Here is a 57,671-nt window from a genome sequence, read left to right as displayed (position 1 = left end):
TTGTTTGGCCTTTAAACATATTCTTGATAAATAGTTTTTTCTGTTGAATCGTCGGATTTCTACTAAAACCAGGCACGGTCTCCCCGAATTCTTTCAATATCTTTGTACACATTTTGTCATCAATAAGCTCTATATAAAGCTCAATCTCATTCAATGTATTCACTCCTTTACGAGCCTACCTTCAACTTGTTTTCTATACCTTATCCTAACATAGCCCAAGGACACCACGATGTCAGGGAATATTCGTTCGTATTATAGAATTTCCGTTCTTTAAAAAAGCCAAACCGTTATATAGATAGCGGCTTGGCTTGTGTATTTTCCTACTGCTTTTAATCTGAACCGTGATTTATATACATTAATCAAGAACAACCTAATGAAGAACACTAAGACTTAAAGAGCTATCCAGTTCAAGTCTGCTCCTTCTCACAAGCTTCATTGAATGTTGTCTTTTTATAAAGAATATTGAGCAACTCAGCTTGAAATTGCTCTGAAATAAGCTGCAAATCGATTTCTATTTTTTCACCGTCGGAGTAGACAACCAAGAGCGAATCCATATCTTTATCTTTTTGTGCAAATCTTTCTTCAAGTTGAATAGGCTCATCATTTATAATATTTTCCAACAAAAACCTAACATCTTGAGCTTCGGCATCAGGGTTTAATTCTGTTGAACTATTAGGTTCACTGGCTTTCTCGAAAGGTTCATTTTCTCCGCCTCCATTGTATAACCTTTCATATTCACTTAAGCACTTCAAAAAGTAGCTTTGGTACTGCTGGATAATACCATCGGTAATAGTCGGCAAATGGTAGCCAGCCCTGCCTCTCAGTTCTTCAATAACTTTAGAATTTCGAATTCCTTCATAATTACGCTCTAGAGCGACTATTGATTTATCCTGATTCCACTCTCTTAAATGATAATAAATACCAACTAATATTTTATGAAATTCTGTACCTTCATAAGAAAAATTGACTTCTTTCCTAATGATGTAATTAACGTTATGCCTATATTGCTCAACATCACTCAATGTCCACATAAATGATCTTAGCTTCTTACTACTATTAGAAGCCTCGCTAGTTAACTGATTAGACAGAGACAGGAGCTTGCTTTTGATTTTATCTGCATCAGCCATCTTCTCTAAATCAACAGGTTCAACAGATGGCTTAGGGATATGCTGATCTATTATCACGCCTAAATAAATATTCTCCGCTTCAAGTAACTCCATCATCTCATTATGAAAGCTACCAATATAGAGGTTGAGCTTCTTTATCGTCACATTGATGCTGAGTGGATTCGTAAGCATGCTTGTTTTTTGTTTCTCCAAATAATTCAGAACATTTTTATTTATAAGGGAAAAATCCAAGACAACCACCTACATGATCCAAACTATAACACTTAAATGCTGTTGTTTGGCCCTCTCCAAGAAAAAAGCAAGGTTTTTCATCGCAATATTTTCATCAAAGTTCATCACTACCGCGATTACATCTTCAAGCCTTTGCTTAGGGATACCATTTGTTCGCAATAAAAACTGTATGTCCTTATTGTCTATAGCATCAGCCGCTGCTTCAAGCTCATCTGTCTGTTCTTGGTTCAAGAAACCTAGAATTGTCCCGGTCTCAGACAGCTTCAATTGAATAATTTCCTTTAGGCTATCTTTTTCCTTCAATAGAGCAACTCTTTGCTCCTTTTCTAATGACGGTTTGAATAAATCCTTCGTAAGGCTGCTAAATTCAAATAGATCATCCTGAAGTTGGATATACTGCTCGGAGTCCACTCCGAAATACGTTTGTCTCATGTTTATCCACCCTTTCCTTACAGTTTGAGGCTGCTTATTATTCCTACATTCATTTCTGTAGAGGTCACATCCGCTACGTAAAGATGGCTTCCCTTTTCTGCCAACTGTTTCTCGAAGCTACCTCGAACATCAGGGCTGAGCTCCATGTAATCTCGTGTCACTACAATTAACGAATTTTCACCGTGGCCTTCCACCTGCTTTAAAATGTGACCCATTTCATTACGAATATAGCTTGAAGAACCGCACTTGGCTTCAATATACAAATCTTCACCCTGCGCAATTTGAAGGTCGCTGATTCTCATATCCTCTACGGCCCCCCGTAGGATTACATCCGGCTTGGTCGCTCCCCAATCCGTGGGTACGAGCTGCTGCTCCACATCAACAGACTCAAACTTATTTGCAAGAGTATCTTTTAGCTCGTATTCTAATACTGTCCCTTTGTATCGATTTAACGTTTCGGCTGCACGCTGATATTCCAAATCAGAAGGGTTATTTGATAAAATTCCCTCTTGTCTTGACATGACAATATCTACTTTCATATTCTGAGCTCTAATCTCGTTTATATAATCAGAATTTCCGAAGTCCTTTGTTATATCGCACAGTCCAATATCATCAGACATGTATTGGGCCCTGTCATTCATTGCTTCGAGATGTGGATCAGTTGCAACGGTCTGCTCCTGCATATAATCAAGCTCCGCTTCTACCGGAAATTCCGTGAAGTCAAAACCATTGTTGTCCAGCAGCTCAAGCTTTTGCGTTTCGATGGTACTCTTAAGTGCCTCAGCATTTGACGCAATCTTCTTGACGCCTTCAATGATAAACTCATACATCGCTATCACCACCTAATTTAAGTTGATTGAGCTCAAGTAACAGATATTCTTTTTTATGCACTTCATATTCTTTAGGAAGAAGGTCTAGACACGCTTCTATATACCTCTCCATAAAGATTTGTTTGTTAATCTTTTTGGTGATCTTATGATTCGTTTTGATATTATGCAGGAGCGCTTCTCTTATAAATGACAACACAAATTCCTCTACATCTATGTTCATATCAAAGCCATAATCAGTAGTATAAAGAATGATTTTATCCCTTGAGGTGAAATAATTACGCTGCAGGTTTTGTAGCTTATCGTCTAATAGAGTTCTGTAAAATCGCTGCGCTTCATCCAATAAATCAGAATACCCTTGCATATTCTGTATAATGATTTCCGTTAGCGGATGCGTCGCTTTGGCATAGTAGAAAATAGAATTATAATCTTTACTATACGCCTTGACAGTTTGATCCGATACATACCGGATATACTCTTTCCCGTGCAGGATCTGCAGATGGACGGGTGAATTCATGCCGTCAGTAAACACCAGCGCTGAACCATTCTTAAGTCTACTTATAAAAGACACCTTTTCTTCTGCAAGACCAAGCGAATTAGCTACGTAATCGCAATCCTCTTTAGAAACAATACGATGAATGATCTTTGTATTCGTATTTTTCAATACATCAGGTGCCAGCTTAGTTGGCACCTGATCCACAATAATCATGCCTTCTCCGTACGCTCGGATTTCGGATAAGATATGACTCAAGCTTTCTACAGCTTTACCTTTAATGTTTACATCCTCTTGGCTACCCTGCTGATTCACATTGGCAAAAATACGATGGGCCTCTTCAAAAACGAGCAAATGTTTCAAATCGCCTGTAAAATCCTGTTCCTTTGTCTTTAAATATTCATAGATAAATACGGATATGAGTCCGATTAACAATGACTTTTCATCGTCATCGGCAACCGCTTCAAGCTCTAGTACGGTTGGATATCGCAAAAGCTCTTGGATATCCATCGTCTCTACCGTATCTAGCATCCGCCCTTTACCGCCAGTCATTAAGCTTTTAATACGTGTGAGTAGTGCTGCACGAATATTTTGCATTTGCTCCTGTGCATATCCAAGCTCCCGCGTATAGCTGTCAATTTCGTGATATAGATCTCCTATTGTAGGAAAATATTTGTGATATTGCAGTGAATCATTCTGATAAATATTGCGGGATGTCGTCAAGCTCCATCCTTTTTTCATATATACATTTGTAATACATTGCTCCAAAATGTTCGGCATCGAAGCATACATCGTAAAAGAAGCATTAAAAATAACCTTCAGATTGTCAATATGCTGCTGGATATTTACACTCGGCGGGAAATAAAAAGGGTTGATTCGTAGTGGCGAAACACTTTCATTTCCGAGAGTATATATTCTGAGGTCCGGGAATAATTGTTTTAAGCCTCTATATTCTTTCTTGGCAGGTTCGATTATCAAGAAAGGAACATCCACGTTTTTGAGTAGATTAAATATGGTATTCGTCTTGCCGCTACCTGTTATACCTGCTACAAGCAAATGCTTGACCAATTGCTTAGGCTCCAGAGGAAATAATGTTGAAGTCCGTTTATCTCCATCATAGATGTGCCCAAGGGGAATCCCTTTAGAACCTAATGGATTTTGACTAAACCGCGGTGTCTGAACAAATTCATAACCGTTATAATCCTCTTTCGGAACATCCCACACATAAGATAGCTCTTCTCCAGATAAAAAGCTAAACTCACGAAAATGCTCGCTAAATATATTCAGCGTGCGATTGTCCCTGTCATTCTCCAACCAGCTTATAGTTTCGCAGGCTTTGTTTAATGCAAACAGTTGATAAGGCTCGATTGCTCCTGGACTGTAAGTGGACCTGTATACTTCACCTATAGCGGTAAGATCAGCCCGATCGTTTGCATAGATTGAAATTGATGTTTTCCATAAACCAGAAGATAGAGCTTGCTGTAATCTAACTGTATACAGTTCCAGCATCTGATCCAGCTGTATGGCTTCATACTCTGAATACTCAATATTTGTTGTAACCGTTTCAGTTATCCCTTTAGAGTCAGAGCTTGAGCTCGTTCTTCCTTCACTTGTCGAGTTGCCTGAATTGACGACAACTAAATTACCGCCACTATTGCTGGCATCAGTCATCGTTTCCCCATGGCTCGAAGAATACGTATCGGATTCTGCTTTACTCTCCGATCGACTCATTTTAAGCTTTTTCGAGTTTGTCGTTCGCTGCTCTATTACGGTATGCAATTGCTGAATAACAGCAGCCTTATGGACAGTTCTCGCCACAATCTCCAGCATAATATCCTTGTCATGAATCATTTTAACGAAGGGTTCTATATAGGTGAAATATTTTGTGTCATTCTTTTCAGGTATACCGGTAATGACTAACTGCTCTCGAAACTCAGTGGTAGGTGACTGAAGCTTAATTTCTTGAAAATCCACCGTTTGAAAATAGGAACTGAATCGTTCCCCAATTGATTGTCCGTCCGTCCTTCTAGCCCCTATGTATAACGAAATAGTCCGACTGGCGCGGTCACTCTTCACCCGAAATATAAGGGGAGACTGGTTATTTGACCATGACGCAATAAATTGTTTTATCCGATAATTCGCAAAACTTTGAAGCTCCTCTTTGTCAAGAGCATCCGAAATACAAATTTTATGTATGTGAAAAAAACGATATTGTTCCATGTCCACTGCTGGATGATTCAATCGAGCTTCTTGCAATGATGTGTCTAGCCGCTTCAAACTACCTATATTTTCTAACACAATCGATGAAACCCTCTTCCTAAGTTAGAGTAGGTCCGCACGCTTCTTCCATTTGCTTAATATATTTACGGAACAAAGTTACAATGACAGCCTTTCGTCTAAGAATGACGGCCTCAACCTTTTGTTGGCTTACTCTGGTTTGCATACGCTTAGGCGTTTGTGTTTGGCGCATCGTTCTTACAGCGGGTGTATTCGTCCTGGACGAGTTGATCGATTTGCGGATTACCGACCCTGCTACTGCAACGCCAATGCTTCCGATCAAAAGTACCGGTACACTTTTAGTAATCAAAAGTCCAAGTCCGAGTCCGAGAACTGCACCCGTCGGTGTTCCCATGTTCAAATAAGGCATTGTCGTCTTAGAAGGTCGCACAGAACGGTTCACATGACCTACCTCAACCATTACTTCCTCCATACATTCTTCTTTGGTTATAGTGAATTTGGGTATGATCAGCATCTGATGAATCTGGTCAATCAAAGTAAGGAGATGCCGCCGCTCTGCTTCTGCCAAATTTTTAAAAGTGGGCAATTCATTTAATTCACTGATAATTTCTTCTTTAATGGCTAAAGCATAAATAGCTAGTTTATTTGGCTCTAAGCCATAACTTTTGCCTAAAGTCGACCAATCGTTAATCGTTGTACCGTCCTTAATGAGCTTATTGTATAGTTTGTTAAGATAATTATTGATAGACTGGACTTTGGACTGAAAGTTCATGCTCCATATCTCCCTCTGCTAACTGTTTAACTCTGCTCTCGAAACGATGACTGATTTCACTAACCTTCACAATATTTTTTTGCTTTTGTGCGACCGATTCTTCTTTCTCATCTTCATTTTTGTCCATCTCTTTTTTTAGGTTCACTAATACAGTTTGTTTAATCTTCACGACGTTCGTGATGATTTTGGACACATCCGAGCTAATGTCCTTAGCAATCTCTTTCGACATATCAACAATCGGCTCAGCAATGGAAACTTCGCTTTCACTCAATTTATTTTTCATTATTTCAGTCAGTTCGTCGATAAGTCCATCAAGTTCACGTTTAAATCGGTATAAATCGAATTTCTCCTCATAATCCTCCGCTCCAAATAGTCCCTTGAGCCAGTTCCAAGCCCCTCCCACTTTTTCCATCGAAATTGAAGATTCATACGCAGATTGAACCTTTTCCTGGCAATCCTTCGCAACAGATACAAGGATCTCGGAAAATTGCCGCTCGATTTTGTTCATTGATGCGCCTACGAGGCTATCCACATTCAAATTACCGATCCGGTTCATCTTAGAGCCAAGATTCTTAATCTCAGCCTCTTCCAATTTCTCAGTAACGTTATCAAGCTGTTGCTGGATATCGCCGATGAGGGTAGCAATAATTGTCTTGACCGCTAGGAACGACTGTCTAACCATCTCCTTTACCTTCAGCACAAGATATTCTTCCGCATCCAAAATAACCGACTGAACAATCTCCTCTGCGTTATATCGGTCGATTTTTTGCTTCGCCTTAGACCATCTCTTGAATAATTCTCTTTCTATATCCTTTGTTATGTCAACTAACTGACCTCCAATTTCATCTGATATTTCGTCTTGCAGGCTATGTCCAGAAATGCCACCAAGTATTCGTTTAGAAACTAGACTTTGAATGCTCTTCAAGGTGGTTTCTTTTAAGGAATCGATTTCCCCGCGGAGTTTATCTATTTTCTCAATATAAACAGTATTATTCTCTTTGATCATGGATTGCATTTCTTTAATTTCAAACTTCAGCTTATTGATCGTATCGGATAATATATTCCGAATCGTTGACATAACGTCGGTGATCAAATATTTGTTTTTGCTCTGTAGATATTCTCCCAATGATTTCTCAAGCTCTTTAATTTTGCTGAAATGGATAATATCAGACGCATTTTGCTCCAATATTTGTTTTCCAGCAATCGTGTATTCGGGATCTGCCGGGTCAGGAATTTTAATTTTTCTGTCCTTTTGAATATCGGCGATCTCCAAATCCTTAGTGAGCAGCTGCTTGCCCTTCATCCCGAAATAAGCGGATACTTCATGAATGTTAGGGCGCGTAATAATACCGGAGAGAACTTCCTCTAATTCATGACGGGCCTTTTGAATATCCTCAACATCAAATACGTCAATTTTATTAATTACGAAGAAAATATGGCGACCGTCCTCCTCCAAGCTAGAGCTCTTTGCAGATTGTACATAATTTCTGATTTTATCGGTGAAATGCTCCTCACCAACGCTATCTGGATCAATCATGAAGATGACGGCATTAACTTGAGGGATAATATTGTTAGTGATAGCCTCGTGTTTCTCATGTCTTGAGAACAAACCCGGCGTATCGATAATTTCCACATTGTCCTTACAAATATCTAATGGACAATAAACAACAACCTGTTTGATTCTTTCCTCATTCGTTTCATCTCTAACGGTTGTAATTTTTTTCAACACTTCTTTACAAGATTGGTATGTAAGGAGTTCTCCACACTCATCTGTCTCAAGAATATCGACCTTTGGATTTTGCAGATATGTAATCTCAATCTTAATATCTTTGGAATAGCTGATTTTTGTAATCACCGACGTTTCTGCGCGAATATCCATACTTAACAGGTCTTTCCCAATGATTGAGTTAATAAAGGTTGATTTCCCGGCACTGAAGGGTGCGACAAGGGCGATTTTAAAATCCCCTTTTTCCAAGCGTATAACCTCTTCAGATAGCATGGAGTTTCCAATAATGTATGGATCCACATACTTTGATTTTTCCAATTCCTTAATTAAATTTAATAAATACTTTTTCGTTTCAGCGTATCTTTCCAGCATGCTCGTCACTCCCAATTTTGTAGTAGGTTATTAAATCCTGAATGCACTAGCAGCAATTCTGGCATAATGGCTCTATGCGTTTCCTTAGCGATTGGAAAATTTAGCGGATCCGCGAATACGACTTTTGAATCCTGTATGATATCCTCCATGGTTACTTCTTGCGCACTCAATCTAATGTATTGCTCATAGTAATAAGCGGATACGAAGAAGACGGGATCACTTGTTATAAATCGAAGCTTGGTCATCATATCTGTTTGAAGCTTCGATTGGCTCAACCTATAGAACATAAAATCATCACTTTTATTGACGACAATAATTTTGTTTAATCCTACATAGGTGGAGCATATTCGTTCCAAATAAGCCAAACTTCGATTTATATCCAGATCAAGTACGATCACGATTCCGTCATAGTACCTGCCTATATCGTCTGGAATCGGGCTTTTATCTGCGAAATGAAAAGAACCCGATGCTTTTATACTCGCTTGAAGTTGCTTGGTAAGTAAGCTTTTTCCAGTTTTATCTGGACCTAAAATTAACCAATTTTGTTTGGTCGTATCGATCCCAGTGTTCCGTACCCCTTTGGAAAACTCTTCTATAAGCAGATAAATTTTATCCATTCTGCTGAGTTGCAACAGCTGTGACATATGTTCTACCTTAAGTCGCAGTCCTGTAATCATCCCATCAGCTTGGTTTGGAATCATAACCTCTCGATTGTGTTGAATATCCTCTAGGGTAACTTGTTTAAGCTCATACTGAAGATGCAGTAGCGCAAAATAAGACGAAACCATGAATACTGCCGGATTGGAGATCAGGTATTTAATAGATGACTTTAGCTCCAGCGTTACTTTCATAAGTTCTTGTTCGTCCAGTCGGTAGCAATCATCTATAGCCATAAAAATCGTTTTACTATTTTGACGTATGCTCAGCACTTCTTTTATGGCTTCGATAAAAAATTTATTTCCAATCTTTGTAGGTGTAAGTAGAAAAAAAACCATATCATAACTAGGTAGAGTCGTAATGTCACACTCAGACTCCAATACCACTGCCTTATACCGCAGCTTAGATTTAAGAGCGTGTAGTGTGTCCAATTGCTTCTTGCTCTCTACGACCCAGATCGAATTGGTTTGAATCATACCGGCCAACACCTCTTTCCTTAATAAATTGCTCCAGCCGCTCAATCTGACTGAATTGGAGCAAAGCACGGGCATGATGCTTTTCAATGGAACGTCCTGAAATAATCTCATCATTCTCCAAAACAAAAACACCTTGTGATTTACGAACATCGGTCAATTGTATTTTATCATCTCGTAATTGCTTACCTATAAGAGCAAAGTAGCCTGAAACGAAAAACACATGATTTGTGTTATAAGAAGGATCCAAATCCTTCAATACAATTTCCAATTCCTTAATGACCAATTCGTAATCATCACTATATAAATCCAGCTTAGAGAGAACGAATCCATATACTTTGCTTTCGTCTTCATTCATCGAATCGATGAACTCCTTTATTTGCCTCGAAAAATTCGCCTCTCCAATATGAGCCGGATTGATCAGAAAGAGGACAAGATCACTCATCTGAAAAGCATCCAATGCTTTGTTGTTATGATCGGCGTGCCTTGAGTTTAGTCCAGGCGCATCGATAATCGTCACACACGGGAGATGCTCTAACGTATGATAAATCTGTACCTCAAGCGGTACCTCATCGCTGCGTACCCCATTAAGTCCTGCTAGTTTTTCTCTTAGCTCGTTATAGCTATCGAAAGTATACCTATCAATGCGATTATCTTTATATTTGGCATAAAGCCTGTTGGCGTCTGCGCTTATAACTTTCGTTACGATTGCTGTCTCCGCCCTAATGTCCATCTTCAGCAGATTCTCACCCAGTATTCCATTAATGAGAGTTGATTTTCCGAAAGAGAAAGGGCTGATGAAAGTCACCTTGAAATTATCGTCATACATCTCGTAGAGCGCCTTTAGGATCTTTTCTTCTTTAATCTGCGGATGTTTATACAAATTGATTAAACGTAGAAGAGCTGGTATGTCAAGGCCTACTTCTTTGCGAATCACTTGAACTGTAGCTCTCTCATCCACTACCTTCAAATCAACTCGGGTAGTGCCGTGCTCCAATAGCTCATGGAGATGATTAGCAATTCGTAGGTGAATGATCCGCTTGACCACTGGATACAAATAGCTCGAAACCTCTTCCGTATACATGAGGTGAGTTGCGATGACGCTTGATAGTGCTTCCTGCACTTCGTTGTCCCATTCCATTGATAATTTTCCGATATGTCTGTTGTTGATTGTTTCGACTATCTGATTCGGAAGGCTACGCTTTATAAGTAGATGCAGTACCTTCAATCGTGACTCAACTTGAATATTATAATTACTTATGTTGAAGCGTTGAATGGTATATAAATGAAGTGTTTTAAGGAAAGATTCCATCTTGGTTTCATCTTTTTCCATGTAAATGTTAGAGATGGACATTGGATACAAGTCGATCGCTCTATTCACCTGATTCCCGACGATCATATGATCATGCTCATAATAATAATAGGGAGAGAGTGTGTGCTTGCCATCCAAATTCGTAAAGAAGATGTCCTTACCGGAAAATGTAATTGTAGGCTTCATACAACATACTCTCCTCGTAAAAATATCCAATGATAATTAACACGATAAGCCAAATGAACCATTTCCTTTGACTTTTTCTCATCATCTTGGTTTGATCTTCGAATTTGTTAAGCATCGTTTCGTTGTGTAACCTTAACTGCCCACTGGTATCGTTTAAGGCCTTGTTCAGCATAGAAAGCTTCTCCGTCATTTTATTCTGAGTACTAAGAATAGCATTCGAATGTTTATCCATGCTAACGCCGAGTACCTTGATAGCCGCCTGATTCTGCTCAAATTGTTCATTAAGCTTATGTATAATAAACTGGTGCTCCTTCTGAAGAAGATTGTTGGCTTCTTTAAGGGCGTCATAGTTACTTTTTGCATTCTGTAATGTTATATCTGCAGTTCTCATCATCTCTGACTTCACATTACTCTCTAATTGGAGCAATTGTTTAGCTAACTCTTTACCAGCAGCCTCAATCTTTTGCTTAGTTTCTTTGTGAAATAAATCTAGTTCTTTCACGAATTGGTCTGATGCTGCTTTTGATTCATTAGCAGACTGCACAGCATCTTGGACATTTGAATTAAGTAATATATTGACTTCGTGAATACGACCTAATGTCTTTTCCACATCTATTGCCATCCTTAAACCTCCATTAATTTATCCGATTCGGCAAGTATCTAACAATTTACGTAAGAATAGTATAACACTCAGGTTTACTTTATTATTTTACTGACAGTCCAAACAATAAACTTTTATAATCACTAGTTCAAAGGAACTATTATCTGTAGGCCTTATATTATAATTCAACATATACTGACAATTCCCTTCTTTAAATTAGGAACAATTAACCACATTTTATTAATTTCCTCCAGTATTTCCACAATCAAAGCAATCCCCTGTTCAAGTTGTGATAGAAATGATAGTACGCCTCATGAGGAAGATGATGAAGCTGTTCTTTTAACACTTCACAAGCGGAAATTATGATGTCTGTTCCTTCGGAATTAATTTCAAACTCTATTCCTCGTGATGTTAAATAGGCATTCAATTCTTGTTTCCTTTCAGACTGTTGGTGGCCACCTAGCCTGTATGCTTCCGTTTGTTCGGAGATCATTCCCGCCATAGTCTCCGCATTCTTCTCAGATAATTGCTCTATTAATTACAGTGCTCGATCTGGTGAACAAAATAACAGCCCAAAAACAACATCAAAGAAATTCTTGTTCCCGAGGCACTTCATTATCACCACATGTATAATCAATATTTGTTCCTACAATAAAACTTTTGCGTTACTGATCATCGTTTGAAGCGAAGCCATACGCATAACCCTCTTATTCACTTTGACCATACGTAACAAATATCACTTCATCATATGACTCATGTCCACAATTTCCGCATTTTCAGCAAAGTGGATAATGATAAGATCTCCATTCGGCAAGGTCACAGTTTCCGTATGTTTTTGGATATCCTCCGAACCTGAGCTATGTTGAGCAGAAAATGAATTCATTTCGTAAGCCATCTGGTAATACATCTTCTTTAACGACTTCAGCAGCTTTTGCCCCTCATGTGGCCCTTTCACAACCTTTCCCTTCTCCTGATAAATGATCACTTCTTCGTTAAGGTGATAGGGCACTCGTCGATCCCATAATCGGGTAAGTGTAGGATGGGGCATTATTAAAGATTCGACACGATTGATCAGAATATGATTCAAGCTTTTGGGGATTTGTATGAGAAAAGGCTTTGAATAAATCAATTCGTAAAGGTCATCTTCTTTCCTCATCCCTTCGCATAACCGGAGTAGTTCGGCAAGTCGCTCGATATCAAGTTTAGTGGTCTCTCCAATCTGAATTTGTTTGAAAGTACAGTCCTCAAAATAAGTAGCCTTAATGTTATCATTGACGAATCGAAAAGAAATTAAGTTCTCGTTAAAAAGATCTTGATCAAGCCCAAGAAAACGAAATACTTCCAATAATTTAATGTCTATCATCCACTAACCTCCTCAATATTGTGGCCATGTAAAATTCGAGCTGTAATATTCTTGCTTGAGACGTTTCAGGTCATGCTCCCACTCTGCAATAGCGTAGGCAAATTTGGTATGACCGCCTTCCTGAGACTTGCGTAGACGAACATTATTTGCAATCGTATTTACGATTTCTTTAAGAGCCATCTTGGGAATCACTTTGCGAACCAATATGTCCCACCGTTTCATTCGATTGAGGCCAGTAATTTTGTAACCCATTCGATGCAGACGCGTTTCATCTTTAAAGGTGCTTTCTTTATTAGATTTCCCTTGAGATTCCCTCGCGTCCGTACTTGGCCATGCAAAGTGCTCATTCATTATAGCTGTTTTGGTTGCTTTGGTTACTTTCGGTGTTGACGATATTTTCGTTGCTGTTGGCGCTATTACCACTTTTTTTGGTGGAACCGCTGGTTTAGCTGCTGCCTGCTTGGGCGGATAATCAACTGGATCCAATTGAATTGCGCACTTATAAGGTTCAAGGGCATTGTTCATTTCTCTTTTGGTGCTGTCATAGGCATATATTCTGGTGCAAGTGGTGCAGGTTAGCAATTCAAATTCTATTTGTTTCTGTGCCGGTGCGGAATGTTTCTTGAATCCGTCAACTAGGAAAAGCTCTTTTACCAATTTAATTGGGCGACAATGTGGACAATGGTCCGTTTTATTCTTAATTTGCCAGATACTGCTGGCTTTCTTCATATTGGTAGGTATTTTGGTCGGTAACTCAATGGTAACCGAAGATTCAGCTAGTGGTTTGAGAAATATTGAAAGCTCTTCCCATAGCTTCATCTTTTGGTAATCGTCATACATTCGGCTTTGATTCATCAGAGCTAGGGTATCTGCGATTGTCTGACGGCTACACTCCCCACCTTTCTTCATGGCGCTATACTTTTTATATAGGAGCATTTCCGGGGTATGTGCTTGGTCAATAAACCGGCGGCTTTCCACGGAAGCTTCCAGTAAAACATCATCCATAGAAACATATAAGGCTATCCATAAAAAGTGAATGTACTGCTCCTCCTGAATTTTCGCATCCAGAAACGGCCACTCTTTGTCCAAAATATAGGCCACCATGTCTCTAAGGGGATAATAAAAATCAAATGCCAATAAAGCATGCAAATACAACATGATGAGCTCTGGCGTATTCGTATCCGCTATCAATTGATTCAATCTAGCGTGGTTCTCATGTAAATAGGAATGAACACTATCCCCTAATGGGGACTGGGCTGTTCGTTTCATCCAGCTCATGGTTTCCATTAATAGCCTATCCATTTCATTTAGGTCAGGTATGTTCATTGCAAACATTAAATCAAGAATAGATGAGATCGAAATCTGAATCAATCCCGATGGTTCTTCACCTTCTTTATATGTAATCGCTTCAAGGTGATTAAGACCTATTAAGGCCAATGAATATTGGTTGTGTTCGAGCAATTCACGAATTTTCTTAACAATAAGAGCGGCACCATCTTCTCTATTGTAATCAGCTAACGCGATAAAAAGCTTCTGCCATAGAGCTTCATTGCCGCATGCAAGAATAACGTCCCACAAAAAATCATTTTCCGACTTTACTTCCCTGCACCATACTTCCAACTGGTCAAAGCTGCCTCGGACAATATGAAGTCCATGATCGAATTCTTCCCTATTCTCACTAATATCCATAAGCGTCTCCATAGTTTAGGACATACCGACCTCTATCGATAAAATAAAGCCCTGCTTCCTTCACGTTACCACCTTTCGTCCGCTCCCACTCCTCCACATAAGCAAGCACCTGGGGCTTATAGAAGTCCACAAGCTGCTGCTCATTCTGAAGCTCATAACGATCCGTCTTGAAATCGACGATCACCCCGTCGTCCTCCTCTTCGAACTTTTAATCCTAATATACCTATTGATAATGACAACTAGATGTCAGAGAATATATGTTCGTTGAAGAAAGGATTATTCGATCCTTTAGCTAGTGCGAAATGGAGCAGCCAACGATGGCCTGCCCCCGTTCGAGAGTCATTGAAATTCGCAGAAACTACCCTTCTTCACAAGCGTTGTTTCAAAGTTTCCTTGTTAGCATCCAGAATGTGATAGGCGATAACTGCCTTCCTAAAGGAACCCCACTTTGCTACTTCGTCGAGCAGATTTAATCTCTCTAAGGAGCCTTCTACTTTACCCGTAACCCTTACCTGAAGGTGTACGAAGGAAATAGAAGTATCATAGATCTCTAATATTCTCCCAATCTCCTTTAAATCATTTTTCTTAGCTATTGGGGTCATAATTTCCATAAAAACACAACACAAAAAACGATGAACATATTGGTCTGGAGCCGAACCCTTCCGACTCGGATGATTCTTAACCGTTTGTTCAAATTCCACATTTTTAATTCGATTTGTCATGTTCTCATCCAGCGTTCCATTTTTACGAATTTGAAATAATTGTGCTATCTTTTCTTTGATCGTCTGTTCTTGTGTCATTAGGTATACGAAATCTTCTTGCTTGGCTGGAGCCATCCCTCTAGCAGTGATTTTATTCATTTGCGGTCCTATAAGGTAGTTTTCTATAAATGATAGTCTTTCAATAGTTCCGTCCCAAGCATTGATCTTCGCATGAAAATCAATCGTTAACCGGGTCCCGCTGCTTCGTTTTCATATAGGCAAGCTCGACAATCGGATCATATGGTTCTTGACTCATATTCTGTAACCTCCGTTATAAATGTAGTAAGCGGGATGCTTTCCTTACTTGAACCGATAGCCTAATAGATGCTCATTCATAATGTAAACACGCTCTCTTATCGGCAATTTGCTCATGACAACCTCGATTTCGTTAAGCTCAATGAACTCCTGCCTCTCCGAATAATCCAGTTTAGGCCTCACTCCGTTCAAAACGAGTCGCAACTCCCCGATCTGCCTCTTTATGCAGCATATTTCGCTCTCGATTATGATCGTCGGGGATCCTAAGTCTAGCAATCTAGCCGTACGGTTCAACCGAACTCTCAATCTGTCGAAAGCCCGTAGTTTGCTTTCCCGTTTTTCCGCCTTTTTGATTGTGGTCTTTAAGTAAGCAAGCCGTTTCCGCATCGTGCTTACGGGTGCAGCGTGAGGATTGATTTTTTTCCCTTTTACAAGCGACAGCAGCTCCTCAGCGGCTTTTTCAAAATAAAACAAGTGCACCTTTTGTGTGTTCGTTAGCATCCGGTACGATTCCTCCCATGTATCTTACGATTACTTTCATATGTTGATTGTACAGCAAGGAGGTATCATACGTTGATACCCGCAGGTGTTATTCTTGTTGATATTCAAAATTCGTGACAACATAACTTTTCCCATGAAATCTCCACGAATATCCTCCGTCGCCTTTCACTATCTCTTTCATATCTTCCTGTCCGCTAAAGCAACTTTTTAAATTATCGTTTCGCAAATGAGAAATCTGATTCTTTATGGCTGAATTAGTCTTAGGCTTCGAATAAAAGCATTCCACATTGATTTGCTCGTAGGTTCGAGACCTGTTGGACCGCATAATCGCATACAGAATATGAGCCCGCTCCGCACTGTCCATGAAGTGAAACGTATCGAAAGGCCCATAAAATTTAGCACTGTAAGGATCTCTGTAATCAAATAGCACCCTATTGCTAGCTTCATCAATCGAAGAAATCAAATCCTCTAATTCCTTGGCCGTGACTAACCTGTTATCTCCATCTGTTTCCTTGATCGAGTAAAGGGTAACGCTCTGAATGATGTCCAAGTACAGCTCCACAAAAGTAAATTCCTTGATGTGTTCCCGTTCCGTATCCAGTCGCACCCCTTCGTTAAGTGCCTCCACTGCTTTGGTTATCAATCCCAGGTGCGCACAGCATATCGCGTAGGTGTAGCTTAACTCGATGACTGTCTTTGGATTGGTTATGCCTCTACGGCGTTTATATACTCGATCCAGAATTTCAAAAGCCTTTGGCCATTCCTTATTACGCATATGGATAAGACCCATTTGATAAATGGCAGCAGCATCCTCCGGGGAAATCGTCAGGATATGCTCAAAGATCTCATATGCCTTCTTCAAATCCCCGCCTCTTTTAATATTGTCCCCAAGTTTGTTTAAGACTCCGATGAGTCCGAAGGCAAAGCGCGTATCCTCCGGGGCTAATTGAAGCAGCTCCTCATAGATGCTTTTCAATTCCCGGTAAATCGGATCCCTTTGCATCTTGCTAGTTCCGTTTACTCTGTCGGTAAGTTGTCCTTCTCTATCGACCAAAAGCTGAATCAGGGGTCGTTTCCATACTGGGTCTTTCGTCATGGTCAACAATTCCCTGTAGAATGCAGTTCTTTCAACCTTGTTCTCGGCCGTATCCGGCACCGTCGTCACTTTGTTTTGGAGCAACTCGACCAAGGCATTGATATATAGAGTCTCTTCAGGCGCATGCTGTACCGCTTCCCGGTAATAGGAAATTTGATGATCAATATCCGAATCAAGCTGTGACTGCATATAAAACACTTGTGCTAAGCTTTGCCGGTAGAGAGGATCGAATGCGCTCCTGAATTCCAAGAGTCTTCGAAACAAAGCCTCCAAATGTTCCAATAGGTCCTCATCCGAGACCGGTTGAAGAAAGGTCGCTCCCTTTTGCATAGCCTCTATCAGCTGCTGGCGATAGACGGTGTCCGTCAGCAGACAGTCCACCATCTTCCCACTAAAGCCGGCTCTTTGTTCGCTGTATTCTGTATTAGATAATTCAGTACGGCGTTCTTCCAGCAAATACAGCTGCTCAAATAAAATCTCTATCAGCAAATCCTTAGATTTTCTCCCCGAGGAGATGGCGGTTAGCTGCTCATACACCAATTGTTGTTGATCCAGTAATTCTTTATTGGATGAACAGGGTTGTGAGAGCAGGTTTTTATACCTGACCTTTATCATATTAGTGTAATATTGCTTACATTCCGGATCAGCGGCGAGCAACAGAAGCTCCCGGCACAATGATTCCTTCTCCAGCCATACCTCATCTTCATTTCGGATGCCTTGGGCAACCTCGTTGTCAAACAGAGTAAATAATTTATATTTGAAGACCCACTCCTGTGGGAAACGGCTGATAAATGTCCGTAGTTCCGTCTCCATGTCATCACCCCAGGTCCTATTTTCATCCATCATTGTACCTACTAATAATACCTGCAAACCTAAAATATGTCATTATAAACAAATGGAATTAGTACCCTTTAGATAAAAATGCTTCGTTTATCACTGCTTCCTTTTGAGTGCAACATCATATATTAAATTTTCATTCGTTTTCCCGGCAATCTCCAGTGTGGACTCAATGATGGCCTGAAGTCTTGGACTCCTCTCATTACCGTTCTTGTTCATCCGCGATAGCTTGGTAACGATAAGGTCATACGGTTCTGCGCCACGAATCATACACGGTTGACAGTAAGCGCCAGAGACCGGCGCAATCTTCGATGCGTAGACTCCTTCTGCTGTATTCGTCTTACAAACTCCGCATATGAGTTGTGTCGTTTTTCTGCCTGACCCCTGAAATATCGAGGCTTCCATTTCCCTCAATATGCTTCCTATCGGACCGTGTAAAACAAGATCAAACTCATCGTCATAAGGTGTCTGTTCGTGATTAATCAATATTTTCTTTGCGCCCAATGCATAACCGGGCAGCTGATTCATCGGTGCAACCTGAAGCGAGGTTCCCACAACTATAAGCAGGTCCGCGTTCCCCACGATCGCATAAATTTCGTCCGAGTCCTTTATCGGATCCCCGAATAAGACAAGATCAGGAACAAGCAGCCCTTCGCACAGTTTGCCCCCACTATAATGAACACCCAGAGGGTTCGGTTGGTTTAATATAGCCCATGTAGCTGAACTTTCGCCGCATACGGGGCAGCGGGATTGTAAGATTTCTCCATGGGGATGGAGCACCCTGGCACTGCCTGCCTTCTCATGTAAATCGTCAACATTTTGCGTAACGACAGTTACTTGCTTACCCATCTGCTCCAGATGCGAAAAAAATAAATGGCCTGAATTGGGCTGAATCAATTCCATGGCCCGCACCAACGCTCCTGTTGTTTGAACCGGAAGCACCTCGCTCAATGACCCCAATAACAAAGCTCTAATAGTCGCCCAATATTGCTGGGGATTCGCATCGCGATAAAGCGCACTCATTTTCATGAGCTGCAACGGGTTCTCCCAAATTGCGCCTTCTCCAGAGCGAAAATCCGGTACACCGGATTCCGTGCTTATGCCCGCCCCGCTTAATACAACAATATTAGCCGCTTTCCCGATCCACTTTTCTGCGGTTTTCCGCTTCTCCTTCTCCGCTGCTGTATAGATGTGATCGTACAGATGCTGCGCTTTTTGTTTCCACTTTCGTTTCTGAACCTCCAGGTTCCAACGTATATCCGCATCCACCGCTCGATCAGCGGCTTGCTTTAGCTTATCTGAATAGCTCTGCGGATAAGGCTGGTCGTCTGTACTGACAGAAAGATGCCACACCGGGTCAGTGAATGGCGGTAGCTGCAGCTCTGTGCGCGGCTCTAACCGTCTGCTGCTGCCATCAGCGGATTGCTCAGCAGAAGCATTGGTACCTCCATAGGAATGAATAAGCTTGAAAGCCTCATCAAAGGTATAGCCTGCTTTTTCACCGGTTTGAAGGTCCAACAAGGTGAATCCAAGGTATTCGTGCCGGTGCAATGTCTTTTTCCAAAATACTAGGGTATGAAGCACTTCATAACGATTATTATTCATAGTTGGCCACCTCTTCTGCTGTAATGGTAAGCTCTTGCCATTCATTTGTAGGGTAGGTCACGCACTGATTTTGGGTTATCGTTCTATACTGCAATGGAAATATGTCCTGTACGTCTTTGTGTAAAAACCGCACCATCGACTTCCATTCAACCGATTGACCGGGCATTGAATGAAAATACAGTTCCACATTCTTCGGAAGCCCGGGAGGACTATCCGTCGTGAACGTCAACCAAGCGGGATAGTACGTGCCGTCCCTCAGCTTTAATAATCCGTACTGCTCATGCTCGGTGATCTGACCGTTTCGGGTCGTTGTCGATGACCCGCATTCGATATACTTATCAATCATCTCGATTGCTTCCTGTTCATCCGCCAAATTGCCTGCAACAGCATCCCCCGACAGCTCGTACGACTTGAACGATCGATACAGTACCCCGCTAGTGTTCATAAGAACAGAATGCAGTTGAACAGGATTCCCCAGCAAAGCCTCGATACATTCCGCCACAGTAAGCTTTTGCATGAGGCTGATTGTCTCCTTGGGGCTGCATGGTTCATACATCTGGTTGTGATATAGCAGCTTTCGCTCCAGATGGGAACGGAAATAGGCGAGCTGATTGTCACCGTGCTTGAGCTTCAGCATTTTTTGGGCCACCGCATACTGCCGTGTACCAGAGAAAAAAGGCTCATCAAACGCCTCAATCCATATCTGGTCGGCCAGAGTGGACAGGTCACCGGCATGGGTAAAAAAGGACATGCTCTCGCATATCTCCTTACAATACCCGTTAATAAAAGCGACGACCGTTTCCTTTCCTGCGTGCCGCATCCATTTGTGAAGCAGCAGATCGATGAATTCGTGTAATTGTTTTTTACCGCACCGGGAACAGCAGAAATCAGGCTGATCTAACTCCGGTACATAAATAGTTGGACCGTGACAAGCTGGACAACTGTAGGCGCAGCTTAATAAATGATTCGCCCATGGAAGCAAGGTATCACTAAACCTTGGGTAAGCTGCGGCAAAGGATTGAAAAAAAGGATGTTGGGTGGAAATGCGAATCAGCGTCCATCCATTTTCCAACAGCTCGATGAAGCCTTCTCCTTCAAAGTATAGGGAGTACACCTGCCCATTCCTTGTAACCCGGTTCATGCTATCACCTTTAACTAACCATACAAAATGCTCAAGCTCCATATCGGTACCCTCAGTTCGTGTCGAGGCAAAGAAGCTCTACGATACGCTGCTTATTATCGTGTAATTTTGCTATACAATTTACCGATATTCGGATAAGCTCCTGAATGGAGCATTCTTTAAGTTTGACATATTGGTATTGGAACGTGGTCGTAAATGAATTGAACGTCTGTCCACGGCGAATCGGATACACCTGTCCTTCGAACAAATCGATTTGATCAAAGCGGAACCATTCCTTTTCCTGCAAAAGCATCTCGGCCATTTCCTTAGCTTTGATTCTGCTTTCCACAAACAATCTGAACTGCTCCCCTTGGATTTGCACGCCCAACACAACGGGTTTTCCACTCAATGTGCCGACTACATACTTAATTTCGCTTAAACCTGTACCTTTGGTCATCCCCGAATTGGTGAAAGCATGGCCGACCGGTGCATTTTCCCAAGCAGTTTCCAAGGTTAAAGGCAAGGACGGAATCTCTGATTCCATTCGTTTATGAAATTCCCAAGCCAGCTGGGCATGGACATGCTTTACATACAAATCGTACAAGCGTAGCGTTCTTAATCGCGATAACCACCGGTTAGAAGGAGCGTACCAATCATAATTGTCCACAGCGGGATTAAGTTCGGCCGATTGACCAACCCGATGAAGCTTCTTAATAAACGATACGTAATCTCTTAAAAGAAAAGCATGGTAGGGGCTAGACTGCCGGATCGGCTCGCAAAGAGGTTCAAGCAGCTCCCCTAATCGCTTATAGTTGAGAAACGCCCACACTTTGCCGTTCTGCAGTTGGATGGAATCCCCCATCATAAAGGACGGTCGAGTTAAACTTAGCAACAGAAAATAATCCTGATCACCGCTTCCGTTGGCATATTTCTCAAGCTGGGCCAAGTCGGGGGTACTTTTCACTTTATTCTCTATCGTTAATACCTTACTCTGACCTGCTGCAGCAGTAAAGTAGACGACTAAATCCCGGTTTTTCTGTTCCCTCTCTACTCTGTTGATGCTGCAGCTACTCCCCTCTTCACCTATCCAACGTGCTAACACTTCAGCACCCAGTGCGGGGTATTGCAAAAGAAGCCAAGATAAAAAGTTGCTGTGGAACAGCTCTTTGGAAGCGAGAGACAATTGAAAAAGCGGCGATTGCTCCAGCCCGCTGAGCTCATCTTGAGTGCTCTCCTCACTTGACTCTGGAAGCAGCGTATCTCTATGGATGTTATCTACCTCCCATTGCTCCTCTGCTTCATTTATAGCGTTATCCTTGTTAGTACGGATTGTATCCATTGTATAAGCACTCTCCATTCATTAGTTTAAAAGTTAAAAGTCTTGTCTTATATCCGAGGTTGCGATTTCTGCGGCGTGCGGTATGGCTGAAAATACACGATGCGGTCGTTGCCTTTCCTGCCTCCTTGCAGCATTAACTTGCGTTTTATATAAGTCTGGCCTTGTTTTTGGGCGTAATCTACCGCTGTTTTTCCTTCTACATCACACAACGATAAATCAACCTGCTGCGACAGCAGGATATCGATTACGGAGCCATGTCCAAATTCCGCCGCGCACATTAAAGCCGTTTCGCCGTCATTCCCCGTAACATGAGGATCCGCACCGTATTGGAGCAGCAGCTTTATAATCCTTAAGTCCCCCTCGCAAGCCGCAAACTGAAACGGGGTGCCTCCGGATTTGGAACAAACCTCATTAGGGTTAGCGCCGTATTCCAAGAGAAGCTGTAAGGCTTCGTATCTGCGTCGAATGATGAAGGCTTTAAGCGCTCCCTGGATATCGCAGCCCATGTCCAGCAAGCATTTTACAGTTTCTAAATTGGGCGATTGCGATGCACGAATAATAGCCGTATGTCCGTATTTATTCCCGTCATCCATGTTATTACCTAAGCTGACAAAACGTTGTACAAGAGACGGGGCTCCGGCTGAAGCAGCCCACATCAATGGCGTTTGGTCTTGCTTATCCCGTTTCAGGGGATTCGCGCCGTAGTGTATCAGCATGTCAACCAAGCGGAGGCTGCCGCCTTTGGCTGCGCTGATGAGAGGCGGTTCCTCAAATCCGTTGCAAAGGTTAGGGTCTGCCCCCTGTTTAAGAAGATATTCACAGATATCATATTTTCCTTGGGTTGCAGCTTGGGTTAACCAAGTCTCTTTATTAGGTAACAGCGTATGAATATCCATAGTAAGCTTCTGCAGTACCAGCAGCATTTCCGCATCATTCAAGCTTTTCATTAACATGATCTCCCATGCAGCTACGGCAAGATCCAGCTTAGAGCTTTGAAGAATCCGCGTTATCAATTCGAGCTGGCGGGCCATGATAGCCTTCTTTAGCAACTCTGTAAACGGCTGATTTTGTATAAGATTAGAACGAATGTTGTATCCCCTCCCCTTCATTTGTATATAGGGTATCACAGAACCGGTAACACTCAATGTTACCACGAAGGCTTGGACAAACGAGACCCCCGAACATCCATCATCTTCTTGCGAATCTGCCGATCGGGATGCTATGCCTGCTCTTCTGGCAAATACGGAAGCAATGTTTTAAAGCCTTTAAGAAGCATCTCGTCTCTCCTATGAAGCAGTTCAGAAATTTTATCCGCTTCATCTGTATGTAATGGCTGCGGAACAACGTGGAGCGAGTCCACCGCTGCCGCTAGCCTTCCTATCAACTTATTAGCCCGCTGTTGCCTTTCCCTTCCTTCTAAGGGGAGAGGACGGCCTGTGACAGCGGACGTAAACAAGCCAAAATATCGGGCAATCTTGGAAATAACAATCGCCGATTCGCCTAGCCCGCTGCCTGCTCCCACCAGTAAAACCATATGTTTCGCTGGTAAAATATATTTTAGCCATTGATTTTTTCCCCATTGCTCCGGCGATATCAACGAAGGGTCCACCTTTTCTATTTTCGGAATCAAAACGAGCCCGTCCACACTGAAACCTACATTTGTTTCTGACCATTCAACCGCAGCAAACACATACTTATTTAGGTAAATAGGGATTAAGGAATTGGATACCCTGATCCCTTCCTCCCCAACGGCGAAAACCACCGTATCAGAATGATGAATAAACATGTTACTTATCCCCAAATGATCCAGTATCTCTTCGATAAGACAAATCTTTTCCTCAAGCTTAGGACTTGACTCCTTATTCTCATCAAGCTTCCCCTGATTTCTTAAGTCATGCAGCGCAATCACTTTTACTGCCGCTCCTGCCCAGTCAGAAACAGAGTCCTCCGCTAAAGGAACGTTTTCGAATCTGGAAAGCAGCAAAAGAAGACGTTTAGCCATGCCGATGTATCGCGGGTTAACGCATTCATTTTCAAGCTGCTGATGCAAAGACAAAGTGCGTCTGCTTAACACATCTGCCGGAATTAATTTGATCTCGACCGCGATCACATTTTCATCGCAGATCGGGCAAGAAATGCTCGTAAAGTCTTCAAAAACCTTGATATCCTCACCGCAAGCTTCACAAAGTATCGGATGCATCAATTCATGTCCATTTGATGAATAAACCGCGTAATGCTCAGTAACCATCCGGCAGTAGCTACATGCTCCTAATAACCGGCTCTCGCACACATGGCGCTTATCAACGGATAGCGCAGCTTGTCCAGAATCGCCCGCGTTCTTTCTTCTTGACTGTAAAAATGACGGAATATTGAACTGAACCGGTTTGGGTCTTTCTCTCTCTTGAATAAGAAGAGGTTGGATGAACAGCTGCTGCCATGCCCTTTTTGCTCTCGGATGTATTCGCTCGTCAAGCTTGCTTTCGATAGCGGAAACTACATCTCCTGGTTCCCGATAGCCTCCACTTTGATGCTCATAATGCCAACCGCATGTGCATTCGTACATGTATCTTTTTAGCAATTGCCCCACCGTTCCTTAATTAAAAATTCCAATATCCCTCTATCAAAGTAATCCCCTTTTCAAATTCCGATAGAAATGATGGTACACCTCATGAGGAAACAGATGAAGCTGTTCTTTTAACGATTCACAAGCGGAAATGATGATGTCGGTTCCATCGGAGAAGCAGCACATTTTCCACAGCGACCTTATCTCTTTGTTTGTAAAAGCAGTACTGGTCGGGGAAGACATATCCTATCAGCTCGCTGACCACACTTCCACAGCCCGAACCACATGGATTTTCTTCGTACTATCTGCTCCAACGACTAAGGTACCTTCCTTAATTCGCGTAATACGTTGATTCTGTTTCTGTTTCATTTTATACTTCATGTGTGCGCTTCTTTTCGCATGTGGTTTTTTCTTCCCGGAACGATTCCAGTATACTAAAGGCGCATTTTTCTTTCAAAGCTCAAATTACTTCATTACAGGAATGGCTCCTAATAAGTTTCTTCTAGATCTATTAAATCATAATAGTAGGGCAATAGAATGTCATGGAATGTATATTATTATGGTAATATCCTCATGTATTGGTCATTTTTACATAATGAGTCATAGATATTGCAAACGCGATGAAAATTAGACGACCTGAGTAGTCGTCTAATTTTCATACGGGTTGGAACGAAGCTCCATCCCATAATTGTTAAGGGATAACATGTATTGATGTTCTTCAAATAGATTCGATAGTTGGGAGAAAAATTCCTCGTCCAGCTCTATTGGATAGGCCTGCCCATCTTCAAATAGGCAAGCAGGAACCGCACCCTCTAATATAGGAATCGCTGAGGAAGCTCTAATATATCCTTTATGTTGCCACATTTTTTCAACGATTGGGTCAACATCCCTGCCGGCAACCTCGTGATAGAAAGGAGTTACTATCAATACGTAACCATCAGTTGGCTGGTTATTATCCCCGACTAGTCTTCTTAAACAATTCCAAATAACAAAGGGACCTTTCTTTAACTTTTTGGATCTTTGTTTGGACAGCGCTTCAACGGCAGACAAATAAATATTCCGAATGTGTTCGTTAATCGCATCTTCATTTTGTGATCCCTTTAAATGAGATAAATCAAATAAGTAGGCCCAGCCATTGGATTTAAGCATTTCTTCAGTTAGTTCGATTGTTGGCAAGTATTCCATCTCCATTCGGCTATATTTAATAAGTATACTCTCTCAAATTGACATAATGATGTCATGAAACATATGTTCTATGCTATAGGATAAAGTGACGCCTCCTAAATAGGGCTTGCTGAATAAGACTTATGCAGCCTAAGCCCACTGAACCGTTTTGAATACGCAGAACCTCTGCTGCGTCGTCTTGGCGCTCTTGCTTCCGATCATGTTCTTGATTTTCTTTTATGGTCTGCCTAGCTTAGGGCCATTTAGCCAAATTCCTTAGTACTTTGTAGTAGTTAGTAATTGGATCGATTGCTCAAAAGTAGAAATCTTCTGACTGGATGCAGATTGAAGGATACTGCCAAACAGGCCTTCCCGGTAATCCTCGTCATGAAATATTCCTACAAGCCTCCCAATGGTTGCTTCCATCCCGGAGAGCTTAGATAATACTCGCAGCTTAAATTGGATATCTAGATTCATTAATCAGTCTGTTAATAGTATGAAATCATAGGGTTGGGTCATCTATTTGTCATGGAATGTATGTTCCTATGGGAAAATAATCCTTTCTTTATATTTCGACAAAATAGGTCGTTAGCCCTCTCTTGCTACAATGGAGCGGGAATAGAAAAAAGACGACCGTGTTGGTCGTCTAGTCTCTCTACTGCCTACTCACAGGCTTGTTCTATAAGAAAAAAAGCCTCCCTCTTTCAAGTTTTTATAAATTAGTAGTTTTCTTAGAATAGATAGTTGTTGTTATATTCTGTGGTACAACCAAAACTGGCCACCAAAACTTCGCGCCGCGCCATTTATTTTCGACTAATCCATTTTGACACAACATAATCAATGCCGGGATGTGTGATGTTAATTGTCTAGCAACGGTCAGTTCTCCACGTTCTCCCTTAGGTGTATCAGGTGAATTTTCAAATTTATTGTTATTATCAATTCTTTTTATGTTACGATTTTCCCGTCGGACAATCCAAACAAGACTTTCTGGATTTTGATCCACTTCCTTTGTTAGGTAATCTAATACGGAGTGATACTCGCTTATATCCCAAACGTAACCATCTTCCATTTCTACTGTTGAATGTGCTAGAGATAAAATTTCTTTTGCTAGTTCGACAGATATTGTAAAACTGGAATCGTCTTTGAGGCTACTCATTCGTTCTGCTTCATTTAATAACTGACTGATTTGATTGACGGTTCGTTCAATCGCCGTTTTAGACTTTGTATTAAAACCTACCGGTAAAATTCGTTTATGGGGCTTCAAAACGGTAAGTTGCGAAAGCATAATTTTATTAGGGCTGCAAGGTATAATTTTGTTGGCTAAATCTTTTTGAATGAAAATAATGCCTTGGTCATGTCCCCCACGTTCAAATGCTTCACGAAGAGCACTATCAAATTCATGAATCTTACTCATAATATTCCAAATATATGGCGTAGTATAAAAGCGGGTAACAGCTACGTCCTCTAGTGGACGAGCACCATACATTCGTGAATGTTGAAGTACGGTATCTTGTTGAAATTGTTTAGGATTCCGACCATAAAAGAATCCAATTAAATTGTCGATTGTAACCCCACGATCCAGAATCTGTCCACCAATGAATATATTAAAAGGCGAATCTAATCTTAATTGACCTGTTTCATCCAGCAACTGATCTACATCTTTTTCAGAGTTGACGATCGATATTGTTACTTCTTCTTCAATTAGAGCCTCTCTGACTAGTTCCAAAATTTCCTCAAATGACGGAATAATGACATCTATAGTAGTTAATGAACATAATATATTAAAATAGGCCTCTTCGATTAACTCTTTAAATACAGGATGATTTCCTTCAGCAGCAATTTTTAATTCCTCTTCCAAGATTGTCATTAAGTATTCCTGCCACGCATGTGCACCCTTTCCTCTCTCTGTATGCACAATCAACGAATACTTTTTCTGTTTCTGTTGGAGCTGCTTCTGCTGCCACCGGCGAATTCCTCCGCCAACCAAAAAATTCACAAGCGCCTTTCTCATAGAAAGTACATTTTTATGCTTTATTAGTGAATCCCCTCGTGTTCGTCGCTTATCTATTTTTCTTAAAACATCTAGCTCACTCTCAGTAACCTCTTCAAACAAGAATTGAGCCATATGACCATCTACTTGAGAGTTTTCAAAATACATTTCACCACCAATGTATTTATCGTGAATAGGCACCAACTCTGTAAAGGCAGGACGAGTAGGTTCATATTTTTTAAACTCATGGACTGACATATCTTCAGGTTGTAAATAAAGTGAGTATGGTGTAGCCGTCACTTGCAAAAAAGAAGAATCTGCTAGGTCAGCCCTCATTTTGTCAATTTTACTTGCAATTGTCCTCAACTCAACAATATTGCTTTCTTTGTCTTTCTCAAAAGAAATACTGGCTAAGTCAGCCTCATCATCAATAAACAAAATTTTCTTCTCTGTTAAAGCTGGATACTGCTCAAAGAAAGCTTTGCGAAGTCGATCCATGTTTTTAGTTTCTTTCTTGACGACAAAAGCCAATTTTTGCCTTAATGCATATTTTTTCAAATGATCTGGCAATTTCATAATGTCATAAACACGCATGAGCTCATTCTCTATTAACACTTTGAACTCCCGGGTTAACCGCTCCGTCGTTTGTTGAGCTAGTGCGTTTGAATTTTTAGTTAAAATTATAACAACATCGAATCCATTATCATAAGCATAAGCCATTACACCAATAAAAGTCCGTGTCTTACCAGACTGAATTTTCCCAAGCAACATCCCTGGGCGTTTAGATGTATCCTCAGACTGCAACTTTTCCACTGTTTTCGTTATACATTGTTGCATAGTTTCATCATAGTTATTAAGTTCCAATAATTTAGGGTAGAAGGTATCCGATCTCACTCCTGTATTTGCAGATGATGTCACCATTCAGAAATTCTCCTTTTCAGTATATTTTTTCTTAGAAGCCTTCTTGTCTAATACTATACCTGAAAGCCCCGACAAGTGGCTGTCAGGGAACGTACACTCCTACTAGATATAATCAACTAACGATGCGAGTTAATAATTATTGTTGTTATTTACTTTAATCCATCGTTATTGATTAATTACACAAAATACTCTAAAACCTCAGCTTGACCCGTCACCAACCATTGAGATGTGGCCAATGCAGCTAATTCCTCTTCCAATCGTAACCAACTAAGTAGTTCTTCACGACGAAGTGGATCTGGTAGTTTCCGGTTAGAAAGTGGTCTTCCTAACCAATTCTCCACCCGGTCCAACTCTTTTGATAACTGCTGCTCTATTTGGAAGGCTCGAACGCTTATACTAGTAAACCACTCTCGTTTCAAACCCACTAATGACATTCTGTATTCCGTTACATCTGGCCTTACCCCAGGTGCTACCATTTCAATATACAATTTCAAAAATGCTGCACGCCGAGGCCCACCTAGATGAAAGACGTACTCTCGATCCCCTAAGCGATGTGTTGGCCAATCTGTTTCAGATAAACCTAAGTAGCGACGAAGAGCCAGTGCTTGCGAGTCACTTCTGATCGCTCCCCCTGAAGCATAACTGTATCCATCCGTGGAAAAGGTATCTTTGTTCGTTTGACGAACTTCAATGGTTTGACCAATATGCCGTCTTACCAATAAACTTCTACCGCCAGTGTGAAGACCTTTCCCACCTTGCATGAGCACTCCTTTAGCCAGCTTCTGACCGGTTTTCTCATCAACTACATCATTCCCAGCAGAACCTTCTATCGTTGAGTGTATACTGCCAAGAGTAGCTTGCTCTCGCCAATACTCACCTAAGAGCAGCCCCTCCGGAAATTCCCTCAGCTCACCATTTCTAACCATCACATCAACTAGTGTACGAAACCGTTTATCATCCAATGTTGTACCGAACAAGCTGCGAATCTGGGCATATCCCCTTCTCAATCTCGGTGCTTGATAAATATACGAAGCCAACTGTTGGCGTAATACTCCATACTGAGATCCTGGTGGCTTTACACACAACAGACCGTCTTCAGCAGCTGCTATAATAGCATATTGAAGAATTTGATCTTTGGTCGTATCCGCACACAAACATAATCGCGTCATTCCTGAACGACGATTCCCTCTACCTATCCTTTGTAAGAAGGATGCAACATCAGGCGCAGGCCCATCCAAAAAAACGATATCAATATCACCAATATCAACACCGATTTCTAGGGTAGAGGTAGCGAATACAATGATTCGTTGTTCTGTACGCACCGCCCTCTCCGTTTCTTCACGAAGTGTCTTAGTAAGACTGGCATGATGTGCAGCCATCTGAAAACCGGTATCTGTGTGGTGACGACGAAAATACTCCGTAAGCTCGTCTACCCGTTTCCGGCTGTTGGAGAACACTAATATTTTCTCTTTTTGCTGCAATCCAATCACATAATCAGCCAAGATGGATTGAATTGGACGAGCGGCATATTTCTCTGAATGACTTGATTCGCTTTCTTGCTTTAATAGTCGGCTGCCCGATATCGATACCACCTGTCCATCAGGCATAAATTGATCTAATACCGCTTGTGGGTCGGCCACTGTTGCACTTAAACCGACTAATTGAACTTTGCTATGATTGTACCAACCTTTAGACTCAGCTTGAAGTCGAAGTCGCTTCAATCTCTCTAGAAGCCACTTCGTCTGTTCGCCCCTTGGGGTACCGTATAAAAGATGAATCTCGTCTAAAACTACCGCCTCTACTTTGGATAGTAGATGTCCACCCTCTTCATCCGATAGACCTCCTCTACAGAGCATACTGTCTAATGATTCGGGAGTAGTAATAAGTAAATGAGGCGGAGGGGAAAGTGTCATTCTAGATTCCCCTGTACGACGCTTAATCGTTAATCCCAGAAGTGACGCTGGCCCCTCCAATCGGGCAAATAAATCATTTACCAATGCGCGAGTCGGAGTCACATACAGAATCATACCTTGCCCACCTCTACTTAGAAGGCGCTCTACCAGGGGTGCACATGCTGCCTCAGTCTTTCCACTGGCAGTAGCGGCACAAAGCAGGATATTCCGACCCTCGAGCAGCAACGGAATAGCAGCCCGCTGTACATGGGTTAGTCTGCCAAACCGAGAAAAGAACGCATACCAAGATCGTTCAATCTGATGTGCAATTATTCGATCTGCCTGCAAATCTTTATCTCTAATCATTTGCTCTGCCTGGTGGTCCGTATTTCATATCCAAAAATGCAACATACCACTTGATGAATCTACGAATCAAACCACTATCTTCGCCATCCTTGGTTAAATGGCTCTCTAACCCAATAGCTAGTCCACGATCGTAAGCCTCGGTTACTCCGTAAGCATGTCGGTATAAATGATAAATCTTTTCACTGAGCTCCAGCCGTTCCTCCTGGTTCCAGGTCCTAAGTCTATACGTGGCTCCCTCAACAGATTGTACATGAGAGTCAATCCATGCTTCTGCTCGGTTATTAATTTGGCCGACCGTACCAAAAAAAACCGTTAATGGCGCCGCTGGAAGTTTATTCGAGAGTCTACCAATGATATACTCACTAAGTAAACGAACTTGATTTACCACTCTCTCAAATTTCATACGAGTTGCTGTGGTCTCAACCTCAAATTCGTCTAACATTATAACAAGTCCCTTATATCCGGCCATACGCGCCAATAGAGAAATAGATACTAAGGCCTCAATGAAATCTATAGCCCTCATTGAGACTGTTCGTGAAATTGGCGAACGAAGATTGACTCCCCATCTTAGATTAGCACGTTCCCGTTGAATCTTTCCCTCTACTTCGGATACTGAATATTCATCACTACCTGTGAGGATAGACTCGATGATAGTGTCGTACAACTCCAGTATCTCAGCCTGTCGCATTCGTTCGATCGTATTCATATTGTCAAAACTTTTGGACATCCCGAACCTACGGAAAATTTCGTCTGTCTCACCATTCTCAAGTAGGCGCTCAAAAAGATGTACAAGCGGTACTTCACTGTGAAAGCCACTACCTGCTAGCGTACCACATAATGTATGGAGTAATTTTGCTGGCTCTGATAAGCTGATTGTTTGTCCATCCACCTCTGCCTTTGCTGTCAGATAACCTTCCTTTTCAGCCAGATGACGTATGACTTCCATTGTGTGGCTTTTACCGGTTCCGAATGGGCCAACAACCTTATACAATCCCGGAGCATCATCTCGACTATCTGGCAGACAATTTACTACCCAGCTGCGAAGTTCATTATAACCGAGCGTAAGTGACTCAATATGGCCATGGGGCACAAGTCCAAAACGTAGTGATTCCAAAGCGCGTCTTGCTTGTAACTGCTTTGGATCTATAGAACTGTTAATCGGAGCAGAAGAAGAAGCTACTGTAGTTTGTCCTTCATTATTTTCAGCCGATACAGTTGTATTAGCCGGTTGCCCTTCTCCCGATGACGAACCCGCTTCAGTCTTCACAGGTATAGTCGGTTTTTTTACTGCTATATCAGGAATCCCCATGGCTCCCATAATCACCCGTGCTGCTGAACTATAAGACTTTACCTCTTCGACTTTAGGCTCAGAAGAATGTGAATTCTTAACATTAGTTGTATTACCTTCAGGTCCCCCAACTGTTTCACCAATTGCATCTCCCTTAGCCTTCGTTCCAATACCCTCGGTATCAGTATTGTTCACGGAGACTTCTTGTGTACCATCAACATCTATTAGTGTCATCCAATCCTTCTGAACTTCAACTTCAATAGAGTATTGATCCAAATGAACCATTACTCCTGTTCCGGTCACCTTAGTTACAGTACCAGTTCCCATTCGATCAACAGCTACACGCATTCCCTTTTCTGCGACCCAGAGCTTCATACTTCATCCTCCGACCACCCAGGGGCAGTCTCCTGAAAAGCGGTATCTAATTCCTGAAGTAACATTGTACATACGTACTTGACCATCGTTCGGCGATTACTGCTTGATAAATCTTCCTCCGTTACACTAACGGCAAGTCTACTTACCTTCTCGAGATTCTTTTCCTTCGATGAGTGCATTTCATTACCAAAATACGTATACATAAGTTCTACTAATTTTTGTCCAATGGATGTAAGATCTTGAACCATTTCTGGCCGTTTGGTGAGATCAATCACAGGCGCATATACATTGCCATCAAAGAATCCGTTTCCAGCTCCTGGATCTGCAATTCTTTGCTGTAGTGCCGCGAAGGAATCCATTGTTTCGATTAAGTCTGGTGTCACTGCATAAAGAAGCAGTACCGCTCCTTTCTCAAGCTCTACGATAGCATTGATGTCTGCCATAAGTGCGGATAGAATACGGGCAGTTTTCTTCTTGTCAACGGCAAACCCTTGTTCAGCTTCGTCAAATCCTACTACTGTGCCTTGATAGCCTGCGTGCTTGATAAACTGAAATAGAGAGTGTAAAGCCCTTTTAGCAAAACGATTATGTTCGCTTTTTTGGACAGACTGTACATCAAACATTTCACATAATTTACGCTCCTCAAATTCACCACCTAGCCATCTACAAGCTGAATCAAATCGATTTAGATCTTGATCTAGAAGTGCAATGCAAGCATGCTGAAGCACCCGTCCATACGCTGGGAGCTTGAAATCCGTTTGGACGAGGCCTTTAATCCAACTATCAATAAGTATTGTTGCCACTTCCGGCGAAGGAGCTTTGGCTCGGACTCCTTCCACGCAGCCTTGAAGAAGAGCTTTCATTCCATGCCCTTGTCCATTAGGTAAACGAAGCTGCAGCACAATTTCCTTGTAAACAGTCAAACTTTGTGTGAAATCAATATCTTTGTTCAGTGTTACCTTCGATGTAGCACAGTTTTCTATTCGGGCAATTTCTAAAAATTGATGTAAAAAATGTGTCTTTCCCGATCCAAAGGGACCGACGATAAACTTCTCAGCGGATGCGCCGCGTTTAAAACGGTTAATCAAATAGGTGTTCTTCAAACGCTTGAATGTTTCTTCGTAACCAACACCGAACAAACTACAACCTTCTTCAGGAGCAGTACCGTATGACGCCATGGTCTCGAACATGTTGATAATTTCATTGGTCATGCTGTATCCCCCTTTTGCACTAAGAACAACTTACTAGCAAATGCCTTCATTAATTCTCGTTTGTAACCAGACCCTACATTATGCTCGATGATGGTTTCTCCTGTATTACGCAGAGTTTCTTCGAGACCTTCCGCTGAAAGCTGCAGAATCTGAGCATACTGAAGGAACACGTTAATAGCTTCCTCAACGAATTGTTCCTGACTTCGAATTTCATTAATTAATGTGACTGGCAAAACGGGAATTCGCCATGCTGGCGTTTTCAAACCATCCCGAACCATCTGCAACCGTTGTCCTAGTGCTGGATAAGCGGTAGCACATGCATCGAGAAAATCGGGTAATACAGCAAAAATAGATACTGTGCCAACGAGTAACCCTGTCGTACAGCCGTCGATTAATCGACGCATCAAATTAGCCGCCACACGCTGTTTTTGAGTTGGAGCATTACGGGTAAGAGTTAAGGTTTTCTCATTTTCATCAAATAAAAGCATAACGCCTGGCAGCCCTAAACGGTAAAGTCCTCCGAGTGCTGTCTTCAGTACAAGTTCAGCATTTCGCTGGGTGAGCGGCGCTTTAACACCTGTTAATCCTTGGCGACGCAGCTCGGTTACATTCACTTTTCCACCTAACAGGAAGATCTGGAGCGTGTTCCAAGCTTGCTCAGATAATTGTTCCTTCTTTGTTGCCCATAGCATGGCATTATAGAAGCCGGGATGCGCTTGTGCTTCTCGCTGCAACTCCTCTGTCTGAATACGACCTGTTTTTTGTAAGTCAAGTATTATGTTAGGAAGCGACCGTACAGTAGCTCCATCAATTTTAACTTCAAGTGTCTCTAGAATGGTTATCGTAATCTGACGCCAGTCTTCTAACTTTAGCTCTTGAGAAAGATCAATACTCGCTACTGCCATCCCACGACGAAGGGCTAACCCCCGAAGCAGATGGAGAAGATGCGTTTTACCTGCACCATATGCTCCCTCAAAGATTCGACACGTAGCGCCTCCCAACTTGATTAGTTCATCAAGGATTTCTCGCTCAAAATATTCAAGGTAAGACCTACTTCCGATATCCATAAAATGTACAGCTTGGGGATCCGGCACCCCATATTGAGCCATCGTTTCTAGCGCATTCCAAAGCTCGTATTCCGTCGGTTTCAACATACATATCCCCCTTCTAGATTAACCGCCGAGCATGATAAGGTAACACATCGTTTTATAATCATCCTCGGTAACAAGACCACCGACGGTAACTCCCAGCCCCTGGCTTACCTCCTGTTGGCTCCCAGTTTGAAGTATTAGTCTTCGGGATGCAGGCACCTTTGTCCCTAAAGTTCTGTAGCGGTCAAGATTGTATAAAAATGCCCACATTGGATAGCGTTCTTTAATCATAGTACCCAGCTTTTTGCGCCAAGCTGTATCTCGTTTCATTCTAGCCTCGAATTCCAGATACACATCCTGAATTAGACAGCGCTGTCCTTCAATGCTCTCGTAACGCTCTATTATCGCCTTTTTAAAACATATCCACACCCACTCTGTCAGTTCATCCCCCTCTAATTCCACTAGTTTCAGAAGTTCTGAGGCTTGCTGCTCAAGTTCTACAAGCTTGTTTTCATCACGGATGTCCGTCCAATCTGTAAGCGTCTGCCGATTATACAAAAACCGTACTTGCGCAAGTGCAGGCTTCGTTTCGAGCATTAGGGACCCAATTCGCCAACCATTACTCGTTTCCCTGAACGTACCTCCTCGTTCTTTCAGACCACGTAGATATGCAGTTTCGTAACGTTTGTACGCTTGAATATTAACTTGTACAAAGGATTCGAATTGAGGAGAGAACTTGTTCTTCAAAAGCTCAAGGGATTCTCCGAGTACCTCTCCTTTTGGCAGCTCGGTAAGTACTTTCACAGCGGCAGCCGGGAAGTCTGGATCACCTGCTTTATAGTCAATAAGCGTGCACACTGATTTAAATAGTTTTTGCAGTTCCCTTTGAAGCTCTTTTTGAGCATCTTTCAAAGATGGTAATTCTGTACTTGGTGTGATTGGATTCATTTGGTATCATCCTTTCTTAATCGGTGGATAGTTGAAACTGGTCGTTTATTAGAAATGGTCCTGGCTGATCGTAGTAAAGAATATGTAAGGCTTGCTGTGCGCGTGTTACACTGACGAAGAGTAATCTTGCATCCATTATTGTTGTCCCATAAGTACTCGGTATGATTACCGCATCAAATTCTAGGCCCTTTACTAGTACAGATGGTATGAAAATCACTTTCTCCTGTAATTCCTGTTCTGGATCCTCGACAAGCTGTGCCTCACGTGTTGCCACTGACGTATATTCTTGATGAAAAGCACGACATAACTCCAAATTATGAACAACAACGGCTATTCTCCGATAACCCTGTTCTAAACAATGTTGAACAGACAGTGCTAGCTGCTCAAGTAATTCCTCATAACTTAAAATACGTGTGAATACTGGGACTGGACCATGACGCTTAACCGGGTGAATGACCGAGACACCAAGTTGCGAGCGCTGCAGGATCTGATTCGCTATTTGCATGATCTCAATAGTCGAACGGTAACTTACCGTCAGATCGATACGGTGGACCGGTATATCAAATACAGAATCTAACACAGACCAATCCTTAATACCTGTCCAATGACAGATACTTTGTGTAACATCTCCCAACATAGTCATTGATTTCGTCATTTCCCTAAGCATTCTTAGCAGGAATGGATAGTAGTCCTGTGCTTCATCAATAAGCATGTAATCGAACCTTACTGCCTGCAGGCCATTCACCTTCTGCTCAAGTAGTAACAGTAGTGCGATATCTTCATATGCAATCAATTTCCCTCGTTCTTTCAGTACACGCCCAGCCTCTTCTTCCATTCCATGTGCAATTGTTTCCGGCATATCCGAATTTAATTGTAAGAGAGTTTCAATACGGTGAAGATCAGCGTATACATCCCAAATCTGAAGTTTACGCCATCCATCCACATACTCGCCAATAGCCTGCTCCCAATCTCTTTTCTGTAAATCAAGCTTAACAGCAGCCAGTTCAAGCAATTTGGCTTCTGCCTCACCCTTAACAGCAAGGCTATCATGCACATCGACAATCCATTCCTGACGGAAACGAGTAACTCTTGCTTGCATACCCTTACGTTGATTTGTCAGTTCAAGTTCTTTCCAACTATGAATGGATTTTATCGTTTCCTCACGTCGAGCATTAAGCGGAAGATGTCTATATCCTTCATAGATCCTTGTAAAGACTGTGCTCAGATCAAGTAAATCGTCCGTAAAAGATTTCAATTTGGGAAAGTTGACCGGCAAATATGCGGAAGATAACTGCTCCAAGTGTTGATTTACGTCATTATGAAATTCCATAGATGTTTTGTACCGTATTGCCTCATCCCACTTGGATTCAGAGTCTGGATCCGTCATGGCTTTCTCAAGCCAATATTGAGCATGCCGAACTTCTTTTACATACGGGAGAAGACGCATTGCCAAATCTGACATTGTCATTTGCTGAATACCTTGTATGTCTAACTCCTTTACAATCTCCCGCATATAGTTCAGGAAAATCCGATTCGGAGCCAGAACAACAATATTCCGTGCGTCTAATTGCTTTTGATGATGGTAGAGCATGAACGAAATTCTATGGAGGGCAATGCTCGTTTTCCCACTACCAGCAACACCTTGCACCAGTATAGGCTGTGTTATGCCTAGTCGAATGACGTCGTTCTGCTCCTTTTGGATAGAAGCAATTATTTCTCTCAGCTGATGGTCATCACCCTGCTGCTCTAAGAGCATGCGAAGGATCGGGTCTTGTGCTTCTTCTTCAGATTGCTCGGCTAATGGATATAATTCACTATAAAGCTCCCTCACATCCAGAACCCAACGTTCTCGAATATGTACAGTTCTTTTCTTGCGCACCCAAAAATCCCCAATCCCTTCTGGAGTTTGAACCTGCACATGACCATCCCCGCCGCCAATGAAAGCGTAGTATGCTTCACCGAGTGGACTTCGCCAATCATAAATCAATGGCATAAAATCATCATCATCGATGCCCTTTTTACCAATTCTATAAGAAACAGGATCGTCACCTTCCACAACTTCAAGGCGCCCGATATAGGGCAAAGGTAAAGCATCGGAAATTGCATTTAATCTTGCCTTTCGGGAAATCTCCCTTCGGGCATCTACTTCATTCACTGGGCGAAACGACACTTTATCCAACTGCTCAACCATCAATTCCATTTGAACTGTCAAACGATCCAGATCAGCTTGTTCTTCATCCAGCCATTGTTGTTTCATCTGCATCCCTCTTCCTGACCTAGACAAATAGCACGAATCACCCATTTAGGGATGATTCGCGTTGATTCACGAGTAATTCCCTATACTGAAAAAGTATAACCATCATTGCACTAGATTCATCATGTTCGGTAAAACGCCGAAGGGAGGATTCATGAGAGCAAATCTGACTTTTTCACCACGGTGTCCGTCTGCCGTGAAGGAGTTGCCGAGAACGATATTTTTTTCCTTCTGGCCTTTAATGAGAATGTCCGATTTGCAAATCGCATAAGATTGCGGATTGAGCTCCTGACCGAACACTTCAATCTGAGCATTCGGATTCAGTCTTTGAATATGATGGGTGGCTACGGATAGCATCCCTCCTGTGCCGCAAGCGAAATCCCCTACTGTAAAGATACTGCCTTCCTGGACAAGCTCTTGTTCAAGATGGTTAAAGAGGATGTTGGTCATCAACTCGATAACCTCTCTCGGTGTATAGTGATCCCCTGCTTCGGCATTCTCAGAGAATCGACGAATCAACTCTTCAAAGATGTAGCCCATCTCTTGATTGGTTACCGTGTCAGGATGCAAATCGATTTGGGAAAATTCCTTGATGACCAAAAACAGCATATTGTTGTCATCTAGCTTTTTGATTTCTTTCTCAAAATCGAAGTTCTCCACGATCTCTCTTATATTCGTCGAGAATCCTTGGATATAGCTTTCAAAATTCGCTCTGATATTATCCGGATCATCCAATAAATTAGCAAATCCGAAATTCGATTTATTAGAAAAGCCATGCCCCGTCAACCTATTCAGAATCATTTCAATATCTGTGGTTTTGGCTTTCTCTATGACAATCTGCTTTGTATCTTCCAACAGACAATCAAACCTTCTGAGAACGGCTAATGGCAAAACGACATTTCCATACTGCTCTGGTTTATAGGGTCCTCTTAAAAGCTCGGCTATTTTCCAAATAAAACTTATTTTTTCGTTAAAGTTCTGCATGTGTATATCTCCTCTGATTAACGTTCATGTAGTTCTATAGACTCTCGCATTTTTTTCTAATACTTACAATATATCATTCTACTTTGACAGGTAGTTGTCAGGAAACGCATGTTCCTATCAATAACAAGGATACGAATGTCCTTTGAAATTTACCATCGTGACTAAAGGACTAGTTCGAGGCATTTGGATAATATTCGACAAAATTGTAAGTAAACCTCTTAATTAGATTTTTTCTTATATCCCTTACTAACTCCAATGTTCTCATAGACCTGCTCTAACTGATTAATGTATATACGCTTAGCAGCCTTAATGGCTTCGGCATAGTCGCTTGAAGTTTTCTTATATCGGTTTCCAATCTGCTCCATTTCATCGGAAGACAATTTGGGGATAGGGATATCCTGAATGTCTTTAACATTTAAAATGGGCAAAGCAGCACCTTTTCTCAAAGAACGAATATAGGATTCTCCTATAGGACTTTCAAAAAAAGCTAGCAGAAAGTATGGATTAACTCCAGGTAAAGGGCGAAGTCCTATAAAATTAGCCGATAAATAATAAGAATCATCTTCTTCAAGCTCGGATACGACCGCAAATTTCATGACGATCCCTCTGCTCGTTAACAATACGTCCCCTGCTTTAATTTCGCATTCTTTTTCATTGGTTGTTGCTTTCAAACCATAGGTTTGCACACTATCTAGATGCAAGACCCCATCCTGCAAGTCAGCTAATTGAATAACTTTAGCCTTTGTTGTTTCTGTATCTAAACTACCAGCAGTATTAAGTCCCCTATATATATCTACAACCTGCCGCAAAGGTACTGTTTTGATATTATTCTCAAAGGCAGAGCGATCAATCTGTACCTCCCCAATGATGGAGTTTGCATCTTCCATTTGGACATAAGAGCTAGGCAATAAATTATAGTTGTTTTGTCTAATCTCGAACACATCTAAAATCCTGCTTAATTTGTTATCCTCCTTGAAATGAAGGTACCGATCCATAATTTGATCAATCTCTGCGGATGACATACTGGTTTCTCCACGTTTGCGCTCACCAAATGATGTCGCATCTATGATTTGTACTTTTCCTTTTCGCTCAGGGGTCTTATTTTTATCTAACACAAGCATTGTGATAGGAATAGATGTCCCCATAAATATACCTGCTGGTAAGGTAATAACAGCGTCGATCAGATCATCATCGACCAAGTCTTTGCGAATGTCCCCAGTAGCTGCTCCTTGAAACAACACACTATTGGACACAGTTACAATTGCTTTACCATCTTCCTTTAATGAATCTAAGGCATGAATAACAAACCCCATTGTGGCATCTCTTCTAATAACCCCATATTTGGTGCGAATTTCTTGGTCCAATTTAAGACCCAGGGGCGGATGAGATATCACATAATTATATTTTCGTTCCGATGTTACTTCGTCGCTTAATAAAGTAAAAACGTCATTTTGCTCGTAGTTAAATTGCTGTAATCCAGACACAAAACAATATAATTGCCCAATTCCCACAGCTTCTTTATTTATGTCATTTCCATGGATAGAAACATTAACATTTGATTGGGCTGCTTGTACAAGCGATCTGGCATATCCTGCTGCGAAGTCGTAGACAGAAGCGTTCGGTTTCACATCCAAGATTCTCACTGCTAAATCATTAATTTCATTTGGTTCGAATAACGTACCATACTTACTACGAAGTTTTGCTCCTGCTTGAAAATACGTTTCTAATAACTCACTGCTGTCTTCTATGAATTCTATTTTTTCTAATTGGTACATCAGTTCCGGTAGAATGCCTCTACAGCTCTCTATGTCGAGTAACATTAATCCATGCTGAATTTCAGACCTTTGAGAGGCTAGTTCACCTAGTGCTTGCATGACTTTGTTTCCAGATCTGTCACCGGAAATCTCTGACCATGGCATAGTGAAATGAAGATCATACTTTTCTTGAAATACATATCCATAGCGAAGTGAAAATAAAGGAACGATCACGTTATCATATTTTTCAGCCGTTAACACCGTACTTCTGAGCTTATCAGCCATTCCGAATAATGCTGCTTCCGATTTATTGGTGACCATTTTAGTTCAACTCCCTTGGATATCTTATCTGCGGATACAGCGTTGGAAAATTACTGATTTTCTTTCACTATGTAAAAGCACAGGCTCAGCAAGCATATGACGATCATAGATAGGTTGGACAACCAATGGATTTTCCAGTCTATCCACCCAAGTTAAGAACTCCAATTTCGAAGAATCAAAAGTCCCCTTTATGGCCATTACCAAGTAAGTATTTTCATCCATAATTCTTCTTTCCACATCAATTGAGATTTCTTTACTGCCTAAATGCATTTCAATGAGGTAGCGTTTCTCTTCAGAATCTTTAAAGGCAACAACATCTAATACATCGGGTGCTCCTTCATGTGTATCTGTAAACCGCGCGGCCATCAGTGAATCAAAAGCAAACCCGTTTCGATATTGAGGAATAATAGAACCTTTTCCTTGATAAAGTAAATCGCGAATCGCCTTTAATGTACTTTGTGGCATACTCAACACCTTTTTGTCATCTTGATTCATCAAACGTTTGTTATTTCCCATTATATTTTCCTCACTTTCAAAAGTAAATAATTTATTTTTATTTCCTAATATAAATATAACACCATTATCTTAAAAAGTAAATAGTTTATTTTTTAAGATAAATCATATTTTTTTGATTTATATAAAATAACCGGGCAATGCTGTCTAAGCACCATCCGGTTTTAACTCTCATGAATTTATAGTATGAATTCTCCAATTTTCCATCACTATGATAATCCAATTAAAGGAGATCAACCAGGTATAAAATCAATAATTTTTAGAATACACCTTTTAAGTAAGTACCACTCCTCATGTCAGCAGGACTAATACGCTTACTATTTTGGAAAGTCTCTTTGTATAATTCAACATCCCACAACCATGCTTCCTGTATTTCATAGTTTTCTTTGTATAAAATCCACACAAGCTGGTCCCATTCGTAATTCCTAGCTTGCGGCGCCTTTGTAATTGTACTGCCTCTTTTGCCGCTAGGTTTACATGCTTTAACTTAAAATAACGTCGTATCCCTTTGTTGCAGCTTATTTTGACCCTGTTGAGCATATTGCTCATAATTACAACCAACTAGCATTGCTGCATCGAATTCAGAAATGGTGCTTGTAATGGAAGGAGCTACACCCATTTTGTTCTGCCAAGATAAGGCAAGGTAAACAAGTTTGTTACGAAGGATTTCTCCCTCGCGTCCATTAAAGTCCCATATCCCACTTAGTCTTCATGGTTTTTTTCTATGGAAATGCTGTATAATTCCGTTAAAACACGCAAGGGATGAATATGTGCGGACATAATATCCAAAGCTTCGATCATGCTAGCAGCAAAAATATAACGTATCTCCGTTATGGCTTCACCATGATAATCCAAATGGTGTGTTACTTGAGTACATAACATACACCTCTGCTCTTTTTTATTCATCTGTAAATAGAACCGAACGGTTCCGCTCCGGAATCGTTCGGTCCTCTTGTATTCCAATTACAGCGACACATACCGACCTCTATCGATAAAATAAAACCCTGCTTCCTTCACGTTACCCCCTATCGTCCGCTCCCACTCCTCCACATAAGCAAGCACCTGGGGCTTATAGAAGTCCACAAGCTGATACTCGTTCTGGAGCTCATAACGATCCGTCTTGAAATCGACGATCACCCAGCCGTCCTCCTCTTCGAACACGAGGTCAATGACACCGCGAAGGATCGTGGTGACGGAGTCCTCTTGGAAACCACCACCTTGTCCGTGCTTATTCTCATCGGTTGCAGCGATTTGACGGCTTATCATGAAGGAGAACTCGTGGTAGCGGCGCCGCGATATCATGCATCGCTGCCATAACGCACTGGTGGTCACCTTCATCACCGTTTCAACTGCAAGCTCCAGCCACTTCTCTTCAACACCTTCCTCTTCAGCAGCCATTCGGCAAAAGTCAGCAAGGTCCCCCGCGTCCATCCCCTCACCAAGCGCCTGCAGGCACCGATGAATCAAGCTCCCGTAGGCCATTCCTTTGCCCAAAGCAGATCGCTCAATTACGATATCACTAGATGACTTGGCCAAGCCTGTAACACTGCCCAGCTGATAGCTGGGTACAGCCCCCGAATCCAATCGCTTCTGCCAATCATCCATACTAGATACCACATCTGGAGCGGTGGCTAGCTCCTGCGGCTGCACAGGATCCACTGGAGTCAACTCCAATTCCAACTGTTGCTGCAAGGAAACAGACAATGGGCTCCATGGATCAATAGCTGGCCTCGAGGGATACTGGCTGACAATTAACAGTTGCTTCGCCCGGGTCGTAGCTACATAGAGTAGACGGTCCGTCTCCGCTTTCATAAACTCGCGCTCCCTCTCGGCATGCCGGGTCCAACTAACAGGCTGGGCGACTACCTCCGAAGTGAACATATCCTTCCGCTTGGATATGGTGAAGTATCCGAGCGACGGCTCCGCTAGTCGGTCGATATGCTCCTCCGCATCGTGCTCATTGTTGCCACAAGGGCAAGCCATCATCACAATCGGTGCTTCTAAGCCCTTGGCCTTGTGAAGGTTCATGATTCGCACAGCATCCGCGCTTCCTGAGAACAGGCTGGCGGCTTCCAGACTCTCTGAATCTGTTAGCCTATGCAGCCGTTCGGTTAACGCCGACCATTCGATGGATGCCTCCGCATCCCCTTGAAGCACTTCCAGCAGCTTAATCAGCGTCCCGCTTCGGATTGCGCCGGATTCACCTACCGCCGCGGCAGTGATAAGGCCAATGTCATCGATAATTCGCGTAAAGGCGGGCAACGCCGGCAGGATCCTGACCCATTCCATATATTGACGAAGCTTATGAAGTGCCTGATCCACTTTTACGCTCTTCACGGAGAGCCTAGCTGGATCCGCAATAGTATACAGACCAATATTGCCGCCTTCGTGACGGTAATGATATAAAGCATCATCACTCAAACCGAACAACATGCCTCGAAGAACCGCCAACAGGGGTACCCGGTCAGTAGGGTCATTTAACGTTAAGGCCAGCTGGTAAAGAATTCGGAGCTCTTCGAAAATGACTAGGCTGCCCGAAGTATCCGATACGATACCATACTTCTCAAGCTGTCTCGCATACAAGCCAATGAACTTGCGGTATTTGAGCAAAATCAGGAAATCGCCTGGACGGGCTGGGCGGGAATTCGGCTTTCCTTCATCGCTTGTCTTCTCATGGATGAGAAGGTTCCCGCCACAAGCCCAAGCAACAAATTGGGCGATTCGTTCCGCATCATATAGGGCGATATCAATTTGTCGGTCTCTCTCTTGCTTAGGAGCGGTCATGGTGTACACGCCATGCAGTGCTGCCTTACCCCCGGGGTTCGGTTGCTGAGTAACCATACGGACGAAGGGCGCTTGGCACTCCGACTCTTGGCCCTTCAGTGTAAACTTGCTTTCAAAGGCATAATTCACGAAGTCCCCAATCGCCTTCACCGAACGAAAGTTACGTGTTAATTGAAGCACCTCTCCGCATTGTTCAATTCGCTGCTTCACGAAATTATAGGTTGAGATGTCAGCCCGGCGAAATCGGTAAATAGATTGCTTGGGGTCGCCAACCACAAACAGGGAACCAGGACGCGGCAGCTGCTCCCGCCAATTGCACTCATCCCCTCTCCCGCCCGTTAGGAGCATCATCATTTCCGCTTGGATGGGGTCCGTATCTTGAAATTCGTCTACAAACAGCCTGCTGTACCGGTTCCCAAAATATCTTCTTACTTCCGGGTAGGTCCTGAGCAATTCCGCCGCCTTCATCAGCAGATCCTGAAAGTTTAGCTTGCCCGCCTCCATACGCTTCCCAGTGCAATACCGGATTGCTGGGAGAACAAAAGCGATAAGCTTGGAATGGAGATATTCTCTCCATTCCTGCAAGAATGGGCGCAAGGTACGGGTCTGCCAGTCGTGAAACTGTTCCTTGAAGTACTTCGCCATCTTAGGGTCTGTCCAGCGTTTCAATGTCACTCCCAAGTTACGGTCAAACAGCTTTGCTAAGATCAGCACGTTGATATCGTCCGTCATATCTTTATTTCGCTTATGGCCCATAGCGACACGTATTGTTTTTTGCAAAACGTCCCAGTCCTTCTCCGGTTGAAGGGTTGGGATATAAGGGAACGCTTCTTCCATCAAGGGAAACAGCGAATCTCGTAATCGGTCAAAATGAGGCCGCGCCACCTGTTCCGTGTAGATCTCCACATCCTCATACTCCGCAACACGGTTATAAACTGCCCGCAAATCCTCCACATTGACCTGTAAAACAGCCAAATCTTCGATGGACGCCTCTACATATTGCGAAGCTGTTTCAGCTTGAGCTCCCTCTCCAGCTCGGGTCTTCCCTCCACCGTTACTACGCAAATCATCCAGATACTCATCCCAGCATTGGTCCCGAAAATCCCGGTCCTCCCGATCATCCATCTCTTGAAAAGCTGGATCCAGCTTGGCCTCGATAGGACGTTCTCTCAAAAGCCGTCCGCAGAAAGCATGGATGGTCCCGATAAAGCATTCCGGTATTTGTTGAAGGGCTTCCTCCAAAGCTTCTCGTTCGGAGCCTTGTGGAGTTCTGGCACACTCCTGCTCGAGCTTGATACGAAAACGTCCCATTAATTCAGAAGCCGCTTTGTTCGTAAACGTTATGGCAGCAATGTCACGAGCCTGGGCTTTGCGTGTACGGACTAGGGCAATCATCCTTCCGACGATGGAGGTTGTCTTGCCGGAGCCCGCTCCTGCTTCCACCATAAATGTGGTATCCAGATCCGCTCCGATTCGCACGCGAGCCGTTTCATCATCCTGTATCACCTGTTCTTTAAGCAAACCGGTTCACCTCCAAAATACGCCCTAACCTATCCACATTCCTAGGTGCACTTCTCTTTTCCACAAACTGCTCCGAATGCGAGTCGCAAACGGATCTGTAATCACACCAAGTACAACCCTTTGGATCAATTGTAGGCGGATAAAGCCCAGTTCTCATCGCTTCCAGCATGCTTTGGAGCAGTGACGCCAGGTCTTCTCGATGGTTTTGCGGTCGGCTGACTTCCTCGCCCATCCCCCGTTCAGTAGGAAAATAGTAAGCTGATGCAACGACCTGGGCCTCTGGATCAAAGCCTGTCTCTTTCATCCACTGTTCGACAGCCAGACCGTATAAGGAAAGCTGTAGCTGCGTCCCACCGGAAAAGCACTCATTTTGCTTGTACTTCCTTGGGTTGCCTGTTTTGTAGTCATATATTTTGTATTGGTGAGGCGCTATCCTATCCACTCTATCCACGAATCCTCTAATGGGCATGGATAATTCGCCGCTGAATTCAACCTGTAAAGGCGCATCATCTCTATGAAGCTGCAGCTCTGTAAAAACAGGAATAGAAGCCCGGCGTTGTTCACTTGCGTAGAAAATCTTCACATCCTTGCGTATGCTCTCCGCTTCCTTATGGAAGATATGTGTACTTGGAGCTGGCACTTCCTCTGCATATTGACGTATCACTTCTTCTGTTATTTCGTTTAAAAATGTAAGATCATGGCTCAAAAAAGCGTTGGGGTCGGAACGACGGTCCTTCAAGCTTATCAAGTACTGATTGAATATTTCGTGAAGCAAACTTCCTCGCTGCATCGCATCTAACCACATCGTACGGTCATAAACAGCAGCTTCCTTCGCCCGAACTCCAAGAATTTCCTGGTAAAAGAACTGCTTAGGACATCTGCCGTATAGCTCTAGCCTGCTAGCACTAAAGGCCGATCCAGTAAAGGTAAAGGCATCTCCTGGAAGCCGCACAGGATGCAGATCCGTTTCAATAAAACCATCATAAGTGGATAAGTCTAGATTGATCCTCGACTCCTCAGCCGTTTTGCCGTCCATTAACAAGGAATAGTAAGAATAGACGGAGCCTTGCCCAGCCTTAATCCGGGAACTATCCGATAAAAGTGACCGCAGCCATAACTCGGTGGCATCAACGGACAAGCCTGCTTTGCAGCGGAAGAATCGGACCGGCTCTTCCATATCCCGCTGCATAGCTTCGTAGTCCGCATCAGTCTGTAGCGTCTTCTTGCGAAACATTTGAAGCATTTCAAATGCTGGCATATTCTCCTGATGGTCGGCGATATCATAAGAGCAGTAGCTCAGTGTGCAACAGCCGCGGATCATGCCCATTCGACCATTCCGTTCTTCGACCTGACGTTTTGCAAGCTCTGAGCTTTTAACCATATCAGGACCGATTCTAGCCCGCTCCTCGTCAAGCAAAACAGGGTCCTGGCGTACGGATAACGACCAATTCTTTTCGGTCATGCCTATAATAAAAGTATAGGGCCTCCCCGTTTGCCCGCCAGATGAAAGTGAGGTTACATGGATTCGTCCCGGTGATGGGGTCGCTTTCGATTGAACTCGCAGCCCTTCCAGCCCTTCCTGAACATACCGTAATGCCAGCTTGCTATTCATTGTAAGCTCTTTAGCCAAATGGTAAGACTGTTCCAGACTCTGAAGCCCACTCAGGACTTGTTCATCACTGTCCTCATTTAGAACTCCATACGTTTCCAAGAAACCAATAAGTGTGCGGATCAGCATCGCCGGTGAAGAAAGGGTCTGCTCGGTAAGTGGCTGGAATAATTGCTTGAAAAACCGATGAAGATTTTGCAGGACAGCTTTTCTTTGTCCTTTCAGGGTATCATCAGCCATCAGTTGTTCCTTTAAGCTAACTGCTTCCAGCATTTGTCCCAAAAGCTTATAGCGTTCTCTCCCCCAGCCTATTCCTGAGCGCTCCAGCTCAAGAATCACACTGGAAGCGTTCATTTCCATTTGCTGTTCATCCTTTATTCGGATAACTCCTTGCTTGAGCGCGGATAGCAGAGAATCCAACTGATAACCGGACTCCAGCCATTCCAAATACAGCTTCGCTGCCTTCCCAGCATTCGTGGTGCCCATCGGCAGCCCCTCGGAAAAGGTACAGGCTATTTGTGCCGTTGTTGTAACTGTATAAACAGCTGCAGCGCTCTTCTCATAGTCTGAAGCAATGATCTCCACTTGGTCCCAAGAAATGCCCTTTTCCGTGATACGACGAACAACCTCGCGTACTTCAGCCAATGAACCTAAGGAATGGAAAAATTCGGTTCGTTCAACTGGAAAAGTAGAATCTGCCTCCATGAAGCCATGTCCGCTGGACAAAGAGACATAAACGCCTCCTGTGAGCGAATGCAGAAGGCTTTTTCTGACCAAAGATGTCCTTATTGCATACTCATCAACGATAATATAATCGGTAGATGGCTGAAGCTGCTCAGCATAAGGCAACAGACCAGCCAGATCAACAAGCCGATTACGGGTCAGCTCTGCTTCATATCGGGAAAGCAGCTCTTTGACAAACATGCCTTTCTCCCTATTTTCAAAAACGTCCGGAGTTAACTCCTCGGCTTTTATCAAAGCTCCTCTGAGATCCATGATGGCATGGTGAAACGCATCGGTAAGCCCCGGTGTTAAAGCATTCCCGGTTAAATAGCTAAAACCCGCATCCTCCGTCAATTCCTGAAGCAGCCTAAAAACGATCCACCTGGAATCTGCGCCTGAAATGTACTGGTATTTAGTCTTGGCGAGGAGCAGCTTACACCGATCAAGTGCCCACCTATCCAGAATCCGCACCTCGGTGTTTAACACAGGGCCATATTGCCTGCTTACCTGTTCCAACCACTGATGGCCTTGAGCATGGCTTGCTGTAAGCAATATCTTACACTGCAGCGGATTTCCTTTTATAATTTCATGTATTTGGCCAATTCTTGATAATGAACTCAGAGCTCATCCCTCCATTCAACATTTCAAGCCTCGATTCTCAGTCTGCAGTGTTCAAGCCCAGTCCACAAGCCTCCAAGCATCAGTCTTCAAGCCTCAGTCCTGGTACAGCAGCTTCCATCGTTCTAACTTGGCACGCATGACTTCCCTGTAAGATGGGGGTTCCAAAATCTCCGCGTCCGGGCCATACTGGCTCAACCAATTAAGAAATTCCCGGTCATGGTTGAGCGTTACTTCAAAGAGCAGGCTGCCATCCTTTTGAGTGGTCATTTTCGGCTTCGTAAACAGCTCTTCTTCCTTGACATACCGTGCTACATCCGGGTGAAAACGGACTTTGAAGCGAATATTCTGTTGGCCCCGCTCGATGGACCACGTGTCTTTCATGTAAGTTTTTAGATTAAAATCACTCTTATCAAAGGCTTGGTCCAGCAGCTGGACATCACGAAAACGGCTAATGCGGAATGTTCGAATGTCTTGGGCGTTATGGCAGAATCCAATGATATAGAACCGGTTATCCCTAGGAATTAAATAGTATGGGTCAATGTCTCTTTGCGACTGCTCATTGCGTCCCTGCGAATAATAGACCGTGCGGATCGTATGCTGCGATATAATCGCTTGGATGATGTCATACAAAGACGTTTGGCCATCCTTCCGATTAGCCGGAGTTCCAAGCTGAATGACGTCGGCAACATCTTGAACGATATCTCTCCTCTTGGATTTCTCCTTGTGATGGGCTCCCATCACTTTCTCATAGGCCGAGTCGAATCCCTCGGAAATAAGCGGCTTGATCGGTTCCAGTGCAGAGGGAAGCAGAGAAAATGCTAAAGCCTCTTGCTCCGTCCAATCCAGGGGAAACATGGAAAAGTTACTGATAAAGGCATAGCCCTTCCCATGTCCAAAATTAGAAATGGGAATATTCATCGCATGCAGTGCGTCCAGGTCTCGATAAATGGTACGATCGGTAGTTTCGCAGCGTTCTGCTAATTCCCTGGCTAGAATACCAGGTTTCGATTGGATCAGGTTAATGATTCGCATTAAACGAATCAAACGTTCAGGCATAGTTGGCTCGCTCCTTAGGGTAAATGCTCGAATTATGTCATAACTAGTTATTTCGACCTATACCTAGGAGAGTCCTGCTTACTTTTTTCTTTTCATCTGGCGATACTTTTGCTCATGAAGTGATTTCCTCATATTGCTGGAGTAGGAGAATTGTTCCAAGTGGCTGTAGAGCATTTGAGCCTCTTCGCGAAGCTCTGCCGAATCTGACATCACAGCGTAAGCCAACATAGAATCTGCTTGCTGGTGCAGCAGCTTTTTACCGGTTTCCTCATCCCCATTATCGAAGGCATAAATGGCGTTTTCTATGGCTATTGCCGATTCAGTGATTTTGATTTGTTGTTCCACATGAGGAATGGTGGGAAGATTAATTAAATCGATATCGTTAGTAAATTCAGCTTTAACAGCATATTGCACGGTGCAGAGCCTTGCTCCCTCCGTCCCAGTCACGTCAACGTAGTCCCACTGGACTTGGAGCATTTCATGTTTTCCAGAAGTGTGTGGGTAGGATGAAATTTCAATGAGGATCGATTTAGTCTCTTGATCGAAAACATCTCCCAAAGAGAGCTTCAGTCCTTCACCTCTGTCTTCTGCTTTGTACCCGTAGATATGCATGATTTGTGTGGTTTCTGAAGGCTTTATCGTCAGCCGCACATTCTGGGCAACTACAGTTAATAAACCGTTTAATTCCTTGACGAAGATGTCAGGTATGCTTTCCGACTTTTCAATGAAGTAAAAATTACCTCCCCCATCATCAGCAATACCCTCCATCAATTCCTCATCGAATCCGTCCCCAACACCCATGGTTGTAATGCTCATCCCCATGCCTTGAAACTCTCTAGCGATGGACTGCAGCTTGGCACGATCCGTAATCCCTTCATTGGCATGGCCATCAGATAAAAGGATCACACGGTTAATGCTCCCATCCTTTTTACCTTGCACAACGTATTGAATTCCTTGAAGCAGCCCTCCGCTCAAATTCGTAGAGCCGCCGGATCGAATGGTTTCAATTTGCTGTTTCATTATATCTTTGTGAGACACACTTTGCGGAGCAAAAACAGTCCTAACCTCATCATCGAAAGCAACCAAGCTTAGTTGATCTTGCTGGCCCATTTGTTCGGTGACGAATTGACAGGCTTTTTTACTGTAAGCAAGCGGTGCTCCGCTCATGGAGCCGCTGCGGTCGAGTACCAATGATACGTTCATCGGGGCTCTTTCCATATTCGTAGCAGCGTTACCTTTCAATTCTAGAAGCAGATACGCCCGTTCTACGCCTCCAGTTGGCCAATACTCTTTGTTCCAGGTATACGTTGTTTGAATGGGTGAAATCATATGCAGCATCCTTTCTGGTAAAGCGTCTGATAAGAATGTACCATAGGGTTTGGGCAGTAGGATGTCAGGGAATGGGCGTTCGTATCTGTGAACCCGACCCTCATCCCGTAACCTTCTCCTTCATCCACATTTTCAACACCTCATAATCCCGTGATAAAAGCACGGCTTGCTCCTTCATGCTTCGATGTTTAAAGCACTTCCGTTTGTAATTACTCAGCTCCTCTGCATGCATGTCCAGATAAGTACCAATCCTCATTGCATCCTCCTGAACGAGTTTCAGGTTCCATCTCTCAGGGGAGGTTCTCTTTGCCGTCAAGATATGCTCACTTGTCCCCTTTTCTTCAACCACCCAGCGATAATGAAGCTTCAATTCCCCCAGCACCTTACAGCTCACAATCTCAAACCAAGCCGCATTCCAAGCGCCCGCGAACCAAATCTTCGGTGCATTTCGACCATGCCCGTCGCAGCTCATTTCTGTAAGAATACCCGCTTTGCTAAGCATTTTGACCAAGTAAGCAACACCTGCATCCAACGTAAGCGTATCAAGCTTGTATCCATGCCTCCGCTTCACGAAGGTTTTCCAGGATCTCATATGCGTCGGACACCGGGATTCCTGATTATAGGTCTGTACGAGGCTTCGATTTGAAGTGCATCGAGCAACCTCTTTACAAGGTATAGCTCCCCCTTTCCTGACCCTGGCTGCAAGATCAACTGATTTCCCAGGTACCGGAAGGAAAACCCTCTGCGTCTAAGTGCATCTGCCAAAAGCTCCATGTTTCTCATCTGTTCTACTGCGTTCCTCATTATTTGTTCCATACGATCCGCTCCTTTGAGATTTTTCTGATAGATGTGTATGCATGCTCTTGTTCATATCGTATTATGGCATCCTCACCTTACAGGCGTTGTAACCTGCCCCCAACTCAGAATCCCCTCCGTGATGAGATTCGCGGTATCGATTACAGACTGCCAATGCAGCTCCTCCCAATCCGTATGCTCATGCTGGTAGCCACACGATACATTAATACTCGGAACTCCGTGCTCGGCATAAGTCATCGCGTCGCTGGTACCACCCTGACAGCTTTTCCAATCAGACTGTCCGATGCGCTCACCCATTCGCTCCCAATACGCCCCCACCTCATCCGAGCAAAACGTCATATACGTGCAGGAAGTCACAATGTCGCGCCGATTCCGGCGGTCCGCTACGATAGCCATATCCACATCTGTCAACCACTCGGCAGCAATTTCATTCGAGCCGATGCGCCCTCTCTCTTCATCCCGAGTAAAAGCAACTTTGAGCGTACCGTTAAAGGAGAGACGGCCCATCCTCTCTATCACCTCAAGAAGTATAGCAATCCCAGCCCGATCATCCGCCCCAAGGATACCTTCCGAGCTGCGCAGGATATCATCCTCCTCCCACACAACTCGTCGCCCAGGCACAAAAGAAACTACCGTATCCATATGAGCGGATAGCAGCAGTACCGGTCCATGACTCGTGGCTCCAAAATACTTCTGCCCTAAAACATTCCCAAAGTGGTCGTGTTCTACAGTAAAGTCGAGCTCGGTTAAACGTTGAGTCACATAGGCTGCTACTTTGTCCTCATATCCGCTTACTCCTTGAATATTCAGCAATTCCAATAAAGTCTTTTTCAATTGTTTCATATGTAATTCCCCCTCGATTTAAGATACTTTTATTGTAGGACACGAGGGTTACAACACCTGTAAGGTAAAAAGAAAAGAAGCGCCGCTACCGGCGCTTCTAAACATTACATCATATATTTGGGGTCATTTTCATTACAGATTAGAATCGGGTTCGGATGATTGATACGGTACCCATTATCCGCGACAATACTCTGCTCGTCCAAGCCATATAGGAATAGAAGGCTCTTTAATTCATTCATGTACCGGCTAACTTGACTGATGTTTAGCTTATCGGTGATTTCTCTTTGAGGGACAGGTTTATGTCTTTCGAAAAGAATCTCCAAAATCTGCATCCTTCGGGGAGAGAAATTTTTCAGCTTCCCTTTGATAAAAACCCGCTGCACATCATGGTCGGTACAATCGAAAATAAAGGCTGTTTCATCCTCCTTCAATTCCCGGTATTCCTGTTCACTAATAGAGGATCTGCCTGTCGGCGTCAAGCACATATATGGCTTGGACTCCTCCTTGAGAATTCCCTGCTCCAGCTTCATCACATAATCGATATCATAATCGTCGGGATTGCCAAGCTCCTCGTACATACGTATTGCCTTTCTAGCCAGCTCCGCACTATATGCTGCATACGCTAAAGCCGTTTGGGCCTGTGCCTTCATGCTTTGAGATTCGTCCAACTTTTCCTTAGGATGCGGTAGCCGTCCGAAAATGCGCGGGTCGTGCTTAATCAAAGCTTTCTCAAAGCTCCGAATGGCCGAATAATATCTTTTATTATAAAAATGAATAAACCCCAAGCGATAATGGGCTATCGGCAAGGCACGGGGTCTAGCTAATTGAATCAAGTCCTCAAAAAACATCTGCGCTTGCTCATAATTGACCTTGCGGCGTTTGATATCCCAGCCAATATCTAGAACTAACTTTGTGATCGAATCCTTGTAGGAATCCTTATGCGGCTCCAGTTCCCCTAATCGTAAATACAAATAAAACAGCCTTTCCTTGAGCTCGTAAGAAGCCCGCTCGCCGTTTTCGTACTCGTCCTGTAAGCAATGCTTCAGTTCTTCAAGGTGAGCAATGTCGTGTATTTCTTTAAAAGGGCTGTTTCTGGCTGCTCGAAATTCAAACATCAGTATGGTTCTCCCCTTCTGGTGTTTTAACCTGGTTTCAGAATGTCCATACTCAACCACACTCTTACGAGTATGGGAGTCAAGTTAGACGTGAAAGCCTAATGCTTACCACGCCAAGCTGAGCTTATCACTTGTTTTTTTGTCTCATTTTACAAATTTGTCTATAGACTGCATATTCTTTGGTTTTTCCATTCATACGTTTTCCACGCTCTAACAGAGCCCATGTCTCAGTTGACATATTGCGGAAAATGAAGCTATTTGACTCGCTCTCGGGGTATTTCATAATTTCATTCTCTAGAGCCTTTAATTCTGGTGATCCTTCCCATTGTGCGTTTCTCATAATATCATCACACCCTTCTTTTAATAGAAATCAAAACTCTCGATGCCGAACTCATGGATTTTCTGTTCGATTACTACTGCTTTTCGGATTATATATACAAATGCTGCTTATTGCCACACCCTCAATCAGGGTGCTTTTGCCGTAGGGGTGAATGCCTTATCCACTACGGGGAACACATCAAAGCCCTCTTAGCGATAAAATAAGAACCAAAGGCGATAACAGCCTCCAGTTCTATTCTCTTAGAATATTAGGTTAATGCACCATTTTTCTAGTTCGGTGTGCTGCGGCGCAATCTCTAGAGCTCCAACCCATTCAATAAATCCCGCAGCTCAACAATCTCTTCCTTCGACAGGCGCAAGCGACTGCTCCTTGCCCATTGGTATTCTCCTGATAAAAATCCACTGCGTATCGTTTATTAAACATGGATCCGATGGTTATGGGTGACGGATTAATGCCCATACGGCAGACACTCTCACTTTCTTTTTGTATAAAACAGGTCAAACAGGCATGGAGGCAAAATGATCTTTACAAGTTTTAAAGAATTCGGCATGCAGTTTAAGCACTTCCTCATCTTCATTCTCCAGAAGATTCTTAATCTCCATGACTTTTTCACCGTATTCATTTTGGAAAACCGCGGATAGATGGACAATCCCATCCCTGGTTTTTGACCAATAGCTGTCGATCTGTTCCTCATACTTTGAACAAACGTTCTGTTTATCCAACTTATTTCTCAGTTCTTTGGCCAGACGGGTTTGCCAACTGTCACCGAAGATCACTCTCGCAACAAGAAAAATGCCCAAAGCAATCCCTATCCCCAGCGTAATGGGTCCGCCGATAGCGGCTACTGCTGAAGCCGCCGCAGCTGTGCCTCCTACCGAGATGCCGGCTGCGGAGAGCAGGCCAACGCCTTGCGATACAAGGATGTAGCCGCCCAAATTACCCAGAGTTGACGCCAAAATGCCAAGTCCTCCGAGAACGCCCAGTCCAGCTAGCCCGCCGGCGAGCATTCCCTGCATATCGAAAGGAATATAGGCATCGTCCATTTCTCTTTTGTTGATTCCCTGAAGTGATTCTTCCACATTCTTTATATAGCGTGTTGCGTCCTTCTGGAACGATTCCGTGCTCGTTTGGAGAATTTCCTGCAACCTGGCATGGTACAAATCCATGACGTTAGTCGGTAGTAGTTTGGGCGCATTCTTTTTATCATAGCCTTTTAGACTGATCATTTGTTCGATGTCTTTTACAGTGACGAATTCGCGCTCCCACTCGAGGAACAGCTTCATATCCTGTTTGCGCAAGGTTTCGATACTGTCCAACAGCTGGTCGCGCTCGGATCGGATATGTTTAAAGACGCTGTCTTTCTCGCCCAACATAGAGAAATACGTTTGCTTCAATTGATTTTGATTGTTCAGCACCTCCTCATATTTCGACATTTCGTTTGTAAAAAAATAAAGTAACCGTTCCTTGAATTGCGACAAGGCTTGATTGGCCCGTTTCTGTTTGTAGTCAGGTAGAAGCTCCTCGAGCAGTCTCTTGAGTTCATGCTCAAAGCCGGCTCGCAATGCGACGTTGTCGGTTTCGTAAGAGAAGAACCGATCTTTCAAATGCTCTGTGAAACGTTGTTTATTCATGCCGAAGGTCGTTTTTATCAAACGGTCGGATAGCTGATTGGCGATGGCGGTGTAGCCTCTGTCAAAAATGATGGGAAGTTGGGATTCACCGACAATTCGAGCCTGCGATGCAACAATAAACAAATTCGATAACATAGGCGCATCGCTTGCTGCGCTGATGGCCGGCAGTTGCTGAATCATGGTCTTAGCAAAAATGAGATCCTCTTCTTTATTAAAAAAAGCATTCGACTGACAAAGGAAGATTATGGCATCGGACAGATCCCTTGCTCGCTGCGCCAGAACGGTATCTTTATGGGTGTCCGTGCCAAAGCCGGGCAAATCCGCCAAATCGCAGGCAGTCAGTATGGGAGCATCCAAAAATAAGATAGCCGTATCAACCTCCTGATGGAGACCCTCTTTGTTACGATTCGTGTAGTTCTTAAGTAGGTTCAAGTCCCCACTTATGATCAAATGCTTTTGGCTGTACGTTTTAGTTTTGTGCTTATGAATGTTGTATCCCGTCTTAGGACTTTCCGCGCGAAAAACCCAAACATCGTCTGTCCCCATCCAGGAAGGTTTGTCGCTGTGGTGCTTCAAATATACGGCGGCAGAGGTCGTAGGTGTCCATTGAGACAGCAATATGTCCTGACCGAGCAAAGAGTTGATTAGCGTACTTTTCCCTGAATCGGAGGGCCCAACCAGCGATATGACTGGCTTGGCGCATTCCGCATTCACCGCCTCGTACTGCTCGATAATGGCTTTGAAATCCTTTGGGGGCAGTTGAAGCTTCATATCGTTGAGCCTCTCACGTAAATAGCCGTCCATGTTCTTTTTCCGAGTTCGTATATCATTGTAAACGTCCCTTACCTTGAACGCTTGGGGCTTTTGACTCGCCTCCTGGAATATGTCTTGAAGGCTCAGCTTATAAACATGACTAATTCGTCCGATGAGCTCCATATCAATAAGGCTAGGGTTTTGCTCCAGCGTAATTATTTTTCCAACATCCAGTTGTAACCCCTCTGCGAATTGCTCAACCGTTAAACCGAGACGTGCTTCCCGGAGTCCGCGTAAATCGATAATCATCCTAATGCCTCCAATTTCGTTTGAATGATGGCTTTCGCATGTTGGAGAGCATGTTGCCTAGCTTTCAATCTCTCAAGGCGGAGATTCAATGCGGCATGACTCTGCTCCGCCTCGTTGCTCTTCCTTCGTTGTTCCTGGACGCGTTCTTGCTGAAACAGCTCTTCATTTATGGCTATGTACTCTTCTGTTTTTCGAAGACCGATGTTGACAGAATTAATCGCATGCTTTAAAGCTGAAGATACGTCTTGCTTCCACTGACTACCGTCAGTACCTTTCAGCATGTCCATAGCGCTGCCATTCCCGGAGAACGCGCCGTTGATCCATATTTGCGTGTTGCCTCCTTTTCCTACTCTCCGCTCTCCCCCAAACGATTCAAGAGCTTCAAATAGGAGCAGAATTGCCGGTTTCGCATCGAGAGCCACAAACCGTTCAATATCCAGGTACAAATCGTAAAATGAGGCAGTCATACAAACCTGTATGGTTTCCGCGGGAAAATTTGCATTTATGGTAATGCAATCCAGCTTCGCATGCAGGTTTTGTTGTTCGTTTTCCCACTCTCTCTTTATAGATTCA

Annotated in this window: 44 protein-coding genes (2 of these 44 cut by a window edge); all 44 read right to left on the bottom strand. The window is 43.1% G+C overall.

All coding sequences use genetic code 11. The features are described from left to right. A protein-coding gene (locus G9U52_RS31930) for a hypothetical protein (RefSeq protein WP_166155310.1) crosses the window boundary here: on the bottom strand, window positions 1–154 show its start. The gene continues 1,235 nt to the left of window position 1, outside the view; 154 of the gene's 1,389 nt are visible here — the first part of the coding sequence; its start codon is at window positions 152–154; the stop codon falls past the left edge of the window. Window positions 155–407: 253 nt separating this feature from the next. Continuing rightward, window positions 408–1,358, bottom strand: a complete 951-nt coding sequence (locus tag G9U52_RS31925; protein ID WP_166155308.1) for a hypothetical protein — start codon at window positions 1,356–1,358, stop codon at window positions 408–410. A 9-nt stretch (window positions 1,359–1,367) separates the two neighbouring features. After that, on the bottom strand, window positions 1,368–1,790 hold the full coding sequence (locus tag G9U52_RS31920) for a hypothetical protein (protein ID WP_166155306.1): 423 nt from the start codon (window positions 1,788–1,790) through the stop codon (window positions 1,368–1,370). A gap of 17 nt (window positions 1,791–1,807) precedes the next feature. Continuing rightward, window positions 1,808–2,620, bottom strand: coding sequence for a hypothetical protein (locus G9U52_RS31915; protein WP_166155304.1), 813 nt, complete (start codon window positions 2,618–2,620; stop codon window positions 1,808–1,810). Beyond that, window positions 2,613–5,186 carry an ATP-binding protein gene (locus tag G9U52_RS31910; RefSeq protein WP_207953344.1) on the bottom strand — a complete coding sequence of 858 codons (2,574 nt, stop codon included), beginning with the start codon at window positions 5,184–5,186 and terminating at the stop codon, window positions 2,613–2,615. The genes G9U52_RS31915 and G9U52_RS31910 overlap by 8 nt, the downstream gene beginning before the upstream one ends. A gap of 241 nt (window positions 5,187–5,427) precedes the next feature. Next, window positions 5,428–6,120, bottom strand: a complete 693-nt coding sequence (locus G9U52_RS31905; protein WP_166155300.1) for a hypothetical protein — start codon at window positions 6,118–6,120, stop codon at window positions 5,428–5,430. Beyond that, a complete protein-coding gene (locus G9U52_RS31900) occupies window positions 6,086–8,218 on the bottom strand; it encodes a dynamin family protein (protein WP_166155298.1) in 2,133 nt (710 codons plus the stop codon). Before G9U52_RS31900 ends, G9U52_RS31905 begins: the two co-directional genes overlap by 35 nt. 5 nt (window positions 8,219–8,223) lie before the next feature. Next, on the bottom strand, window positions 8,224–9,351 hold the full coding sequence (locus G9U52_RS31895; RefSeq protein ID WP_166155296.1) for a hypothetical protein: 1,128 nt from the start codon (window positions 9,349–9,351) through the stop codon (window positions 8,224–8,226). Beyond that, window positions 9,284–10,846: a dynamin family protein gene (locus G9U52_RS31890; protein ID WP_166155294.1), complete on the bottom strand. Its 1,563-nt coding sequence runs from the start codon at window positions 10,844–10,846 to the stop codon at window positions 9,284–9,286. Before G9U52_RS31890 ends, G9U52_RS31895 begins: the two co-directional genes overlap by 68 nt. After that, window positions 10,818–11,468 carry a hypothetical protein gene (locus G9U52_RS31885; RefSeq protein WP_166155292.1) on the bottom strand — a complete coding sequence of 217 codons (651 nt, stop codon included), beginning with the start codon at window positions 11,466–11,468 and terminating at the stop codon, window positions 10,818–10,820. Before G9U52_RS31885 ends, G9U52_RS31890 begins: the two co-directional genes overlap by 29 nt. Window positions 11,469–12,183: 715 nt before the next feature. Next, window positions 12,184–12,810: a hypothetical protein gene (locus G9U52_RS31880; RefSeq protein ID WP_166155290.1), complete on the bottom strand. Its 627-nt coding sequence runs from the start codon at window positions 12,808–12,810 to the stop codon at window positions 12,184–12,186. 12 nt (window positions 12,811–12,822) lie between these two features. Then, window positions 12,823–14,499, bottom strand: a complete 1,677-nt coding sequence (locus tag G9U52_RS31875) for a hypothetical protein (protein WP_166155288.1) — start codon at window positions 14,497–14,499, stop codon at window positions 12,823–12,825. Next, a complete protein-coding gene (locus tag G9U52_RS31870) occupies window positions 14,489–14,683 on the bottom strand; it encodes a hypothetical protein (protein ID WP_166155286.1) in 195 nt (64 codons plus the stop codon). Before G9U52_RS31870 ends, G9U52_RS31875 begins: the two co-directional genes overlap by 11 nt. A 184-nt stretch (window positions 14,684–14,867) precedes the next feature. Further along, a complete protein-coding gene (locus tag G9U52_RS31865) occupies window positions 14,868–15,359 on the bottom strand; it encodes a hypothetical protein (RefSeq protein ID WP_166155284.1) in 492 nt (163 codons plus the stop codon). A gap of 201 nt (window positions 15,360–15,560) precedes the next feature. Next, on the bottom strand, window positions 15,561–16,016 hold the full coding sequence (locus G9U52_RS31860) for a hypothetical protein (RefSeq protein ID WP_166155282.1): 456 nt from the start codon (window positions 16,014–16,016) through the stop codon (window positions 15,561–15,563). 88 nt (window positions 16,017–16,104) lie between these two features. After that, window positions 16,105–17,925 carry a tetratricopeptide repeat protein gene (locus tag G9U52_RS31855; protein WP_166155280.1) on the bottom strand — a complete coding sequence of 607 codons (1,821 nt, stop codon included), beginning with the start codon at window positions 17,923–17,925 and terminating at the stop codon, window positions 16,105–16,107. Between the two features lie 120 nt (window positions 17,926–18,045). After that, window positions 18,046–19,554 (bottom strand): Sir2 family NAD-dependent protein deacetylase, encoded by a 1,509-nt coding sequence (locus tag G9U52_RS31850; RefSeq protein WP_166155278.1) that lies wholly within the window; start codon window positions 19,552–19,554, stop codon window positions 18,046–18,048. After that, window positions 19,547–20,737: a hypothetical protein gene (locus tag G9U52_RS31845; protein ID WP_166155276.1), complete on the bottom strand. Its 1,191-nt coding sequence runs from the start codon at window positions 20,735–20,737 to the stop codon at window positions 19,547–19,549. The genes G9U52_RS31850 and G9U52_RS31845 overlap by 8 nt, the downstream gene beginning before the upstream one ends. Before the next feature lie 10 nt (window positions 20,738–20,747). Then, on the bottom strand, window positions 20,748–22,013 hold the full coding sequence (locus G9U52_RS31840) for a PD-(D/E)XK nuclease family protein (RefSeq protein WP_166155274.1): 1,266 nt from the start codon (window positions 22,011–22,013) through the stop codon (window positions 20,748–20,750). A gap of 47 nt (window positions 22,014–22,060) precedes the next feature. Next, window positions 22,061–23,044 (bottom strand): ankyrin repeat domain-containing protein, encoded by a 984-nt coding sequence (locus G9U52_RS31835; protein WP_166155272.1) that lies wholly within the window; start codon window positions 23,042–23,044, stop codon window positions 22,061–22,063. 188 nt (window positions 23,045–23,232) lie between these two features. After that, window positions 23,233–24,576 (bottom strand): FtsZ/tubulin family protein, encoded by a 1,344-nt coding sequence (locus G9U52_RS31830; protein ID WP_207953343.1) that lies wholly within the window; start codon window positions 24,574–24,576, stop codon window positions 23,233–23,235. A gap of 648 nt (window positions 24,577–25,224) precedes the next feature. Then, window positions 25,225–25,752, bottom strand: a complete 528-nt coding sequence (locus tag G9U52_RS31825; RefSeq protein WP_166155268.1) for a hypothetical protein — start codon at window positions 25,750–25,752, stop codon at window positions 25,225–25,227. Window positions 25,753–26,016: 264 nt separating this feature from the next. Then, the gene (locus G9U52_RS31820) at window positions 26,017–26,217 is read right to left on the bottom strand and encodes a hypothetical protein (RefSeq protein ID WP_166155266.1); all 201 of its coding nucleotides are present in this window, start codon (window positions 26,215–26,217) and stop codon (window positions 26,017–26,019) included. Window positions 26,218–26,452: 235 nt separating this feature from the next. After that, a complete protein-coding gene (locus tag G9U52_RS31815; RefSeq protein WP_166155264.1) occupies window positions 26,453–28,651 on the bottom strand; it encodes a Z1 domain-containing protein in 2,199 nt (732 codons plus the stop codon). Window positions 28,652–28,827: 176 nt separating this feature from the next. Continuing rightward, the gene (locus G9U52_RS31810; RefSeq protein WP_166155262.1) at window positions 28,828–30,909 is read right to left on the bottom strand and encodes a DEAD/DEAH box helicase; all 2,082 of its coding nucleotides are present in this window, start codon (window positions 30,907–30,909) and stop codon (window positions 28,828–28,830) included. After that, window positions 30,902–32,572, bottom strand: coding sequence for a BREX system ATP-binding domain-containing protein (locus G9U52_RS31805; protein WP_166155260.1), 1,671 nt, complete (start codon window positions 32,570–32,572; stop codon window positions 30,902–30,904). Before G9U52_RS31805 ends, G9U52_RS31810 begins: the two co-directional genes overlap by 8 nt. Then, window positions 32,569–33,783, bottom strand: a complete 1,215-nt coding sequence (locus tag G9U52_RS31800; RefSeq protein ID WP_166155258.1) for a BREX system ATP-binding domain-containing protein — start codon at window positions 33,781–33,783, stop codon at window positions 32,569–32,571. The genes G9U52_RS31805 and G9U52_RS31800 overlap by 4 nt, the downstream gene beginning before the upstream one ends. Further along, on the bottom strand, window positions 33,780–34,937 hold the full coding sequence (locus tag G9U52_RS31795; protein ID WP_166155256.1) for a BREX system ATP-binding domain-containing protein: 1,158 nt from the start codon (window positions 34,935–34,937) through the stop codon (window positions 33,780–33,782). The genes G9U52_RS31800 and G9U52_RS31795 overlap by 4 nt, the downstream gene beginning before the upstream one ends. 18 nt (window positions 34,938–34,955) lie before the next feature. After that, window positions 34,956–35,822, bottom strand: a complete 867-nt coding sequence (locus tag G9U52_RS31790) for a hypothetical protein (RefSeq protein ID WP_166155254.1) — start codon at window positions 35,820–35,822, stop codon at window positions 34,956–34,958. Window positions 35,823–35,838: 16 nt separating this feature from the next. Next, on the bottom strand, window positions 35,839–38,079 hold the full coding sequence (locus G9U52_RS31785) for a HelD family protein (protein ID WP_166155252.1): 2,241 nt from the start codon (window positions 38,077–38,079) through the stop codon (window positions 35,839–35,841). A gap of 102 nt (window positions 38,080–38,181) precedes the next feature. Next, a complete protein-coding gene (locus G9U52_RS31780) occupies window positions 38,182–39,060 on the bottom strand; it encodes a type I restriction-modification system subunit M (protein WP_166155250.1) in 879 nt (292 codons plus the stop codon). Between the two features lie 218 nt (window positions 39,061–39,278). Further along, entirely contained in the window at window positions 39,279–41,135 is a 1,857-nt protein-coding gene (locus tag G9U52_RS31775; RefSeq protein WP_166155248.1) for an N-6 DNA methylase, read from the bottom strand. A gap of 24 nt (window positions 41,136–41,159) precedes the next feature. Then, window positions 41,160–41,651, bottom strand: a complete 492-nt coding sequence (locus G9U52_RS31770) for a hypothetical protein (protein WP_166155246.1) — start codon at window positions 41,649–41,651, stop codon at window positions 41,160–41,162. Between the two features lie 699 nt (window positions 41,652–42,350). Continuing rightward, window positions 42,351–42,554 (bottom strand): hypothetical protein, encoded by a 204-nt coding sequence (locus G9U52_RS31765; RefSeq protein WP_207953342.1) that lies wholly within the window; start codon window positions 42,552–42,554, stop codon window positions 42,351–42,353. A gap of 57 nt (window positions 42,555–42,611) precedes the next feature. Further along, complete coding sequence (locus G9U52_RS31760; protein ID WP_166155242.1) at window positions 42,612–45,953, bottom strand: UvrD-helicase domain-containing protein; 3,342 nt, start codon at window positions 45,951–45,953, stop codon at window positions 42,612–42,614. Then, window positions 45,946–48,801, bottom strand: a complete 2,856-nt coding sequence (locus G9U52_RS31755; RefSeq protein WP_207953341.1) for a PD-(D/E)XK nuclease family protein — start codon at window positions 48,799–48,801, stop codon at window positions 45,946–45,948. Before G9U52_RS31755 ends, G9U52_RS31760 begins: the two co-directional genes overlap by 8 nt. 198 nt (window positions 48,802–48,999) lie before the next feature. Further along, window positions 49,000–49,962, bottom strand: a complete 963-nt coding sequence (locus G9U52_RS31750; RefSeq protein ID WP_166155238.1) for a helix-turn-helix transcriptional regulator — start codon at window positions 49,960–49,962, stop codon at window positions 49,000–49,002. Window positions 49,963–50,040: 78 nt separating this feature from the next. Then, window positions 50,041–51,291, bottom strand: coding sequence for a vWA domain-containing protein (locus tag G9U52_RS31745; RefSeq protein WP_166155236.1), 1,251 nt, complete (start codon window positions 51,289–51,291; stop codon window positions 50,041–50,043). Between the two features lie 100 nt (window positions 51,292–51,391). Next, the gene (locus G9U52_RS31740; RefSeq protein WP_166155234.1) at window positions 51,392–51,883 is read right to left on the bottom strand and encodes a hypothetical protein; all 492 of its coding nucleotides are present in this window, start codon (window positions 51,881–51,883) and stop codon (window positions 51,392–51,394) included. 296 nt (window positions 51,884–52,179) lie between these two features. Continuing rightward, the gene (locus tag G9U52_RS31735) at window positions 52,180–52,950 is read right to left on the bottom strand and encodes a M20/M25/M40 family metallo-hydrolase (protein ID WP_166155232.1); all 771 of its coding nucleotides are present in this window, start codon (window positions 52,948–52,950) and stop codon (window positions 52,180–52,182) included. 104 nt (window positions 52,951–53,054) lie between these two features. Then, window positions 53,055–54,065: a hypothetical protein gene (locus tag G9U52_RS31730; RefSeq protein ID WP_166155230.1), complete on the bottom strand. Its 1,011-nt coding sequence runs from the start codon at window positions 54,063–54,065 to the stop codon at window positions 53,055–53,057. 127 nt (window positions 54,066–54,192) lie between these two features. Then, the gene (locus tag G9U52_RS31725; protein ID WP_166155228.1) at window positions 54,193–54,405 is read right to left on the bottom strand and encodes a hypothetical protein; all 213 of its coding nucleotides are present in this window, start codon (window positions 54,403–54,405) and stop codon (window positions 54,193–54,195) included. A gap of 497 nt (window positions 54,406–54,902) precedes the next feature. Beyond that, on the bottom strand, window positions 54,903–57,098 hold the full coding sequence (locus G9U52_RS31720; RefSeq protein WP_166155226.1) for a dynamin family protein: 2,196 nt from the start codon (window positions 57,096–57,098) through the stop codon (window positions 54,903–54,905). Continuing rightward, window positions 57,095–57,671, bottom strand: the 3' end of a protein-coding gene (locus G9U52_RS31715) for a hypothetical protein (protein WP_166155224.1). Its footprint extends 608 nt past the window's final position; 577 of the gene's 1,185 nt are visible here — the last part of the coding sequence; the start codon falls outside the window, past its right edge — the gene reads right to left on this strand; the stop codon is at window positions 57,095–57,097. Before G9U52_RS31715 ends, G9U52_RS31720 begins: the two co-directional genes overlap by 4 nt.

Origin of the sequence: Paenibacillus agricola (assembly GCF_011440305.1) — a bacterium.
GTDB classification, from domain to species: domain Bacteria; phylum Bacillota; class Bacilli; order Paenibacillales; family NBRC-103111; genus Paenibacillus_S; species Paenibacillus_S agricola.
The sequence above is the reverse complement of the archived record's forward strand: the minus strand, read 5'-3'. Positions and strand labels throughout refer to the sequence as shown.

Bases quoted from the DNA above. Each gene is read 5' to 3' on its own strand.
- G9U52_RS31915 (WP_166155304.1), bottom strand. From the start codon at position 2,620: ATGTATGAGTTTATCATTGAAGGCGTCAAGAAGATTGCGTCAAATGCT.
- G9U52_RS31745 (WP_166155236.1), bottom strand. From the start codon at position 51,291: ATGATTTCACCCATTCAAACAACGTATACCTGGAACAAAGAGTATTGG.
- G9U52_RS31840 (WP_166155274.1), bottom strand. From the start codon at position 22,013: ATGGATACAATCCGTACTAACAAGGATAACGCTATAAATGAAGCAGAG.
- G9U52_RS31730 (WP_166155230.1), bottom strand. From the start codon at position 54,065: ATGTTTGAATTTCGAGCAGCCAGAAACAGCCCTTTTAAAGAAATACAC.
- G9U52_RS31770 (WP_166155246.1), bottom strand. From the start codon at position 41,651: ATGGGAAATAACAAACGTTTGATGAATCAAGATGACAAAAAGGTGTTG.
- G9U52_RS31895 (WP_166155296.1), bottom strand. From the start codon at position 9,351: ATGATTCAAACCAATTCGATCTGGGTCGTAGAGAGCAAGAAGCAATTG.
- G9U52_RS31780 (WP_166155250.1), bottom strand. From the start codon at position 39,060: ATGCAGAACTTTAACGAAAAAATAAGTTTTATTTGGAAAATAGCCGAG.
- G9U52_RS31810 (WP_166155262.1), bottom strand. From the start codon at position 30,909: ATGATTAGAGATAAAGATTTGCAGGCAGATCGAATAATTGCACATCAG.
- G9U52_RS31855 (WP_166155280.1), bottom strand. From the start codon at position 17,925: ATGGAGACGGAACTACGGACATTTATCAGCCGTTTCCCACAGGAGTGG.
- G9U52_RS31740 (WP_166155234.1), bottom strand. From the start codon at position 51,883: ATGAGATCCTGGAAAACCTTCGTGAAGCGGAGGCATGGATACAAGCTT.
- G9U52_RS31805 (WP_166155260.1), bottom strand. From the start codon at position 32,572: ATGAAGCTCTGGGTCGCAGAAAAGGGAATGCGTGTAGCTGTTGATCGA.
- G9U52_RS31880 (WP_166155290.1), bottom strand. From the start codon at position 12,810: ATGATAGACATTAAATTATTGGAAGTATTTCGTTTTCTTGGGCTTGAT.
- G9U52_RS31735 (WP_166155232.1), bottom strand. From the start codon at position 52,950: ATGAAACAATTGAAAAAGACTTTATTGGAATTGCTGAATATTCAAGGA.
- G9U52_RS31775 (WP_166155248.1), bottom strand. From the start codon at position 41,135: ATGGTCACCAATAAATCGGAAGCAGCATTATTCGGAATGGCTGATAAG.
- G9U52_RS31765 (WP_207953342.1), bottom strand. From the start codon at position 42,554: ATGAATAAAAAAGAGCAGAGGTGTATGTTATGTACTCAAGTAACACAC.
- G9U52_RS31790 (WP_166155254.1), bottom strand. From the start codon at position 35,822: ATGAATCCAATCACACCAAGTACAGAATTACCATCTTTGAAAGATGCT.
- G9U52_RS31785 (WP_166155252.1), bottom strand. From the start codon at position 38,079: ATGAAACAACAATGGCTGGATGAAGAACAAGCTGATCTGGATCGTTTG.
- G9U52_RS31905 (WP_166155300.1), bottom strand. From the start codon at position 6,120: ATGAACTTTCAGTCCAAAGTCCAGTCTATCAATAATTATCTTAACAAA.
- G9U52_RS31725 (WP_166155228.1), bottom strand. From the start codon at position 54,405: ATGAGAAACGCACAATGGGAAGGATCACCAGAATTAAAGGCTCTAGAG.
- G9U52_RS31835 (WP_166155272.1), bottom strand. From the start codon at position 23,044: ATGGCCCGCCAGCTCGAATTGATAACGCGGATTCTTCAAAGCTCTAAG.
- G9U52_RS31865 (WP_166155284.1), bottom strand. From the start codon at position 15,359: ATGAATAAAATCACTGCTAGAGGGATGGCTCCAGCCAAGCAAGAAGAT.
- G9U52_RS31815 (WP_166155264.1), bottom strand. From the start codon at position 28,651: ATGGTGACATCATCTGCAAATACAGGAGTGAGATCGGATACCTTCTAC.
- G9U52_RS31800 (WP_166155258.1), bottom strand. From the start codon at position 33,783: ATGACCAATGAAATTATCAACATGTTCGAGACCATGGCGTCATACGGT.
- G9U52_RS31845 (WP_166155276.1), bottom strand. From the start codon at position 20,737: ATGGAGCTTGAGCATTTTGTATGGTTAGTTAAAGGTGATAGCATGAAC.
- G9U52_RS31720 (WP_166155226.1), bottom strand. From the start codon at position 57,098: ATGATTATCGATTTACGCGGACTCCGGGAAGCACGTCTCGGTTTAACG.
- G9U52_RS31850 (WP_166155278.1), bottom strand. From the start codon at position 19,554: ATGAATAATAATCGTTATGAAGTGCTTCATACCCTAGTATTTTGGAAA.
- G9U52_RS31890 (WP_166155294.1), bottom strand. From the start codon at position 10,846: ATGAAGCCTACAATTACATTTTCCGGTAAGGACATCTTCTTTACGAAT.
- G9U52_RS31820 (WP_166155266.1), bottom strand. From the start codon at position 26,217: ATGAATCTAGATATCCAATTTAAGCTGCGAGTATTATCTAAGCTCTCC.
- G9U52_RS31900 (WP_166155298.1), bottom strand. From the start codon at position 8,218: ATGCTGGAAAGATACGCTGAAACGAAAAAGTATTTATTAAATTTAATT.
- G9U52_RS31875 (WP_166155288.1), bottom strand. From the start codon at position 14,499: ATGGATATTAGTGAGAATAGGGAAGAATTCGATCATGGACTTCATATT.
- G9U52_RS31920 (WP_166155306.1), bottom strand. From the start codon at position 1,790: ATGAGACAAACGTATTTCGGAGTGGACTCCGAGCAGTATATCCAACTT.
- G9U52_RS31830 (WP_207953343.1), bottom strand. From the start codon at position 24,576: ATGTACGAATGCACATGCGGTTGGCATTATGAGCATCAAAGTGGAGGC.
- G9U52_RS31750 (WP_166155238.1), bottom strand. From the start codon at position 49,962: ATGCCTGAACGTTTGATTCGTTTAATGCGAATCATTAACCTGATCCAA.
- G9U52_RS31795 (WP_166155256.1), bottom strand. From the start codon at position 34,937: ATGTTGAAACCGACGGAATACGAGCTTTGGAATGCGCTAGAAACGATG.
- G9U52_RS31860 (WP_166155282.1), bottom strand. From the start codon at position 16,016: ATGCTAACGAACACACAAAAGGTGCACTTGTTTTATTTTGAAAAAGCC.
- G9U52_RS31885 (WP_166155292.1), bottom strand. From the start codon at position 11,468: ATGGCAATAGATGTGGAAAAGACATTAGGTCGTATTCACGAAGTCAAT.